Source organism: Pantoea sp. RIT-PI-b, assembly GCF_001187905.1.
Taxonomy (GTDB): domain Bacteria; phylum Pseudomonadota; class Gammaproteobacteria; order Enterobacterales; family Enterobacteriaceae; genus Pantoea; species Pantoea nemavictus.
Window position 1 is genome coordinate 1 of the sequence record NZ_LGIS01000015.1, and the last position, 56820, is coordinate 56820.

Genomic DNA, 56820 nt, shown 5'->3' on the forward strand with positions numbered 1-56820 from the left:
ACGACGTTGATAGGCCGGGTGTGTAAGCGCAGCGATGCGTTGAGCTAACCGGTACTAATGACCCGTGAGGCTTAACCTTACAACGCCAGAGGCGTTTTGGTCTGAGAGACCGGATTTTCAGCTTGTTTAACGGATAAAGAATTAGCGGAAGCGAAAGATTTTACGCTGAGGCGAGGCGCCGACCGAGACGGAACGAAGGAGCATACGGAAGTATGTGACTGAGTAACGCGAGGGAGAGCAACGCGGCATCAGTGAAAAATATTCGTTTCGTGCGCAAGAATTTGCCTGGCGGCTTTAGCGCGGTGGTCCCACCTGACCCCATGCCGAACTCAGAAGTGAAACGCCGTAGCGCCGATGGTAGTGTGGGGTCTCCCCATGCGAGAGTAGGGAACTGCCAGGCATCAGTTAGGTGAAGAAGCCCTGAACGGAAGTTCAGGGCTTTTTTACGTCTAAATTTCATAAAAAGCGCTAATACAGTCATTTCAAAGACTTTTAAGCCACTGAATAATAAAATCAGTAATCTGCTGCGGCTGATTAATATCCAAATAGGGTAAATTAATCTTCAAATCTTCATCAGTGGCTACCGCGATCACGTGCTCATCGATTAAATCCTCAATCTGACCCGGTATATTACGCCGCCAAAGCACAATTTTAGGCACTGGTTCATTCTTGAAGCCCTCAATCAGTATCAAATCTAATACCGAACTATCCATCCTCAATGCTAACTCTGCAAGACTTGGCGGCTGGTCGGGTGTTTCAACCATCAAAGCCCATCGTTTATTACTGGCGACGATCACCTGATCCGCTCCGGCTTTACGCAGCAAATAGCTGTCTTTCCCGGGTGAATCGATATCCATTTGGTGGTGCGTATGCTTGATTAAGCCTGATCGTATGCCTTGTGCTTTCAGTTGCGGAATAACTTGCTCTAGCAATGTGGTTTTTCCGGTTCCGCTCCAGGCAGAAATGGCCAGCAAAGGCACGGTCATGACAACGTTTCCTCATTAACCAGGTCATCGGGTGTATTGATATTACGGAAGGCCGATTCTGCATCTGAAAACGCAACGGCATGTCCATCATGCTTGCGTAAAAACTGCATCAAACGCCGTTCGCCGCGGAGTAGCCAGGCTTCGAGATCATCGGCCAGTGCACAATTCACTAGCGCTAAAGCAGGATGATCGCGCTGAGAAGACTTCACCCACACTGCGGGTGCATCGCCACGTTCCTGCCATAAACGCGCAACAAAATTACTGGGAAGCCAAGGCGTATCACAAGGGCAGAAGGCGACCCATGCAGTTTTACTGTGACGCAAACCACTAAGCATGCCAGCTAACGGTCCGGGATAATCAGGCATTGAATCAGTAACTACCTGACAACCACTTGCCTGATAGCGATCAATGTTACGGTTAGCGCTTATCAACACAATATCGACCTGCGGTCGAAATCTCCGCAAAACATGCTGATAAAGGGGTTCACCTTGTAGCATTAGTAACCCTTTATCCTGTCCACCCATACGGCTGCCTTGCCCACCTGCGAGGATCACGCCGGTAAATGCTGTCATCTTCGTCTCCTTCTCTATTCTGGACGATACTTATATAGCGGCAGCGTACCACCTGCATAAAGGAATCAATGATGAAATATCACCGACTCAATGAACTGATCGATCTTCTGCGACCAGCATGGCAAAAGGAGTCCGACATCAACTTGTTGGCATTTTTACAAAAACTGGCGCATGAATCTGGTTTCAGTGGCCCATTAAGTGAATTAACGGACGATGTATTGATTTACCATCTCAAAATGCGTGAAGCAGGCAGCGACGCTGAAATACCCGGCCTAAAAAAGGATTATGAAGTGGACTTCAAAACCGCGCTATTACGTGCTCGTGGTGTGATTAAGGATGATGAGTAGTGTTATCCTTGCGCATTAATCGCAAAGGTAACATACAGGCAAAATGATGAGCGAAGCCGCCTTTAATTTCCAGACGCTGAATCCCGATGTCATTCTTGATGCACTTTGGGATGCGGGTTTGCGTGTCGAATCAGGCTTAACTGCCCTCAATAGCTACGAGAATCGCGTTTATCAGTTTAGCGATGATGAGAAGCGACGCTATGTGGCGAAATTTTATCGTCCACAGCGCTGGAGCGCACAGCAGATTCTTGAAGAGCATCAGTTCACGCAGGATCTGCTGGGCGATGAAGTGCCGGTTGCCGCACCGCTAAATCTACAGGGCAGTACGCTGAATCATCATGCCGGGTTTATGTTCGCAGTCTTTCCCAGTTTGGGCGGCCGACAATATGAAACCGACAATGAGGAACAGATGGAATGGGTGGGCCGTTTTCTTGGACGCATCCATCAAACCGGAAGGCAAAGTCCGTTCCAGCAGCGCCCAGCGTTTGGATTGGAAGAGTATGTGTTTCAACCACGGCAGGAGCTGGAAAGAAGCACGTTAGTACCCGCTTCTTTAAAAGACATACTGCTTGCTGCAGTTGATAAGCTGAGCACTACGTTGCAGCAGCGCTGGCATACTCAGTGGCAGCCGCTTAGGTTGCATGGGGATTGCCATCCCGGCAATATTCTGTGGCGTGAAGGGCCGATGTTTGTCGATCTTGATGATGCGCGTACCGGGCCGGCCGTGCAGGATTTATGGATGCTGGTCAACGGCGATCGTCAGGAACAATTGATTCAATGGGACATTTTGCTGGAAGCCTATAATGAATTCGGTGATTTTGATTTACATGAATTGTCACTGATTGAACCTTTACGCGCTATGCGCATGGTTTATTATTTGGCCTGGGTGGTACGCCGCTGGCAGGATCCCGCTTTTCCGCGCGCCTTTCCCTGGATGACAGATGAGGATTTTTGGCGCCGGCAGATTGCATTATTTATCGAGCAGGAGAGGCTGTTAAACGAACCGCCGTTGCAGCTTAGCCCGCAATATTAATGAAGTACTCAGGAGATTGTTTCACGATGAAAAAGATCATGTTTGCGCTGGTAGGTTTGATGCTGGCATTTGGCGCCTCTGCGGCACAGTTTAACGATGGTAAACAGTTCGTTACTTTGCCGAAGCCGGTAGCCGGTGAGCCGCAGGTTCTGGAGTTCTTCTCCTTCTTCTGCCCGCATTGCTACCAGTTCGAACGCGTTTATCACGTGAGCGATGCAGTGAAAAAGAACCTGCCGGCTGACACTAAAGTGACGAAATACCACGTTGATTTCCTTGGTGGCCAATTCGGTCCAATCGTTACTCAGGCATGGGCTGTTGCAATGGCGCTGGGCGTAGAAAGCAAAGTAACTGCACCCATTTTCGACGGTATTCAGAAAACTCAAACCGTTACTGATGCGGCGAGCCTGAAAGAGACCTTTATCAAAGCGGCAGGTATCTCCTCCGAAGATTACGATGCGGCGTGGAACAGCTTCGCGGTGAAAGCGCTGGTTGCGCAGCAGCAAAAAGCAGCTGCTGACGTAAATCTACAGGGTGTGCCGGCAATCTTTGTTAACGGTAAATATATGGTTAACAACGGCGGCCTGGATACCAGCTCAATGGATAACTTCGTTGCTGATTACGCCAACGTCGTGAAATTCCTGGTAGAAAAGAAGTAATTTAGCTTCAGAGAACGCCGACAACGTCGGCGTTTTTTATTGCCTTTTTAGTTTTACTAATACGATGTTTATATAAGCCCTTCGCTTAATATCCACATGGATGATCATCTTTTCATTACGTTGCATAAGGGTGCGTTCGGAATGTAACCTTATGATAGATATATAATTTTAATTCCAAAGTAATTACAATTAACGTAAATAACAATATGTTATGATTTTTACGCACAAACTTATCCACAACCTGATCCTTGCGATCCGTGCCGCGTAACGACGAAAAAGATCCTGACTTCCCTGAGTGCATTCAACATTCTCCTCCGGTTGTGGCATCCTTATAGCCCTCATTATCGCAACGAAGAAAATACGAACCTATGGCGCAAATTGCAGAAAATCCCCTGATTCTGGTCGACGGCTCCTCTTATCTGTACCGTGCATATCATGCCTTTCCGCCGCTAACGAACAGTGCAGGCGAGCCAACTGGCGCCATGTATGGTGTGCTTAACATGCTGAAAAGTTTGTTGATGCAGTATCAGCCAAGCCATGTGGCTGTGGTCTTCGATGCTAAAGGCAAGACCTTCCGCGATGAGTTATTTGAGCACTACAAATCGCATCGTCCACCAATGCCAGACGATCTGCGGGCGCAGATTGAACCGTTACATGAGATGGTGAAAGCGATGGGCCTGCCGCTGTTGGCGGTATCGGGCGTTGAGGCGGATGATGTGATCGGCACCTTGGCTCTGGAAGCGGAAAAACTTGGCCGTCCGGTATTAATCAGCACCGGTGATAAAGATATGGCGCAGCTCGTCACGCCGGCGATAACGCTGATCAACACCATGACGAATACCGTGCTGGGCCCGGAAGAGGTCGAACAGAAATATGGCGTACCTCCAACGCTGATTATCGATTTCCTCGCCATGATGGGCGACAGCTCGGACAACATTCCCGGTGTCCCGGGCGTCGGTGAGAAAACGGCTCAAGCCTTGCTGCAAGGTCTTGGCGGTATGCAGTCAATTTACGACAATCTCGACAAAGTGGCCGATCTCTCTTTCCGCGGTGCGAAAACCATGGCGGCGAAGCTGGAACAAAACCGCGATGTGGCTTTCCTTTCTTATCAACTGGCAACCATTAAAACCGACGTTGCGTTGGATCTGACGTGCGATCAACTGATCGTAAACGAGCCTGATGTTGAAGCGCTGCAAACCTTATTTAGCCGTTACGAGTTCAAACGCTGGATCGCTGATTTGCAGGATGGCACATGGCTGCAACAAGGCAAGAAGAGCAACTCGCAGACGCAGAAATCGCAGCTAAGTGAAGCTGTTGCGCCCGTCGCAGAAACCACCAGCGTATTATCAGCGGAAGGCTACGTCACCATTCTTGATGAAGCGACATTCGCTGACTGGCTGAAAAAGCTGAAAAGCGCCGAACTCTTCGCTTTCGATCTGGAAACTGATTCGCTGGATACACTGAGCGCTAACATTGTCGGTATTGCGTTTGCTGTCGCACCGGGAGAAGCCGCCTATCTGCCCGTTGGCCATGACTATTTGGATGCACCCGAACAGCTGGATCGTAATGACGTGCTGAAGCAGCTGAAACCGCTGCTGGAAGACGGTAACGCGGCGAAAGTTGGCCAGAATCTCAAATACGATCGCGGTGTATTGAAGAATTACGATATTGAACTTAACGGCATTAAATTCGACACCATGCTGGAATCATATTGCCTGAACAGCGTGGGAGGTAAACACGATATGGACAGCCTGGCAGCGCGCTGGCTGAACCATAAAACGGTGACTTTCGAAGAGATCGCTGGCAAAGGCAAAAATCAGCTCACCTTTAATCAGATTGCTCTTGAGCAAGCTGGGCACTATGCCGCTGAAGATGCCGATGTCACGCTGCAGCTGCATCTGAAAATGTGGGCGAAGCTGGAGCCAGAGGCGGGGCCAAAACAGGTATTTGAAGAGATTGAAATGCCGTTGTTGAAGGTGATATCGCGAATTGAGCGCAACGGCGTGTTGATCGACCAAAATATCCTGGCGAAACACTCACAGGAGTTGACCACGCGTGTCGCTGAGCTGGAGCTGAAAGCGCATGAGTTAGCGGGTGAACCGTTTAACCTCTCTTCACCTAAACAACTGCAAACCATTCTTTTTGAAAAACAGGGTATTAAGCCGACGAAAAAAACGCCCGGCGGCGCACCTTCCACCAGTGAAGAAGTACTGGCTGAACTGGCGCTAGATTATCCATTGCCGAAGGTAATTCTGGAACATCGCGGCCTTTCGAAGCTGAAATCGACGTATACCGATAAGCTGCCACTGATGATCAATCCGGTTACGGGTCGAGTGCACACCTCCTATCACCAGGCAGTAACGGCGACCGGGCGACTTTCATCTACCGATCCTAACTTGCAGAACATCCCGGTGCGCAACGAAGAAGGTCGTCGTATTCGCCAGGCGTTTATTGCCGGGCCAGGCAATATTATTGTTGCTGCGGACTATTCACAGATTGAACTGCGCATTATGGCGCATTTATCACAAGATAAAGGCCTGCTGGATGCGTTTGCTCAGGGCGAAGATATTCACCGTGCTACCGCATCAGAAGTGTTTGGTGTCACGCTGAGCAAGGTTTCTGGTGAGCAGCGCCGCAGTGCTAAGGCGATCAACTTTGGTTTGATCTACGGTATGAGCGCCTTTGGCCTTTCTCGTCAACTGAATATCGGCGCGGGCGAGGCGAAGAAATACATGGATCTCTACTTTGAACGCTACCCGGGTGTGCTGCGTTATATGGAAGAGACGCGCTCGAAGGCGGCAGAAAAAGGCTATGTTGAAACGCTCGATGGTCGTCGTTTGTGGCTGCCGGATATTACCTCTAGTAATGCTATTCGTCGTAAAGCCGCTGAGCGTGCCGCGATCAACGCACCAATGCAAGGCACGGCTGCAGATATCATTAAGCGCGCCATGATTGCAGTTGATGGCTGGCTGTTGGAGCAAAAAGACGATGCGGTACGGATGATAATGCAGGTACACGATGAACTGGTGTTTGAGATCCGCAGCGACGCAGTAGAGGGTGCCATCAAGACCATTCGTGAGCTGATGGAGAACAGCATGAAGCTGGATGTGCCGTTGCAGGTTGAAGTGGGAACCGGCGATAACTGGGATGAAGCGCATTGATGTAGCGCAGTTAGCGGTATATACATGCCGCTGACATCATCATAAGAAAAAAGTTTACTTAATCGGTTCAGCAACGTTGTAAAGCGGCCTATAAAATGCGCGTTTTGTAACTGCTTAACGCCTAAGCATTTTTTTAGTAATTAAACTACATTGCGCGTATAAAAATGTGATGAGCTTAGTAAAAAAGATGTTGAATCCTGAAAGTTAACAACAAAAAACCCTTTGTAGGGCGCGTAAAATCAGGTAGAGTTTGTCGCGTAGGGTACAGAGGTAAGATGTTCTATCTTTCAGACCTTTTACTTCACGTAATCGGATTTGGCTGAATATTTAGCCGCCCCAGTCATTTATGACTGGGGCGTTTTTTATTGGGCTTTATCTCAAAAGCCACAACAACGTTACTCTGCTTGCTCTTCGCCATCACCTTCTTGTGCTGGCTCCAGTTCATTGAACCAGCTATCCAGTTTCTTGCGCACAATATCAACGCCCATCTTCTTAAGAGAAGAGAACATTTCCACCTGCACATCGCCGTTAAAGGCCAGCGCGGCTTCACGCACCATCGTCAGTTGCGCTTTACGTGCGCCGGATGCCAGCTTGTCAGCTTTGGTCAGCAGCACAAGGACTGGAATCTGGCTCTGAACGGCCCACTCAATCATGTTCTGATCAAGATCTTTCAGCGGATGGCGAATATCCATTAATACCACCAGGCCTTTTAGCGCCTGACGTTTTTGCAAATATTCCGCCAGCGAGCGCTGCCATTTGCGCTTCATCTCTTCCGGAACTTGGGCATAGCCATAACCCGGCAAATCGACTAAACATTTACCTTCAACTACTTCAAACAGGTTAATGAGCTGAGTTCGGCCAGGCGTTTTACTGGTACGTGCCAGACCTTTTTGGTTAGTGATGGTATTCAGCGCACTGGATTTGCCTGCATTCGAGCGCCCGGCAAAAGCAACTTCAATACCTACATCCGCCGGTAAGTGGCGAATATCAGGGGCGCTGAGCATGAAATGGGTCATGTGATAGTTCAAAGCAGACAAAGTGAAACTCCAGCAAAATGAATCGGGCAATAGGGCTGATTATACCTGTAATGGCGCAAAAGTGCCCGATAGCGTCTTAACACGCCATTTTGTAAGAGATCTACGATTTTTACTGCCAGTGATTACCGCTTCATTGAATATTAACAATTGATTTAAGTGTTATTTTTCAATGAATTGAGAGGTAAGTGGGAAGTACCGCTCTAAAATAGAGACAAGTCTCACTTGTTCATTTTACCTATTAGTCTACATTTGTTGTCAGTGCACGGCAGCACCCATCAAGGATGATGAGCTCAGGAGTGTCGGGGATGACCAAGAGCATGGCGGGAAGCGGTTCAGGCAGGAATCGGACAGGGACAAGGATTAATCGCAGGAGCGATGTGGCGATGGAGCAACCGGGACGTTGTGAGCCGTAAAGGATTTATTCAGTGTTTCCTTCGTATGAAGGTGCGATAAAAGGCGATAGCATAGGCTATCGCCTTTTTTCTTTGCTTACTTTCTGCTAGATTTCGCCGCAATTCTATACTGAACTCACAAAGCATCGCCGAGACCGGACACCATGAAGCAACCTGCATCAGCCCCGCGTGGCAAACCTGCTGCGAAAGCCAAGCGCAAATCGCGTGAAGACCTCAATCAAGAAGCGCGCGATCGCAAACGCGACAAAAAGCACAGCGGTCATAAATCTGGCAGCCGCGCTAATCCGGAAACGCAAACCGCTGGCAAAGGTCAGGGTAAAAAATCTCAGGATCCACGCCTGGGCAGCAAAACGCCAGTCGCGTTAGTTGCTGATGGTAAAACCCAGACGGCGAAGAAGCCGGAAGCCAAACCAAAGCCAAAAGCGGAAAAAGTCCGTCTGACGCCACAAGAAGAATTGGCGAAGCTGGAAAATGACGAACGTCTGGATACGTTGCTGGATCGCCTGGAAAACGGTGAAACCCTCAGTGGCGAAGATCAGGCCTGGCTGGATCAAACCTTAGACCGTATCGACGAACTGATGGAAATGCTCGGCATCGCGTTGGATGACGAAGCGGAAGATGAGCAGGCCGAAGAAGATATGATGCGCCTGTTAAAAGGTAATTAAGGCAAATTTTGATCGGCATGCGTTTTCACGCATGCCGCGCTAAACAGGTATTCACCTATGTTTTGGCCTGGATCAATTTTCGCGTTGCTGCTGACATGTTATCTGCTCTGGTTATTGTTTAAACTACGCCGCCTGTCGCGTCTGAAGTCGCGTTTACGTCGGCGTTCAGCCCATCGCTTCGTCCACTCTTCTGCCACGCGACCCTCCCTCAGACGACGTCACCGTAAGGAGTGAGCATGTCATCGCAGCAGATAGATTGGGATCAGCACCTCATCGAAAAATACAACTACGCTGGCCCGCGTTATACCTCTTATCCCACCGCACTTGAGTTCAGTGAGAACTTTGTTGAGGCTGATTTTCAGCACGCCGTTGAGCGCTACCCCAATCGTCCGTTATCGCTGTATGTGCATATCCCGTTTTGCCATCGTCTCTGCTACTTCTGCGGCTGCAATAAAATCGTGACGCGCCAGCTGCACAAAGCCGATCGCTACCTTGATGTGCTGGAGCAGGAGATTCGTCAGCGTGCGCCGCTGTTTGCGGGGCGCAGCGTCACTCAATTGCATTGGGGCGGTGGTACGCCGACATTTCTCAATCAGCAGCAGGTCAGTCGGCTGGTAGCATTGCTACGCGATCATTTTACGATTGCCGATGATGTTGAAATGTCGATCGAGGTCGATCCGCGTGAAATCGAATTGGAGATGATCGATCATCTGCGCGCGGAAGGCTTTAATCGCCTGAGCATGGGCGTGCAGGACTTCAATAAAGCGGTGCAGGAACGCGTTAATCGCGTGCAGGACGAAGAAACCATCTTTGCTCTGGTGCAGCGGGCGCGTGAGCAAGGCTTCCGCTCGGTTAGCCTCGATCTGATTTATGGTCTGCCGCTGCAAACGCCGGAAAGCTTTGCCTTTACCTTACAGCGCGTTATTGCATTGAATCCCGATCGTCTTAGTGTCTTCAACTATGCGCATATGCCTACGCTTTTCGCTGCTCAACGGAAAATCAAAGATGATGAGCTTCCAGGTGCGGCACAGAAACTGCAAATTCTGCAGGAAACCATCGCCACCTTAACCGGCGAAGGTTATCAGTTTATCGGTATGGATCACTTCGCGCGTCCGGATGATGAACTGGCGGTCGCGCAGCGTGCGGGCGTGCTGCATCGTAACTTCCAGGGCTACACCACGCAGGGCGAAACCGATTTGCTCGGTATGGGCGTGTCGGCTATTAGTATGTTGGGCGATAGCTATGCGCAAAATCATAAAGAGCTGAAAGCCTATTACAGCGATGTCGAGCTGCGCGGCAATGCGCTATGGCGGGGGCTCACGTTGAGTGAAGATGATTGTCTGCGCCGCGATGTAATTAAGGCGTTGATCTGTAATTTTGCACTCGATTTTACGGCGGTAGAAGCCCAGTACCCCATTGAATTTGAAGCCTACTTTGCTGAGGATTTAGCCCTGTTAGCGCCGCTGATGGCCGATGGCTTAGTTGAGCAGAGAGGCCGCAGCCTGCACGTTACAGGTGTAGGCCGATTGCTGATTCGTAACATCTGTATGTGCTTTGATGTGTATATGCGGCAAAAGATGCGCATGCAGCAGTTCTCGCGAGTGATATAAAAAAGGGGAGCAAATTTGCTCCCCTTGTCTCAAAACGCCCAATCTGCGCGTTATTCCATTCCCAGCTCTTTCAGCTTACGCGTCAAGGTATTACGTCCCCAGCCGAGCAAGCGTGCCGCTTCCTGTTTGTGACCCTGCGTGTGACGCAGTGCGGTGGTGAGCAACGTGCGCTCCATCTCCGGCTGTGCTTCCGACAATAGATTTTGATGACCGGAACGCAAGGCGCGATCGGCCCACTGCGCCAGCAACGTAGCCCAGCTATCCGGCAACGACTGCACCGGATTCTCCGGCGTGCTGGATTCGAACAGTTCTGGGGGCAGATCCTGAATCAACACTTCCTGGCCCGCCGCCATCACGGTTAACCAACGACAGGTGTTTTCCAACTGGCGCACGTTACCGGACCAATGCAGACGCGTCAGCGCGGTTTCGGTTTCCGGATGCAGAATCTTCGCTTCCACGCCCAACTCACGTGCAGCAACCTGCAGGAAGTAACGTGCCAGACGTGGAATATCTTCGCGTCGTTCACGTAATGGCGGCAGATGAACGCGAATTACGTTGAGACGGTGGAACAAGTCCTCACGGAATTTGCCTTCCTGCACCCGCAGCTCAAGGTTCTGGTGGGTTGCCGCGATGATACGCACATCCACTTTCACCGGCGCATAGCCGCCCACGCGATAAAACTGGCCATCAGCCAATACGCGCAATAAGCGGGTTTGCACGTCGAGCGGCATATCACCAATTTCGTCGAGGAACAGCGTGCCGCCATCGGCCTGCTCAAAACGCCCCTGACGAATCTGGTTCGCACCGGTAAATGCGCCTTTCTCGTGACCAAACAGCTCTGATTCAATCAGATCTTTGGGAATCGCCGCCATGTTCAGCGCGATAAAAGGAGACTTCGCACGCGGGCTATGGCGATGCAGCGCATGCGCAACCAACTCTTTACCGGTACCGGATTCCCCGTTGATCAGCACGCTAATTGAGGAGCGTGAAAGACGACCAATGATGCGGAACACATCCTGCATTGCCGGCGCTTCGCCGATAATGTCGGTGGTTGGGCCGCTAACCGGTTGATTACGTGGCTGCTGCTGTTCCTGATAATGGCTAATCGCGCGTTCAACCAGCGCCACAGCTTCATCAATATCAAACGGCTTTGGCAGGTAATCGAATGCACCTTGCTGATAAGCGCTAACAGCAGCATCCAGATCGGAGTGCGCGGTCATAATGATCACCGGCAGCATCGGATGGCGCTGTTTAATCTGTTTCAGCAGCGCAAGACCATCCATGCCAGGCATACGAATGTCCGACAATAATACATCTGGGGTTTTGCTTGCGAGCGCATCCAGTACCTCGTTAGCGCTGTCAAAGGTTGCACAGCTCAAACCGGCTCCAGTGAGCGCTCGTTCAAGCACCCAGCGGATGGAGCTATCGTCATCGACGATCCAGACTATCCCTCGTTGCATACAAACCTCACTGGCGAATAGGCAGGTAGACCGAGAATTCGGTGTGACCTGGCCAACTGTTAAATTCTATTTTTCCTGAATGCTGATCGATCAGGCTACGGGCGATGGAGAGACCTAAGCCGGTGCCACCTTCGCGTCCGCTCACCATCGGATAGAACAGCGTATCTTGTAGCTGGGCCGGAATGCCTGGGCCATCATCTTCAATATCAATGCGTGCGACTAAACGATAACGCGTACCGTGCAGCGTGAGCTGGAAGGCGGTACGCGTGCGAATCACGATGGTGCCACCTTCATCGCCTAAGGCTTGCAGCGCATTGCGCACCACATTCAACAGCACCTGTTCAATCTGGTCGGGATCGTGCGGCAGTTCCGGCAGGCTTGGGTCGTAATCACGCACCAGCGAAACGTTATCCGGCAGCTCCATCGAAACCAGATTCACCACGCGTTCTGCTACCTGGTGAATGCTTTGCGTCACGTGTAAACCCGGTTGTTGCGGACCTAACAGTCGATCAACCAGATTACGCAGGCGGTCTGCCTGCTCAATGATGATGCGCGTGTATTCATGCAGGGAAGGATCGGGTAACGCGCGGGTAAGCAGCTGCGCGGCACCACGTAATCCCCCTAACGGGTTTTTAATTTCATGTGCCAGACCGCGGACTAAATCGCGAGCAGCAACTTGCTGAGCATGCTGAATTTGTTCCTGGCTAAGCCGGCGCTGATTATCCATCGGCGCCATTTCCAGCAGAATAAAGCCATCGGGTAACCGCTGCGCCGTCAGCGACATAATATGCGCGCGGCCATCAACCACTAAAGTGACCTCACTGTCGGTAAAGCCCTGGCCAGCCCCGAGACTCTCGCTCATCACCTCAATATTCAGCGAAAAATAGCCGGTTAATTCCGGTAATGGCGTGCCGAACAATTTTCGTGAGCTCTGCGACAATAATTGCTGAGCCGCCGGATTGGCGTAATGGATAACTAAATCGTCATCGACCAGCAAAATACTGTTGATCAGGGAGTTGAGAATCTGCCCCGCGTCGGGCAGCGTGCCAGTTGCCATACAGCGTTCCTCTGCACTAATTTAGTGCATTATAGCCTTTAAGGACGGAAATCTGTGCTTTGAACCAGAATACGCGGAGAAAAAAGCCCATCCGGAGATGGGCTAAAGTTTCCACGGCAATATAAAATCTTCTGCGTCTTTTACACCCCCGCTGCGTGGCTGCATTCGTTCACCCGAGTCACTGAGTTATCTCAACTCCCCGGCAATCTCGATTGCCGCCTTGCGGCGATGCATAATCCGCGAATCTTTAATGCTGATTAAACGCTGTAGTACAGTTCGAACTCAACGGGGTGCGGAGTCATGCGCACGCGGTCAACTTCTGGCTTACGCAGTTCGATGTAAGCATCGATGGCGTCATCAGTGAACACGCCGCCACGAGTCAGGAACTCGCGATCTTCGTTCAGTGCGTTCAGTGCTTCTTCCAGAGAACCTGCAACTTTTGGAATCTCAGCTTCTTCTTCCGGCGGCAGGTCATACAGGTTTTTGTCCATCGCATCGCCAGGGTGGATCTTGTTGATAACACCATCAAGACCGGCCATCAGCAGCGCGGTGAATGCCAGATATGGGTTAGCCGCTGGATCCGGGAAGCGTGCTTCGATACGACGTGCTTTCGGGCTAGCAACCACTGGGATACGGATAGAAGCAGAACGGTTACGGGCAGAGTAAGCCAGCATAACAGGTGCTTCGTAGCCTGGGACCAGACGCTTGTATGAGTTGGTGGTTGGGTTTGCCAGGGCGTTGATCGCTTTAGCGTGCTTGATGATACCGCCGATGTAGAACAGAGCAGTTTCAGACAGGCCGCCGTACTTGTCGCCAGAGAACAGGTTCACGCCGCCTTTTGACAGGGACATGTGGCAGTGCATACCTGAACCGTTATCGCCGAACATTGGCTTAGGCATGAAGGTTGCAGTTTTGCCGTACGCATGAGCAACGTTGTGCACCACGTATTTGTAGATCTGAATTTCGTCCGCTTTTTTGGTCATGGTGTTGAAGCGGGTTGCCACTTCGTTCTGACCAGCAGTTGCCACTTCATGGTGGTGTGCTTCAACCACTAAGCCCATCTGCTCCATGGTCAGACACATGGCTGAACGGATGTCCTGCGCTGAGTCAACCGGTGGCACTGGGAAGTAACCGCCTTTCAGACCTGGACGGTGACCTTTGTTACCGCCTTCGTACTCTTTACCGGTGTTCCATGCTGCTTCGATATCATCGATAGCCACGTGTGAACCTGAAGTAGAAGAACCGAAACGGATGTCATCGAACAGGAAGAACTCTGGCTCAGGTCCAAACAGCACGGTATCCGCGATGCCTGAAGAACGCAGGAACTCTTCTGCACGTTTTGCAATGGAGCGCGGGTCACGATCGTAGCCCTGCAGTGTGCCTGGCTCAAGGATGTCGCAACGGATGATCAGGGTCGAGTCTTCGAAGAACGGATCCATAACTGCAGTGGTTGCATCCGGCATCAGCACCATGTCTGATTCGTTAATGCCTTTCCAGCCACCGATGGAGGAGCCATCGAACATTTTGCCTTCTTCGAAGAAGTCAGCGTTAACCTGGTGAGCAGGGATAGTAACGTGCTGTTCTTTACCTTTGGTATCGGTAAAACGCAGGTCAACAAACTTAACTTCATGCTCGTTCATCATCGAGAGAACGTGTTCAGCGGACATACTCAACTCTCCTGGAAATGGTCATTATCGTCATGGTGAGAGAACTTCGTTGCCGGGAATGCGCCACAACTGCTGACCACTCCTAACCAAAGATCTCGGCAAGCTCTTTCAACCGTTTTATAACTGTCGTTTTCGCTTAAAATAGATAAAGCGAATTCTGTGCCAACTTTATGACAATAGCGAAAATGGCGCTACAATGCGCCCTTTCGTGAGTCGAAGGCTGCACCAGGATGGATTGCATGCATTGTTATGGTGCATCCGTGGTGAATGAAAGCACTATCATGGTGCAAAATGCCATCGCAGTGCAGATTAATGCACCGTTAATGGTGCTAAAAACCAGCACTACGAGAAACTTTCGGCGAAATCTGTGATCATGTTCAGTCTTCCGCTTAATCCGTGTACAATACCGCGTTATTTCTATAATGCCTGAGGCAAAGCTGTGATCGAAAATTTGCGTAACATCGCCATCATCGCGCACGTTGACCATGGTAAGACCACCCTGGTTGACAAGCTGCTACAACAGTCCGGTACTTTTGATGCTCGTACCGAAGCGACTGAGCGCGTAATGGACTCCAACGATTTGGAGAAAGAGCGTGGGATTACCATCCTCGCAAAAAACACCGCCATCAAATGGAATGACTACCGTATCAACATCGTTGATACCCCAGGACACGCCGACTTCGGTGGTGAAGTGGAGCGCGTCATGTCCATGGTGGATTCGGTGCTGCTGGTTGTAGATGCGATGGATGGCCCTATGCCGCAAACCCGCTTCGTAACCAAGAAAGCATTTGCTCATGGTTTGAAGCCGATTGTGGTTATCAACAAAGTTGACCGTCCGGGCGCGCGTCCTGATTGGGTTGTTGATCAGGTATTCGACCTGTTCGTTAACCTGGATGCGACTGACGAGCAGCTAGACTTCCCGATCATCTTCGCTTCGGCGTTGAATGGTATCGCGGGTCTGGAACACACCGATATGGCTGACGACATGACCCCGCTGTACCAGGCGATCGTCGACCACGTTTCTCCACCTCAGGTTGAAGTTGAAGCGCCACTGCAGATGCAGATCTCGCAGCTGGACTATAACAACTACCTGGGCGTGATCGGAATCGGCCGCATCAAGCGCGGTACCGTGAAGCCGAACCAGCAAGTCACTATCATTGATAGCGAAGGCAAAACCCGTAACGGTAAAGTCGGTAAAGTACTGGGCCACCTCGGTCTGGAGCGTATCGAAAGCACCCTGGCAGAAGCGGGCGACATCATCGCTATCACCGGCCTGGGCGAGCTGAACATCTCTGACACCATCTGCGACACGCAGAATGTGGAAGCGCTGCCAGCCCTGAGCGTCGATGAACCAACTGTAACCATGTTCTTCAACGTGAACACCTCACCGTTCTGCGGTAAAGAAGGTAAATTCGTGACCTCGCGCCAGATCCTGGAGCGTTTGAACAAAGAACTGGTACACAACGTGGCACTGCGCGTTGAAGAAACCGAAGATTCTGATGCGTTCCGCGTTTCAGGTCGTGGTGAGCTGCACTTGTCGGTTCTGATCGAGAACATGCGTCGTGAAGGTTTCGAGCTGGCGGTATCCCGTCCGAAAGTAATCTTCCGCGAGTTTGAAGGCCGTAAGCAGGAGCCATTCGAAAACGTCACCCTCGACATCGAAGAAACCCACCAGGGTTCTGTGATGCAAGCGATGGGTGAGCGTAAAGGCGACCTGAAAAACATGGATCCAGATGGTAAAGGCCGTGTACGTCTTGACTACATGATCCCAAGCCGTGGTCTGATCGGCTTCCGTAACGAATTCATGACCATGACTTCAGGTACCGGTCTGCTGTACTCCACCTTCAGCCACTACGACGACGTGCGTCCGGGCGAAGTGGGTCAGCGTCAGAACGGTGTACTGATCTCTAACGGCCAGGGTAAAGCGGTAGCGTTCGCCCTGTTCGGTCTGCAGGATCGCGGTAAGCTGTTCCTGGGTCACGGTGCGGAAGTGTATGAAGGCCAGATCATCGGTATTCATAGCCGTTCTAACGACCTGACCGTTAACTGCCTGACCGGTAAGAAACTGACCAACATGCGTGCGTCAGGTACTGATGAAGCGACCACTCTGGTTCCACCGCAGAAGATGACGCTGGAACAGGCTATCGAGTTCATCGATGATGACGAACTGGTAGAAGTGACTCCGCTGTCAGTACGTATTCGTAAACGTCACCTGACCGAGAACGATCGTAAGCGTTCTTCTCGCGGCAGCAAAGAGTAAGCGAAACAGTCTGATATTAAGCCCCGCACTTGCGGGGCTTTTTTATGCCTGCAAGCCGCTGCAACGCTCGCTTGCTGAACTTTGGCTCCGCTTCCAGATTGCTGATTTCCCGCGCCTCGTCCCTGTTCAGACACCACTTTTGCCGCTAAAGTGAATGATCCAGGGAACATAAAGGAGAGGCGTCATGCTGTACATTTTTGATTTAGGCAATGTGATTGTTGATATCGATTTTAATCGTGTGCTCGGCGTCTGGAGCGATTTGGGGCGTGTGCCGCTGGCAACGTTGCAAAGCAACTTCCGCATGGATGAGGCTTTTGAGAAACACGAACGTGGCGAGATAAGCGATCCCGAATTCGCCGCGCGTATCTGCGATCAACTGGATATCGCGCTGAGTTACCCACAATTCACGGCAGGCTGGCAGGCGGTTTTTGTCGGCGTGCGTCCGGAAACGCTGGCGATCATGAACAAACTGCGTGCTAAGGGCGAGCGCGTGGTGATTCTGTCGAATACCAATCAGCTGCACTTCGAGTTCTGGCCAACGCAATATCCCGATGTACAGCAGGCGGCCGATCATCTTTATATGTCGCAGGATATCGGCATGCGTAAGCCGGAAGCCCGCATCTATAACTATGTGCTGCAGCACGAAGGCTATCAGGCCGACCAGGCGGTATTTTTTGATGATAACCAGGCCAACATCGATGCGGCGCGCGCGCTCGGCATTGAGAGCGTGTTGGTGGTTGATGAGAAAACCGTGCCGGATTGGTTTGCAGGTCGTCTCTGAGTGCTGAATCAACGACATCTGCGCCACTCGGCGCATGCTTTTTTCCTGTGGGTAAAACTGCTGTGGCGACGCATTGACGAAGACAATATGACGACGCAGGCGGGCAATCTGGCCTACGTCTCATTGCTGGCGTTGGTGCCGCTAATTGCCGTGGTTTTTGCGCTGTTCGCCGCTTTTCCCATGTTCTCCGATATCAGCGTGCAGCTGAAAAACTTCATCTTCACTAACTTTATTCCGGCGACGGGCGACGTCATTCAGCGTTATCTGGATCAGTTCGTTGCCAACGTCAACAAGATGACGGCGGTCGGTATTGTCGGGTTGATTGTCACCGCGCTGCTGCTGATGCATTCGGTGGACAGCGCGTTAAACACTATCTGGCGCAGCGATAAGCCCCGACCAATGGTCTACTCCTTTGCGGTGTACTGGATGATCTTAACGCTGGGTCCGCTGCTGGCCGGCGCCAGTTTAGCCCTGAGCTCCTATCTGTTGTCGCTGCGCTGGGTAAATGTCACCGGTGTCACCAGCTTAGTCGATCATCTGCTGCGCATTTTCCCGCTGTTTCTCTCTATCCTCGCCTTCTGGCTGCTGTACAGCATTGTGCCGACGCGGCGTGTGCCCACGCGCGATGCACTGATCGGTGCCATCGTTGCCGGTTTGCTGTTCGAGCTGGGGAAAAAAGGCTTTGCGCTCTATGTTACGATGTTCCCTTCGTATCAGTTAATTTACGGCGTTCTGGCGGTCATCCCGATTCTGTTCCTTTGGGTTTACTGGTCGTGGTGTATTGTTTTGTTAGGCGCAGAAATCACCGTCACCCTGGATGACTATCGCCAGTTAAAACAGCAGGAACGCGATAAAGAACGAGAGGAAACATGATTGCTTTGATTCAGCGCGTCAGTCGCGCCAGTGTCAGCGTTGATGACGCGACAGTGGGTGAAATTGGCAATGGGTTATTGGTGTTATTGGGTGTTGAAAAGGGCGACGACGAGCAAAAGGCGCAGCGTTTGACCGAACGCGTTCTCGGCTACCGCATCTTCGCGGATGAGAATGACAAGATGAATCTCAACGTACAGCAGGCCGGCGGCAGCGTGCTGGTGGTGTCGCAATTCACCCTCGCCGCTGATACCAATAAAGGTATGCGTCCCTCTTTCTCTGGCGGTGCAGAACCGGCGGAAGCCGAGCGTCTCTATGAATACTTCAGCGATTGCTGCCGAACACAGGGTGTGACCACCGCAAATGGGCGCTTTGCCGCCAATATGCAGGTTTCGTTGGTAAACGACGGTCCGGTGACCTTCTGGTTACAGGTGTGAGGTTAACAGCCGAGCGGCAAGGATTTAGCCACGCAAGCTCCGAACGAGAGAATCACTTTATGTATCATCTTCGCGTACCGCAAACGGCGGAAGAGCTGGATATGTATTACCAGTTCCGTTGGGAAATGTTACGAAAACCGCTGCGTCAGCCGCAGGGTTCTGAGCGTGATGCCTGGGATGCGCTGGCGCATCATCAAATGGTGGTGGATGAGCAGGGCAAACCGGTAGCGGTGGGACGTCTGTACATCAACGCGGAAAACGAAGCGGCGATTCGCTTCCTCGCGGTACATCCCTCCGTGCAGGGCAAAGGTCTTGGCACGCTGGTGGCGATGACGCTGGAGTCGGTCGCGCGTCAGGAAGGGGCTAAGCGCGTCACCTGTAGCGCGCGTGAAGATGCCGTCGAATTCTTTGCCAAGCTTGGCTACGTCAATCAGGGTGAAATCACCGCGCCGCAAACCACGCCGGTACGCCATTTCCTGATGATTAAACCGGTGGTGACGCTCGACGATATCTTGCATCGCGCCGACTGGTGCGGACAGCTGCAGCAAGCCTGGTACGAGCACATCCCGCTGAGCGAAAAAATGGGCGTGCGTATTCTGCAATATACCGGGCAGAAATTCGTTACTACCATGCCAGAAGCGGGCAATCAGAATCCTCATCACACCTTATTCGCGGGCAGCCTGTTCTCACTCGCCACCCTCACTGGCTGGGGCTTGATTTGGCTGCTGCTGCGCGAGCGTCATCTTGGCGGCACCATCATTCTGGCGGATGCGCATATTCGCTATAGCAAGCCCATCAGCGGTCGTCCGGGCGCCATTGCCGATCTTGGCTCGCTGAGTGGCGATCTCGATAGGCTGGCGCGTGGCCGTAAAGCGCGCGTACAGATGGAAGTCGAATTGTTTGGTGACGAAGAGTTAGGCGCGGTGTTTGAAGGTGTGTATATCGTGCTGCCGGCTGATTCTGACGGATCGCTGGAAGAGGGCGGCTCCGGGGCGCGTATTAATTAACTCGCGCCTCATGCGTAAGGTCGCCATTAATGGCGACCTGGTTTTTAAACTATTGAACCTGCCCGCCACGCATTGTCTGCTGCACGGATTGTGCATCGGTGGTTACCGACAAGGTGCCATCCACGCTTGGGCGCAGCGGTGCGTTGGCGTTGAGAGATCCTTTCAGTTGCAGCTGCAAATTGCTGTTGCCGCTCAACGGCAGCGTTGGCCAACCCCAATTTTGCAGCACGTTGGCCGGCACAGCCTGACCTTTTAGGCTCAGCGTCAGCGGTCGTTGTGCATCCTGACCTACCGTCGCTGTCCCTTCCAGTAAGCCGCTGCCGTTAAAGGCACTCAGCTCAGTCACTTGAATCTGTTGGTCGTTAGCATTCAGCGCAATCGAAGGATGGCGCAGGTCGGTACGATTGAAGGTAGCTTCAGCAGTGTTAAAGCTCGCTTTCCCGGCCCAAATGCCCCACTGATGCTGGCGTGCCAGCAGCAGGTTATCCGCACTGCCATCCAGCGACGTCATCTGGAACGGGAAGGCGGGATTGATATCGATTATCAGGTTACGGTTAGCGGTGGCGCGCGTTACCAGCACGCTGTCCAGCCAATCCGGCAACGTCTGCTGCCAGCGCTCGCGCCAGTTTTGCGGCAGCGTATACTCCAGCCCGGCGATGGCCAGTTCATCCAGCGTCAGACGCTTATCGCTGCGTGTCCAGTTGCCGCTGGCGCGCACCACGCCATTGACCCAGCGAGAACTGAATTGCGTTAGCGCGATACCCTGCGGCGAAAGATCGGCATTCACGATGGGATCGTTCAACTCAAAGCCACCGTTAATAAAATTCCCGGCGTTCATGGAAAGCGAACCACCATCGCTTTCCCAGTTATCGCCGCGCAGGGTGACATTTTTCAGCGTTAAATCGAGATCGGTCACTGCCCAATCTGGCCCTTGCAGGCGTGCATCGGTCATATCCAGACGATTGATGCTCACCGACGGGACATCGCGCAGCGGATTGAGGAAGTCGCTCAGGCTTTGATGCGTTTGCAGGCGGATATCGTTGAGGCGCAGCTGGTCAATCTTCCAGTTGCCCTGCGCATCGCGCTCGGCATTGCCGGTCATCGAACCGCGCGCTAAATCGGCACCAATATTACTCAGTACCAGACGACGTTGCTTAATGTTGCCCTGCAGCAACACATTGTTGCCCGGTACGCCATCCAGCGTCAGAGTTCCAGCACTGATCTGGAACTGCGCATCGCTGCCCAGCACGTCGTTAGGCAGCGGTTTCCACGGCAGAAGCCCGCCATTCACGCGCTGAGCGGTCATCGGCAAGGTGCTATGCGGATTCTCGATACGCACATTGTTCAGCTGCAGGCGATTGGCCTGCATCGGCAGTGTAGTATCGGGCGCTTGATTGGCGAGATTGATTTCACCGTCGCGCACTTCGATGCTGTTGAAATGCAGCGGATCGCTGAACTGTACCAGCGCGAGACCCAGGTCAACGCGCTTCGCCACCAGCACGGCGGGCTGACCATCATGACCAAAGCTGAAATCATCAAGAATGATGTGCGAAGGGGACGAGAAGTCGTGCTCAATCTTGCTAAGGGAGAGATGCCAGGCGGTTTTATCGCTTACCCAGCGGCTAAACCAGCCTGCGCCCCACTGTGTTTGCAGCAACACATACAGCACAACCAGCGCCAGCAGAATTAGCAGCAGTAAGGTAAGGAAAAACTTGCCTAAAAATTTCATCGCACTCATCCATCCCGATATTTATCCGGTGAGTGGTTGTTATGCCTGAATTACCGTTACAGCTCAACAGCCTGGATGTAAATGCGGATAAATATCAGGCAGGCCGAAGCCTGCCTGCTGCGTTACTTTTCTTGCGGGAAGATGAGGTTCAGCACGATGGCGGTGATACCACCGGCCGCAATGCCAGATGAAAGCAGGGTTTTCAGCCAGTCCGGGGCAAATTGCAGAATCAGCGGCTGCTGAGAAACGCCCAAACCTACCGCCAGCGACAGCGCGATAATCATGATAGCGCGGCGATTGAGCGGTTCGCGTGAAACGATGCGCACACCCGAGGCGGCGATGGTTCCGAACATCACAATGGTCGCGCCGCCCAGCACCGGTTCCGGAATGTGCTGCACAAATCCGCTCACTGCCGGGAACAGGCCAAGCACGATCAGCATCAGCGCCACCACAAAACCGACATAGCGACTGGCAACGCCGGTCAGCTGAATCACGCCGTTATTCTGGCCAAAGCACGAGTTCGGGAAGGTGTTAAACAACGCCGAAACAAACGAATTGAGTCCGTTTGCCAACACGCCGCCTTTCAGCCGCTTCATGTACAGCGGGCCGCTTACTGGCTGCTCGGAAACATCAGAGGTCGCGGTGATATCGCCGATAGTTTCCAGCGAGGTCACCATAAACACCAGCATCAGCGGGATCAGCAGATTCCAGTCAAAGCCAAGACCGTAATAGAGCGGCGACGGCACGGCGATCAGCGGTTGGTTGGATGGCGTGCTGGTAGCGGGCAGCATATCCAGCGCCCAGGCCAGCGCATAACCTACCGCCATCGCGATCACCAGCGAAGCCACGCGCAGATAAGCATTACGCTGACGATTAAGCAGGATAATGACCACTAATACCGAAGCAGCCAGCAGCAAGTTTTTCGGTGCGCCGAAGGTGTGATCGCTCATCGCAGCAAAGCCGCCGCCAATCGAGGTCAAACCGACCTGAATCAGTGACAGGCCGATAATCATTACCACAATGCCGGAAACCAGCGGCGTAATGATACGGCGTGCCAGATGCAACACGCGCGACAGCACCATTTCGGTACAGGAAGCGACCATCAGCGTGCCAAATAGCGCGGCCATCATGGTCGGTACATCAACGCCGCCATTTTTCAGCGCCATGCCGCCCATAATCAGCGGGGTCACGAAGTTAAAGCTGGTGCCCTGAATCGACAGCAGACCGGAACCAATCGGTCCCCAGGTTTTAATTTGCAGAATCGATGCCACGCCAGAAGCAAACAACGACATGCTGATGATGTGCTGTGTGTCCTGCGCCGGTAAACCCAGCGCCTGGCAGATGAGCAGTGCGGGCGTAATCACCGCGACAAACATCGCCAGCAGATGCTGGCAGGCAGCAAACAAGGTTTGCGGCAGCGGCGGACGGTCTTCGAGGCGGTAAATCAGTTCACTTTTCGGGCTTGCAGCGCTGGCAGGCTGGGGTGATTCAGCGGTGTTGACGGACATGGTGGACGTTCTCAATTACAACAAAGGGGCGATTTTAAACGGTTGCGTTGTGAAAGCAATCGTTTGCAATGCCCCTTTTTACTTCCGTTGATCTAAAGCGTAAACACCGTGCGGCAGCGACTATCATCTTCCTGCCACGCCAGGGCGACGTCACTCAATGGGCGCATCTGGAAGGCGATGGAAAAATCGCTCTCGGCGGCGGCGGCCAGCATTTCGCCAATGCAGGCAATCAATTCCTTATCCGACACGCTTCCCAGGCCGCTGCCCATTAACGTCAATCCGGATGAGCGCAGCAGCTTGCTGTGCAGCGTGATTTCCTGACCGCTCAACGAACCAATTTGCACAAAACGCACCGTCTTTTCACCGCCTGCCACTGCGGCCTGCATAATATCGAGCGCGCTCTGGCCCCAGAGATAATCCAGCGCCACATCAATGCCTTCTTTCATCAGTGCCGGGAGCGCACCCGGCAATTCATCCAGTGTGAGCGTGATATCCGCACCCTGCGCACGCAGTTGATCCAGTGCGGCGCGGTTTCGGCCAGTCGCAATGATTTTGCCTGCGCCCAGATGTTGCGCGATGCGTACCGCTAATCCGCCTGAGGTACCGGTTGCGCCATTGATCAATACGGTTTCACCGGCACGCAGCTGCGCGCGACGGGTTAACGCTGCCCAGGATGACATGCCCGGATTAGCCAGCGCCGCAGCCAGAACAGGATCGAGAGTGGCGGGAAGGGGAACGATGCTATCGGCGGGCACTAAGGTTCTTTCCGCCATGCTGCCCCACGGCGCATTAAAGGCGAGGAAGTAAACCGGATCGCCATTACTGAGCATGCCGGTGCCATCAATGCCGGTAATAAAGGGATAGTGTGCCGCCGAACTGTAATGCGTACCGGCGGCGCGTGCTTTTGCCAGTTGGCTGACGGCGGCGGCTTTCACTGTCACCACGACATGGCTGTCATCGGCCTGCGGTTCAGTGAAATCACCGTATACGGGCAGTTCACCTGCTGCGGAAACTATCGCTGCTTTCATGTTTTCACCTTCAGTTAGTCGGAAACTATGTGTAATATGCACACATTAGTCTTGCCTCGGGAAAGCGTCAATGAAAAGTGTGCAAAATACACATAATAGTGCAGCATTTGATGATCTGCACAACGCGCTGCTGATGATTGTTGGAACCTTCAATCGACCGCAACGTGATGAATTGCTAATAAAAGAATCGAATATTAAGCTTGATCGCGCACTGTTTCCGCTAATGATTCAGATTGGCCGCTTCGGGCCGATTGGTGTGGTTGAACTGGCGGAGCGTGCTGGGCGCGATTACACCACCGTCAGTCGTCAGGTGGCGAAACTGGAAGAGTTGGGGCTGGCACAGCGCCAGAAAAATGCCAAAGACAAACGGGTGAACGAAGCGGTGATTACTACGGCAGGTAAAGCGATGACCGACAAAATCGATGCTGCGCGCGCGCAGATTTATCAAAAACTGTTTGCCAGCTGGCAGGATGACGAGCGCGCCGAGCTGGCGCGTTTGCTGCAGAAATTTGTCGCAGATTTTATGGCGGTTGATAATACCGCGGATTAAGCGTTGCTGTAGCGCTCGGTTTCCGGCAGCCAGCGCTCAATTAATGCCTGCGCCTGCTCAGGATAATGCTGGTGGATATGGCGCGCCACGCGCTGAACTTCGGGGATCATGCCTTGATCGCGCAGCAAATCAGCCACTTTAAACTCGGCGTTACCTGTCTGACGGGTGCCAAGCATTTCACCGGGACCGCGAATCTCTAAATCGTGCTGCGCAATCACAAAGCCATCGTTGCTGTCGCGCAGCACCTGTAGACGTTTTTGTGCGGTTTTGCTCAGCGGCGCTTTGTACAGCAGCACGCAATGCGAGGCGACGGCGCCACGGCCAACGCGGCCGCGCAGCTGGTGCAGCTGCGCCAAACCGAGACGTTCTGGATTCTCAATGATCATTAGGCTGGCGTTTGGCACATCCACGCCCACTTCAATCACCGTGGTGGCAATTAACAGCTGAATTTCATTGGCTTTAAACGCCGCCATCACCGCCTGCTTTTCGGCTGGCTTCATGCGGCCGTGGACCAGGCCAACCTGCAAATCTGGCAGCGCCACTTTCAGCTCTTCCCAGGTGGCTTCCGCCGCCTGCGCTTCCAGCACTTCAGACTCTTCGATCAGCGTACAGACCCAATAAGCCTGGCGCCCTTCATGACAGGCGCTCTGCACGCGGGTGATGATCTCGCTGCGGCGACTATCGGGAATTGCCACCGTGGTCACCGGCGTACGTCCCGGCGGTAATTCATCGATGGTCGAGGTATCGAGATCGGCGTAAGCGGTCATCGCCAGCGTGCGGGGGATCGGTGTCGCGGTCATAATCAACTGGTGCGGATGGAAGCCCTGTTCCTCACCTTTTTCCCACAGCGCTAAGCGCTGATGCACGCCAAAGCGGTGCTGCTCATCAATGATCACCAGCGCCATGCCGTTAAATTTCACCTGCTCCTGGAACAACGCGTGGGTGCCGACCACCATCGCGACCTGACCGCTGGCAATCGCTTCCTGCTGCGCTTCACGCGCTTTGCCTTTCTGCTTGCCCGCCAGCCAGCCCACTTCAATTCCCAGCGGCGCAAACCACTGACGGAAATTGTTGGCGTGCTGCTCAGCCAGCAGTTCGGTGGGAGCCATTAACGCCACCTGTTTGCCATGCGCGATGACATTCAGTGCCGCCAGTGCAGCCACTAGCGTTTTACCGGAACCGACATCGCCCTGCACCAAACGCATCATCGGAAAATCGTTGGCCAGATCCTTTTCGATTTCTGCCACCACGCGCTGTTGCGCACCGGTTGGCGAAAAGGGCAGCGCCGCGAGCAGTTGATTAACCAGCTCATGACGTGCCGGCATCGGCAGCGCATGATGGCGCTGCGCGCCAGCGCGCACTGCCAGCATACTGAGGTTATGCGCCAGCAGTTCTTCCAGAATTAAGCGCTTCTGTGCCGGATGACGCCCGGTCTCCAGCTCGCTCAAGCGTAAATCCGGCGGTGGACGATGCAGAGTGCGCAGTGCATCTGGCAGGCTAATCAGCCCGCCGCTCAGTTCTGACGGCAGCAGTTCGGCAATCGGGCAGCTTTCCAGCAGCGTTAGCGCCTGATCGGTGAGATTGCGCAGCGTCGCCTGACGAATGCCTTCGGTTGTAGGATAGACCGGCGTGAGGGTTTCCTGCAGCTCAACGCCGCCTTGTTCGCCCTGCACGCGATACTCGGGATGAATGATTTCCGCACCGCGCTGGCCGCGTTTTATCTCGCCATAGGCAGTAACACGTCGGCCTGGTGACAGGCTGTTTTTCATCCCGGCATTGAAATTGAAGAAGCGCATGGTCAGCATGCCGCTGCCATCGCTAATCTGGCACACCAGCATGCGGCGGCGGCCAAAGGTAATTTCGCTGCTCAGCACTTCACCTTCCACCGTGGCATAGACGCCCGGTAGCAGGTCATTAATTTTATAGAGTTGGGTGCGATCTTCGTAGCGAAGTGGCAGGTGCAGCAGCAAATCCTGAATGGTAAACAGGCCGAGTTTAGCCAGCTTACTCGCCTGACTGGCGCCGACGCCGGTCAGGGTACTGAGCGGGATGGCGTCCAGCAGACGGCCTTTCATTTTTTACCCGTCGATTGCATGGTGGCCCACCAACCGGCGTCGGCTTCCACCTCGCCCTGGGCATTGATGTGCGGATAAGGCAGGCCCTTCTGTTTGGCGACGCGCGCCAGTACCGGATAGCCGCCTTCAAACAGCAGGCGCTGTTGTTCGTCTTCATCGAGCAGGCTGTAGGTGCGCTGATACATTCCGGCATTCTGTCGTTGACGCTGCGCTTCATACAGAATCAACGCAGACGCGACCGAGACGTTGAGCGACTGCACCATGCCAACCATCGGCACAATGATGTCCTGATCGGCCAATGCCAGCGCTTCCGCTGTAATCCCGGTCTTTTCCTGACCCATCAGAATACAGGTCGGTTTAGTGTAATCGACCTCGCGAAAATCCACCGCTTTGGCCGACAGATTGGTCGCCAGCACCTGCATGCCTTCATCTTTAAGATGGCGTACCGCTTCGGCAATATGACGATGCGTTTTCACCTTCACCCAGCTGTTGCTGCCAGCTGAAGCTGAAACCATAGTGCGCATACGCACGCTTGGCCACACGGCGTGCACTTCGTGGATGCCGACCGCATCGGCGGTACGGATCACCGCTGAGACATTATGCGGTTTATGCACCTGTTCCATGCAGACGGTGAGATCGTGCTGGCGCAGAGCCAACATCTCCTGAATACGAGCAAAGCGTTGAGCGTTCATCGACTAGTTACGGTTTCTGTGAACTTTGATCACGTCCGGCATTACGCGGATTTTGCGCATAATATTCGCCAAATGGACGCGATCGTTCGCGGTGAGGCGGATAAAGGCGCTGTATACGCGACCATCTCGCTCTTCGGTATTCAGGCTCTGAATGTTGGAACCGGCAGTATTAATTGCCGCAGTCAGATTCGCCAGCGCACCCTGATGGTTGAACATGTCGACTTTAATCTCGGCGACAAATTCCTGATCGGTCACTTTATCCCACTCTACCGGCATGAACTTTTCAGGCTCTTTTTGGTAGCCGCGAATATTACGGCAGGATTCGTGATGCACCACCAGTCCTTTGCCGGGACTAACGTGCGCAACGATGGGATCGCCTGGAATCGGACGGCAGCATTTGGCAAAGGTGATCAGCACGCCATCTGCACCTTTGATCGGCAGCTTTTTGCGTTTGCTGTTACTTTGCGGCTCATCACTGCCCGCCTGCAGTAGGTTCTTCGCTACCACCACGCTCATGGCGTTACCGAGGCCAATTTCCGCCAGCAAATCATCGATGGCGGTCAGCTTCATGCGTTCCAGTTCGTGCTGAATATTCTCTGCCGGAATTTCTGCCAGCTTCTTGCTGCCGCCAAGCGCATGGCTTAACAGACGACGGCCAAGATTAACGGAGTCTTCACGTTTGAGGTTTTTCAGCAGTTGACGAATTTTGGCGCGTGCTTTTGAGCTGACGACAAAATTGAGCCAGGCAGCGTTCGGGCGAGCGCCCGGCGCGGTAATGATTTCAATGGTTTGACCGCTGGTCAGCGATTGAGACAGCGGATAAGGCTGGCGATCGACGCGAGCGCCAACGCAGGCATGACCGATATCGGTATGCACCGCATAGGCGAAATCGACTGGCGTGGCGCCAGCCGGCAATTCGACAATGCGGCCTTCCGGCGTGAACACATAGATCTCATCCGGGAAGAGATCGGATTTCACGCTTTCAATAAATTCAAATGAGCTACCGGCGCTTTGTTGCAGCTCCAGCAGGCTTTGCAACCAGCGCTGAGCACGAATTTGCGCGGTAGTACCGCTAATTTCACCGGTCTCTTTATAAGCCCAGTGTGCGGCAACACCCATTTCAGCCATCTGATCCATATCTTCGGTACGGATCTGCACTTCAACCGGCACGCCATGCGGGCCAATCATTGAGGTGTGCAGCGATTGATAGCCGTTGGCCTTGGGAATGGCGATGTAATCTTTCACGCGTCCGGGACGCGGTTTGTACAAGCTGTGCATCTGGCCAAGCACGCGGTAACAGGTATCCAGATCTTTCACGATGACGCGAAAAGCGTAGATATCCATGATCGAGTGAAAACGCTGCTCTTTCAGGTGCATTTTGCGGTAGATCGAATAGAGATGCTTCTCACGTCCACTTACGCGGCAGGGAATACCTGCTTCCTGTAAGCGACCGTCGATTTCAGCGAGGATCTTCTGAATCATCTCTTTTCGATTACCACGCGCCGCTTTCACCACCTCTTTGATCACGCGGAAACGGTTCGGGTAGAGCGCTTCAAAGCCGAGCTCTTCCAGTTCTGTTTTCAGGTGATGAATACCAAGACGGTGCGCCAGAGGACTATAAATCTCCAGCGTTTCCAGCGCGATACGGCGTTTTTTATCCGGGCGTAACGCGCCGAGCGTGCGCATGTTGTGCGTGCGGTCAGCCAGTTTGATCAAGATGACGCGGATATCCTGCACCATCGCCATGATCATTTTGCGGAAGTTTTCAGCCTGCGCTTCTTTCTTGTCGCGGAACTTCAGCTTATCGAGCTTGGAGACACCTTCCACCAGTTCGGCAACGCTTTTACCAAACAGCTGTTCCATATCCTGATAAGTGGCGGGCGTATCTTCAATCACATCATGCAGCAGCGCCGCCATTAGCGTTTCATGGTCGAGTTTCATCTCGGCCAGAATGCAGGCGACAGCAACAGGATGGGTGATGTAAGGCTCGCCGCTGGAGCGTGTTTGACCCTCGTGGGCATCACGCGCGACTAGATAAGCTTGCTTGAGGCGCTTTATTTGCTCCTCAGGCAAGTATTTTTCAATCAGTTGATTGAGGCTTTCGAACAGATACAAGGGCGACCTGCAGAGTGCTGTTAACGACGACCTTCAGCGATAGCGGTAACGGCTTGTAACTCAGCGGCTTCCTGCTCGTGCTGTTCCTGACGATCACGGACATCCAGGATCTGGGTGGTGATCAAACCTTCTTCAATTTCGCGCAGGGCGATAACGGTCGGCTTATCGTTCTCTTCTGGAACCAGCGCATCTTTACCGCCTACCTGCATCTGACGTGCACGACGTGCAGCGACCAACACCAGGTCAAAACGGTTACCAACTTTCTCTACTGCGTCCTGAACGGTTACGCGTGCCATAGGTGTGCTACTCCACAGATGATGAAGAAATGACTGGGCATAATACTGAAAGTGAATTCAGACTGCCAATAGTTTGCTGATTAAAGCATCATGTCGCGATTTTTGGCGACCCATACGCAGACGTTCTGCGCGAATAATGGTTTTCAGATCTGACAACGCCAGATCGAAATCATCATTAACAATTAAATAATCATATTCGGCATAGTGGCTCATTTCCGCCACCGCCTGTTGCATACGACGGGCAATCACCTCTTCGCTGTCCTGACCGCGTCCACGCAGGCGGCGATCCAACTCTTCGGTAGAGGGCGGCAACACAAAGATGCTGCGTGCAGCAGGCATTTTCTTGCGAATTTGCTGCGCACCTTGCCAGTCGATATCCAGGAAGACGTCAACGCCGGTCGCCAGCACCTGCTCAATGGCAGCGCGTGACGTACCGTAATAATTGCCAAACACTTCCGCATGTTCAAGGAAGTCATCTGCTGCAATCATGGTCTCGAATTCGGGCTTAGAGACGAAAAAGTAGTGCTCACCATGAGCTTCACCGGGACGCACGCCACGGGTGGTATGCGAAATAGACACTTGCGTATCGTACAACGGTTGTGTCTTTAACAGCGCCTGAATCAGGCTGGATTTACCCGCGCCGCTAGGGGCGGAAACAATATAAAGCGTGCCTTGAGCCATGGTTATCTTGAATTGAGTAAAGAGCGGAGTCGATTTCCTGCACAGTATACACGGCTTAAGGGTGTCACGCAGCGTTTGCCGCTTGGCTGAGGCAATTCTTTTTCTGTGAAGCCGCGCCAGAAGCAGATGCAGCATGCTGCAACGGGCATATAAACGATGGAATCTGCTTCTATCTTGCAATTTTCACTGCTGGTAAAAGCCTTCGCTGCACGCTCCAATAGACAAAAAGGAGAGTGAAGATGAAAGGATGCCTCAGTGTGATTTGCTGCTTTTTCAGCGTAGGTTGCTGGGCCGAAGCGCTGTGTCCAAATTGGTCGCCCGTGCGCGCCGGGCAGGAGATAGCGCAGCTGCAAACCCAGCTACGTCAGTGGGACGACGCTTATTATCGGCAGGGTACTCATGCGGTGACCGATGCGGATTATGACAGCCTGCAACAGCGGTTACAGCAGTGGCAGCGCTGTTTCACCCCCGCGCAGCCCTCCTATGATGCTCAACTCACCACCGACGGCAGCACGCATCATCCCGTTGCACACACTGGCGTGCGCAAACTGCGCGATAAGCTGGCGGTGGCGTATTGGATGCAAGATAGATCTGCGCTGTGGTTGCAGCCCAAAGTTGATGGCGTAGCTGTCACGTTAGTGTATCGGCAAGGTCGGTTGGTTTCATTAATCAGCCGTGGCGATGGTTTGCGTGGTGAAGAGTGGCTGGCCAAATCGCCCCATATTCCTGCCATTCCGCAACGTATTAATACCCAGCGAGACGAAGTCATACTGCAAGGTGAGCTGTTTCTGCAGATGAACGATCATCAACAGGCTCGCGACGGTGGTAAAAATGCGCGTGCTCAGGTGGCGGGAGCGATGATGCGGCACGACAGCAGCCCGCTTCTTGATCGCCTCGGTATATTCATCTGGGCGTGGCCGGACGGCCCGGCTTCGATGTCCGATCGTCTGGCGCAGCTAACGCAATGGGGCTTTGGACTCACGCAGAGCTGGAGTCGTCAGGTGAGTAATGAAGAGGAGGTCGCAGTATGGCGCGATCGCTGGTACCGCGAATCGCTGCCATTTGTCACCGATGGCGTAGTGATCCATCAATCACCTGCCAGCGCAGGGCGCGATTGGCAGCCTGGGCAGGGCAGTTGGTCAGCGGCATGGAAATATCAGCCGGCGGAAGTCAGTAGCGAAGTGCTCTCGGTAGATTTCAATGTAGGACGCACGGGCAAGATTGCCGTCGTGCTGAATCTGATCCCGGTGCAACTCGACGATAAAACGGTACGGCGGGTCAACATTGGCTCACTGCGCCGCTGGCGCGAACTGGATGTGATCGCGGGCGATGAGGTGACGCTCACGCTTGCGGGATTAGGCATTCCCCGGCTGGAGCGGGTAATTTGGCGCGTTGTGCAGCGCGATTATCCATCGTCGCCTCAGGATGGCGAATTCCACGGCTTAACGTGTCTGCACTTTAGCGCTGCCTGCCGGGCGCAGTTTTTGTCTCGCCTCAGTTGGCTGAGCCAGAAAACGGTGTTGGATATTGCGGGCGTACAGCGCAGCAGCTGGCAGCGCTTACTGGATAGTGGTGCTATCACGCATCTCTTTTCCTGGCTGACGCTGACGCCAGAGCAGATTGCGCAGGCCAACGGGATAACGCCTGCTCGCGCGCAGCTCATCTGGCACCGCTTCAACTTAACGCGGCAACTGCCGCTGCGGCGCTGGGTAAGTGCACTTGGCTTGCCGTTACCGCGTACGGCTCTGCAGGCGCTCCCGGATACACAGTGGTCGCAGTTGATGGCGCGAACGGCGGAAAGCTGGCAGCAGTTGCCCGGTATCGGTAGCGTTTTGGCACAGCGGATTGTGATGATGCTGCAGGATGCGAGCCTGCAGCAATTGATTCACTTTCTGCAACAGCAGGAGATCCCTGCTGTTGACTCAATGTTCAGGGTGGGGATAGTTGAAAATCGGCAAACCGAGGCGGAAACGCAGCGCCAGCAAGCGGGCGAAGAAGCCAAACAGTAGCGTGATGATCACCACCGCTTCATGCGCCAGCGGCGTTTTCAATAGCAGGATGTACATCCAGCCAGAGGCGAACGCGATACCGGCATACAGCTCTTTCTGGAACACCAGCGGAATGCGATTGCAAAACATGTCGCGCAGTACGCCGCCAAACACACCGGTAATTACAGCGGCGATGGCAGCAATAATGGAAGCATGACCACTATCAAGTGCGACCTGTGCGCCAATAATCGAGAACACCACCAGACCCAGCGCATCCAGCACCAGAAATACTTTACGCAGATGCGTCATTAGGGGGGCAACAAAGGTCGTCACCACCGCAGCGGCAGCGACGATCATGATGTATTCAGGATGTTTTACCCAGCCGAGAGGGTAGTGACCCAGCAGAATATCACGCACCGAACCACCACCAATCGCGGTAACCGAAGCAATGATGATCACGCCGAACAAATCCATTTTGCGACGCCCTGCCGCCAGTGCGCCGGTCATGGCTTCGGCAGTAATACCAATAATATAGAGAACGGTTAATAACATAGAGCACTCCATCAGATTGGCGGCAAGGCTAAAGATTTCCCAGCGGGTAGACCACTGAGATTTTCTCAATAAAGCAGCATCAGATTAGCCATTTTTATGGCAAGCATGCTAACAGGCTTAGCAGGTGGGATAAATCAGCATTCAGCCACCGTTTCGCATGAGTATAAATGATGCGAATCGTTAAAAACCTCATCAACTTAAGTTTCAGGCAGATTGTGTCGTACCTGTCTATTGCCTGTTCAGCCAGGCTCCCAACTCATTGGCATCACGCGCGGCAACTATCGGACAGGCATGAAAACTCGTAACGAAGACATTCTCTTTTTCTCTTCCGACAAACTGGCGGCGGTGGGGTTGGAGGGGCTATTGGCTACACTACCTATTGACGGCCAGGTGCATGAGTTGTGGTCGCTGAGCACCGTGATGTCGCAGTGTGAAAAACTCAAGCCGCGGTTGTTAGTCTGCATTTTCCACGAAAATATGCCGTTGGCCGGTACCTTCAAGGTGCTCTATGCCTTGCAACAGCAGTTTCCCACGATGCAGATATTGGTGCTTACCCGGCGCTTATTACCGTTAATGCATGCATTAAGCCGCTATCTGCCAGCACTCAATATTCTGGATTTAAAATCATCCTGTCAGGCTGTTACCCACCGCTTGAGCGCTTGCATCAGCGCGAGTACACAGGTTCAGTTGATGGAAGGCGCTGACATTCTGCTGCCCGATCGTCAGCTACGCGTGTTACTGATGATGGCATGGGGTTATAGCACCGAACACATTGGCACTCGTTTAGGTATCAGTCATAAAACGGTGAATGCGCACAAGCTCAACGCACTGACGCGGCTGCAGATCAAAAACAAGAATGATATGGCCGATCTGTTTATGGTGATTGATGAGTTGCGGATGCTGGTGAGTTGGCTGCGCTTGCAGCGTAACGGTAAGTTAAGCGAACTCGCTTTTCACTCATTGGAAGAGTTACTAGAAGCGTAAAAAGAAAAAAGCGTGCTGGCGACCAGCACGCGAACGCATCTTTTCAGATGCCCAGAGCCCACCATACAGACTTGTTTTTATTATCCGTTTCTTGCTCGCACGTTGACGAAACTTTTTAGGCTAAAACGGTATTCTGGCTGAAACCAGGCACGACCGTAGTAGCAATAAACCAGCATTCTGATGGATACCATGGCAAGGTAACCCCAGATAGCGCACAACACTGAGGGTGTCAGCCACACGGTGAAGAGCGTGACGCCTAATCCCACCAGCACAGAAGAGACTTCCGTGAATGCAATTCGCGAAAATTGGTTTTCCCGCTGTAATATTGCGCGATAATGTTGCCCCTGTGGAATAATAATGAATATGACCGAAATCATTTCAAGCATTACCGCCATCTCAGGTTGATTCATTATACGACCAGAAATATCACTGCCAATAAACAGTACAGCAAAGATAACAAGGCCGCTTAATACGTTTCCCCAATATAAAATTGAGAGATCGCTATTATTGAGGTTGTTATTTCTTATAATGGCATTGCCAAACTTTCGGTCGGCTAGTGTATCAATAATTAACAGCATCACAATCGCAATGGCGAGTAGATCTAACTCATTTGCCTGAAGTATTTTTGCCAGAAGTGAAAGTTGTAAAACACCAATGCCGACGATTTTGATTGATGACAAAATTGACCATTTAGCGTGGGTCAGATTTTTCTCTCTTAACGCCATACTCTGCTCATTATGGTACATGTACCAGTGCAATTAAGGGGTTACTCTAGCCAGAGGTTAGAGTCCAGCTCACATCAATGCAGCGATTCCTGGCGCAGTCCTGAAATACCTTTCAGGTTTTGCCACGTAAAGATGCTTTCAATTAAATGATGTTCTGAATGTATAAAGATGCCCCTGGCGCTTAATGGTGTTTTTGTCTTAACGGTATCTCCTCCTGTGCGGAGGAAATCCGTAAGATCATTATAAAATCCCTTTGCGTTTATATATTCCCCGGCCAGCATCCGCCTGGCAATCTCAACAAATTCTTTTTCTGATAACAAAGGATAGGTTGAGCGATCCATGTTATTTCCCTGCTGTTGTTATTATGGTTACTGCTGTGTGTGAAGGAGTTATACCGTGTTTTAATTAAATTAACACCATCAGAAAACTCCTATAAATCCACCGCAGGAATAAATGGTTTCAGAATATGCATCAGAATATATAAGGCGAACGGCTTACTATTTATTAAAATTTTTAGTCTTTCCTCGCCCCTTGATGAAGTTGCAATAGACGGATAACTAAAAAATCTCGATAAATCATACGGGCCAGGCTTTTTTATAAGCATCCTCACCAGGAGGTTTCCTGGTGAGGATGCTTAAGCCGGACTGGTGATTAGCGTATAAATCAGTGGAGGTTTTGCTAAAACAGTTAAACGCTGCTGTGCGAAAAAGAAACCGATTTTTATCGTTTGATTCCAGCAACAGTTAAAGAGGTGTTGATTGCATAATTCATTGATTTTAATGAGTTAACAGGTGAAGAAGTTGTTCGAGGTCGCGTTTTACCCATGCAACATCCTGGGCAAATTTCTCATCCGACATCAACGGCTGGCGATAAACGACCATCACCACTTCTGCACCTTGTTCGTTAGCAATCACCCGCATCGGCACATAAATCTCTTTTCCGCTACCGGTATCAATCCAGTGGTCCATTACGCCAAACGGGTTGTGTGGGGTAAATCGAATCTTTACCGTTCCCTCTGGGCCTTTGGCTTTCCAGCTATTTCCTTCCTGCGTCAGCGTGCTGGCGCTGAGCCCACTTGCCCATTTGGCAAAGCATTCAGGCTTCCAGATGGTTTCATATAAATCTAACCAGTTGCGTGGAACGGTTAGCGTGACTGTCTGAGATGGCAGCATGGAACCTCCTGATGTGATACAGCCATTAAAGCACGGTGGTACCGGGCTGCAAACGGCCCGGTCATGGAAGTGTGGTACAGCAGCGGTTTCCGTGAGAATGCTGTAATCAGATGAACTTGCCGCGCCCCTGAATATCCCGTTCTTCACCGCTGCCATCAGCCTGACGCAGCACGAAGCGATCGGACTGCGCCACCACTGCACAGCTGTGATTAGGGAAGATACGCAGCAGTGCGCCAACAGGCGGCGCCTGATCGCCATATTGCAGAAAGCCATGCTCTTCCGACAGCTTCAACACTTCATAGTGATAGCCTTGCTCATCCACCGCGATGCCAAATCCGCTGGCATTGGTGCCGTGCGGACCTTTATCTGAACTGAGCATCTTGGATCCGGCATCAATAATGGCGAAGTGCGGATTAACTGCGACGACGCGTGTCACCACGCTCAATGCCAATTCATCCGGCGCACACAGACCCAAACGCCATGCGGTAAGATCCAGCAGCGCGTAATTGCCGGGGCGGATTTCATCACAGCCATTGGCTACCGGAGCTGCTAACGCCGTTGGTGTTGAACCAACCGAAATCGCGCAGTCAGCAAATCCGGCGGCGATCAGGCGCTGTTGCACATCGCGCATCAGTGCAATTTCCTGCAGTGCAATTTCCGCGATGGCAACGGCATTGCCCGCACCATAAGCATGTCCAGCATGAGAAACCAATCCGGCAAACGGCAGACCTGCATCCTGAATTTGCTGCGCCAGCGTAATGGCGGCACTGCTGTGTGGATCGATACCAATGCGATGCAGGCCGACATCCACCTTAATCGCTATCGCTAACTGGCAATCGGGCTGACGCTGATGTGCCGCAGTAATCGCCGCAACGCCAGTTGCGCAATCAGCAATGCAGGTAATACGCGCCTGGTGTTGTGCGGCAACCGCTAACATTTCGGCCAGTGTGTCGGCTTGCACTATAGGATAAGCCAGCAGCAGATCGCGTTCACCACCGAGAATAAAGGCGATGCCTTCACTCGGCTTAGAAACGGTAATGCCCTGCGCGCCAAGTGCTCTCTGTTGCTCAGCGATCCAGACGCTTTTATGGGTTTTGATATGGGGGCGCAGCGCGACGCCAGCGGCATCGGCTTTTTGCTGCATCTGATGCAGATTGCGCTGCAGGCGCGGTGCATCAATTTCAAGGTAAGGAGTGAGCCGGTCGGCAATCAACGGTCGCAGCCAGCCAGCCGCTATATTCTGTTCCATCATAATAGTCCGCAGGTAATGACAAGTGCGGACCATCATTAAACAATGCGCAGCAGAATGCCAGCCGCTAGCCTAACCCATTGCCAGCATTCTCTTTTCGGCAAATAAGGTGCGGCAAAGGTTGATTAACGAGTTTGGTACGAGTGGGGGTCAACGATGAGCGGAGCAGAATGAGCAGCAGGCCAAAACCTGCTGCCTCGGAAGATTAGATATAGAGAGAAGCTTCACCCGGCGGACGCGTTTTAAAGCGACGATGCAGCCACAGGTACTGATCGGGCGCACGGAGGATCTCTTTTTCGATCACTCTGTTCATGTAGGCAGCCGCTGCGGCTTCATCCTCATAAGGATAATTTTCCAGTTCTGGCTGAATAATCAGCTGGTAACCGCTTTTATCCTGATTACGAATCAGCACGATAGTCAGCATCGCCGGTTTCGCCAGGCGTGACAGAACAAAAGTACCGTTGGTCGTTGCCGCTTGTTTCACCGCAAACAGCGGCGCAAACACGCTGCCTTTCGGGCCGTAATCCTGATCGGGTGCGAACCAAACGGCTTCGCCTTTTTTCAGAGCCTGCACCATGCCACGCAAATCACGGCGATCGATCATGGCTTTATTCGAACGCATACGACCTTTAGTTTGCGCCCATTCCATGGCCTGATTATTGTGCGGGCGATACATCGCCATCATCGGCTGACACAAACCGGTAATCCGTCCGCCCAGTTCGAGCGACATAAAATGCACACCGATAACCATCACACCACGCTGGTGGCTTTGCGCCTTCTGCAGGTTTTCAAGGCCGCTGACCTTGAAGTAACGACGCACGCGCGCGTCCGACCAGAACCAGGCAATGCCGGTTTCTGCCAGTGCCATCCCGAGCGAGGCGAAGTTGCCCGCGATCATCGCCTCTTTCTGTTCTTCTTCAATATTGGGGAAGCACAGCTCAATGTTGCGGCGAGTAATGCGTTCACGGCGCTGCAGGAAATGGCGAGACAGTTTGCCAGCGCCAGCACCAAGCCGGATAAGAATAGGGTAGGGAAGTTGCACCAGTAGCCACAGAACACCTAGCCCAAACCAGGTAAACCAGTAGCGAGGATGCAGAAGAGTGGATCGGAACTGCCTGGATTTCGTCATAACGCCTTCATGTCGGGAAAATGTATCGCACAAAGAAGAGAGTCCATGAGTTCCTGGCGGTACAACTGTTCTAATTACGACCAGTAGATTAACAAATAGTGCCGTCAAAGAAACGCGATCTCCACAATCTTTAAGATTAAGAGAAGTTGTTGATGCAGCGACTATGAGTAGTTTAATGGCTATCTGGTGGATAGTTATTTTTAAATATCAGTAGTTTAATGGCAGAGTTTCATAAGGTTGAACGGTGATGTTTGCTCGCTTAAAGTCAATTCTGAAAAGATTTTTTATGATTGCTGACACTTATTTAACGCTAACCGCGAAAAATAGCGCTCTGGCTTACGTAGCTTATGAGTAAACCGCAACGCTTTTGCCTGTCATCTATACCTTAAGAAGCCCGCTATGCTGCGGGCTTTTCGAAAAGCATGTTACTCGATATTCTGAATCTGCTCACGCATCTGCTCGATCAAAACTTTCAGTTCAATCGCTGATGCGGTGATCTCGGCATTGATGGATTTCGATGCCAGGGTGTTCGACTCGCGGTTGAACTCCTGCATCATAAAGTCGAGACGGCGGCCAACGGCTTCTTTCTTCTTCAGGATGTTGTAGGTCTCATTCACATGCGCATCCAAACGATCCAGCTCTTCCGAAACATCGGTGCGCTGCGCCATCATCACCAGCTCTTGCTCAAGGCGATTGTTCTCGAGCTGCACTTCGGCTTCTTCCAGCTTGGTCACCAGACGTTCGCGCTGCCATTTAATGACTTCTGGCATCTGCGCGCGCACTTTGCTGACTTCTTGCGATACGCCCTCCAGGCGCTGTTCGATCATCGCTTTCAGCGCGGTACCTTCGCTTTCACGCGCTTCGATAAAGTCATCCAATGCGCCATCCAGCGCGACCAGCAGTTCGGCGTTAATCGCATCGAGATCCTGCTCCTCGGCTGACATCACACCCGGCCAGCGCAAAATATCCAGCGGGTTGATCGCGCCTTCATCACTCTGCATTTTTACCCAGTTGGCAGCCTGCACCAGCTGTTTTGCCAGCGACTCATTCAGCTGCAACTCGCCTTGCGCGCTGGCATCGGCGTCATAGCGCAAATAGCACTCGATTTTACCGCGCGTCAGACGGTTGCGAATACGCTCGCGGATGACAGGTTCCAGACCACGGAACTGTTCCGGTAAACGGATATAGGTTTCCAGATAGCGCTGGTTAACAGAACGAAGCTCCCAGGCGGCGCTGCCCCAGTGGCCTTTGGCTTCGCGGCGGGCGTAAGCGGTCATACTGCGGATCATAATCGTCTTCTCATTTTCAGAAATGTTGGATGAAGTATAGCGAGGCAGGCTCGACGCTAACAGGCATAAGCGTACATAAGCTTGAATAACAAAAAATTTCCGCTTTTGGCGACAGGCACTTATGCTTAGCGCTGGTTCACATCTTGAGGATGAAGTGATGTTCCGCTCTGTGGCTCTCCCGGTTTTATTGACCTTCCTGCTCGCTGGATGTCAGGCGCCTTCGACACCGCGTGAACAAATTCCGCCCAACACGGCACCCGTAGCAGTATGCGGTTCTGGTGAAGTCATGATGCAAACGACATTGTGGTTTGGCATGAATAAGCCAAAAGGCGGCACGGTGAGCAGCCTTGAGTGGCAACAATTTGTCGATAACGATGTGACTCCGCGCTTCAAAGACGGGCTGTCGGTATATGACGCGAAGGGACAGTGGCTGGGCGAAAACGGTAAGCTGGCGCGGGAAAACAGTAAGGCGCTGATGCTGATTCACCATCCCGATCACAGCAGCTCGGAGAGTATTAACGGATTACGTGACATCTATAAAAAGCGTTTCGAGCAGGAATCCGTAATGCGTGTTGATTCACTGGTGTGCGTGGCGTTTTAAATAAAGGGCGGCCGCTCAGCCGCCCTTTATCATCAGATAAACAGCCCGGCAAATGCGGCAGAGAGCAGGCTCACCAGCGTTGAGCCATAAACCAGCTTCCAGCCAAATCGTGAGACCACATTGCCCTGTTTTTCATTCAGACCTTTGATCGCCCCGGCAACAATGCCGATAGAGGCGAAGTTAGCGAACGATACCAGGAACACCGACAGAATGCCCAGCCCGCGTGGCGTCATCTCAGCGGCGACTTTTTTCAGCTCAATCATCGCGACAAACTCATTCGCCACCAGCTTGGTCGCCATAATACTGGCTGCCTGCAGCGCATCGGCGGACGGAATGCCCACCAGCCACGCAAACGGATAGAACACATAACCTAGCAGATGTTGGAAGCTGTAGCCGAATACCGCCGCGAACAGCGCATTTATCGCCGCAATCAGCGCGATAAAACCAATCAGCATTGCCATGATGATCATCGCCACTTTAAAACCGGCGAGAATGTATTCCCCCAGCATCTCAAAGAAACTCTGATCTTCGTGCAGCTTATCCAGCGCAATCTGTTCTTCATTTTCCGGACGCGTCGGATTGATGATCGACAGAATAATAAAGGTGCTGAACATGTTGAGCAGCAGCGCCGCAACCACATATCTGGCATCAATCATCGACATATAGGCCCCGACAATCGACAGAGAAACTGTCGACATCGCGGTTGCGGCCATGGTGTACATACGCGGTGCGGAGATATCGCCGAGAATGCCTTTATAAGCGATAAAGTTCTCCGACTGGCCGAGAATCAAGGTACTGACGGCGTTAAAGGACTCCAGCTTGCCCATGCCGTTCACTTTCGACAGTAGCGTGCCAAAGAAACGAATCAGCAGCGGCAGAATACGCCAGTGCTGCAAAATACCAATCAGGGCAGAAATAAACACAATCGGGCACAGTACGCCGAGGAAAATAAATGCCAGGCCCTGATCGGCCATATTGCCAAACACAAAGTTGGTACCCTGAGCGGCATAGGTCAGCAAGGTTTCGAAGAAGCCGCCGACGGCGGTAACCACGGATTGGCCACCGGCAGAATGCAGGAAAAACCAACCCAGCGCCGCTTCTACGATCAGCAGTTGAATAATAAAACGCGGACGAATCCGTTTGCGGTCATGGCTGACCAACAGCGCAAGGGCAAAGATTACCACCAGCGCCAGCAGAAAATGCAGTATCGCTATCATCGTTTATCTTTTTTAGGGAGGAAACGCGCATTTAGCCACAGCCACAGCGGAATTTCATCCGGGATTGCGCCGATCGCGGGCAGGACAGCCGCGCATGAAGTCCGTATAATGCGCAGCCAAACCTAAGCAAGCCGGAGAGAAACCATGCGTCCAGCAGGCCGTAGTGCATCAGAAACACGTCCCGTCACCCTTACTCGTCACTACACCAAACATGCAGAAGGCTCTGTGCTGGTTGAGTTTGGCGAAACCAAAGTGCTGTGCACCGCCACCGTTGAAGAGAGTGTGCCGCGTTTCCTTAAAGGCAAAGGTCAGGGCTGGATTACCGCAGAATATGGCATGCTGCCGCGTTCTACCCACAGCCGCATGGCGCGTGAAGCGGCTAAAGGTAAGCAAGGCGGACGTACGCTGGAGATTCAACGTCTGATTGCGCGTTCACTGCGCGCCGCAGTGGATCTGGAAGCCTTAGGTGAATTTACTATCACACTGGATTGCGACGTGATTCAGGCCGATGGCGGCACGCGTACCGCTTCTATTACCGGTGCCTGCGTGGCATTAGCCGATGCGTTAAATGCATTGGTTGCCGCAGGCAAACTGAAAGCCAGCCCGTTGAAAGGTATGGTGGCGGCAATTTCCGTCGGCATCGTGGGCGGTGAAGCGCTGTGCGATCTGGAATACGTGGAAGATTCCGCCGCTGAAACTGACATGAACGTGGTGATGACCGAGGATGGTCGCATGATTGAAGTGCAGGGCACCGCAGAAGGTGAACCGTTCAGCCACGAAGAGTTACTGCAGCTGCTGGCGCTGGCGCGAGGCGGCATTGAGCAGTTGATTCAGGCGCAAAAAGCAGCGCTAGCGAATTGATGTAACAGGCGACCTTAGAGTCGCCTTTTCTTTATTTGAGGAGTGAGAAATGAAAGCCTGGCAGCGTCAGTTTATTGAATTCGCCCTGAACAAAGGGGTACTGAAGTTTGGTGAGTTCACCCTAAAGTCGGGTCGTATTAGCCCCTATTTCTTTAACGCCGGATTGTTTAATACCGGCCGCGATTTAGCGCTGCTGGGCCGTTTCTACGCGCAGGCACTGGTGGATGGCGGAGTTGATTTCGACCTGCTGTTTGGCCCGGCGTATAAAGGCATTCCCATTGCCACCACCACCGCGGTGGCGCTGGCCGATCATCACGAGCGCGACGTGCCTTACTGCTTCAATCGCAAAGAAGCCAAAGATCATGGCGAAGGTGGCTTGCTGGTGGGCAGCCCGCTCCAAGGCAAAGTGATGCTGGTGGACGATGTGATTACCGCCGGCACCGCGATTCGTGAATCGATGGATATTATCAGCGCGCATAACGCGACTTTAGCGGGTGTGCTGATTTCGCTGGATCGTCAGGAGCGTGGTCGCAGCGATATTTCAGCCATCCAGGAAGTGGAGCGTGACTACAAGTGTAAAGTCACCGCCATTATTACGCTGGCTGAGTTGATTGATTATCTGGAAGAGAAGCCAGAGATGGCTGACCATCTGGCGAAAGTGCGCGCGTATCGCAAAGAGTACGGGATTTAATTATTCGGCAATTGTGCGTTCGGTAATGAGGTTGCCATGAATGGCAACCCTACACTGTAGGGTCGCCATTCATGCTGACCTGCTCTTTTAAACCAACTGCGCAGCCATCAGCGGCCAGCGGCTATCGAAATCCGCGGTAGGGCGAAAACGGAATTCGGAACGCACATAGCGCGACAGCAATCCTTCGCAGAACGCCAGCAGCTGGCTCGCTAACAGCGTTTCGTCGCTTTGAAAACCTTCGCCATCACGCATTTTCTTCTCGCGCATCACCTGACGCAGCTGCACTTCAATACGTTCAAACAGCTGATTGATACGCCCTTGCAGGCGATCCTGTTCAAACATCAGTGCGTGGCCGGTCAAAATGCGCGTCAGCCCCGGATTACGCTCACCAAATCCCAGAATCAGCTGCACGATTAAACGCAGTCGCGTCAGCGTCTCTTTTTCATCTTTCAGGATTAGATTGATGCGGGTAATCAGACTGTCTTCAATAAACTCGATGAGGCTATCGAACATCCGCGTTTTGCTGGGAAAGTGGCGGTACAACGCCGCTTCTGAAACGCCTACATTGGCTGCCAGCTTCGCGGTGGTGATGCGCTGACTGCCATCGCCCGACTCCAGCATCTGCGCCAGCGCCTGCAAAATCTCTTCGCGACGATTCCGTTTCGCGACTTTTTTTTCTGCCATGACCTTCAACACCCCTGAAATTCACCAAAAACAGGCAATACTGCCTCATCTGCCACAGACAAAGCGGCCCGTGGCGACAAGAAATAAAAAGATGGCTAAGCGAAAAGTGTCGCGTGTTACTGGCGGCCTGAGTGACCGAATCCGCCCGCACCGCGGTCGCTGGTGTCAAAATCTTCCACCAGGTTAAATTCGGCCTGTACCACCGGCACGAAGACCAGCTGCGCCAGACGGTCGCCCGGCTGCAGCGTGAAGCTGTCCTGACCACGGTTCCAGACGGAAACCATCAGCTGTCCCTGATAATCGGAGTCGATTAAACCGACCAGATTGCCCAGCACGATGCCATGTTTATGGCCAAGGCCAGAGCGCGGCAGAATGACGGCGGCAAGCGCAGGATCGGCGATGTGAATCGCCAGGCCTGTTGGTACCAACGTGGTCATGCCCGGTGCGATTTCCAGTGCGTCATCCAGGCAGGCGCGCAAATCGAGACCAGCGGAACCAGAGGTTGCATAGGTTGGCAGCGGAAATTCGTTGCCCACGCGTGCATCAAGAATTTTAACGTCGATTTTTTTCATCATAACGGCTGACAATCTCGTCTATTAATTGTTGGCCAAGGAGCGTCTTATCACTGAGCGGTAAGACTTTTTCTCCTTCCTGCCAAAAAAGGTGAAGAGCATTGGTGTCGCTATTGAAGCCCTGACCCGCCTGCGCCACATCATTGGCACAAATCAGATCGAGGTTTTTTCGCGCCCGTTTTTGCCGCGCGTATTCTTCCACATTCTGGGTTTCAGCAGCAAATCCCACAACGTAAGGGCGATTTTCCTGCAGCGCCGCTACGCCTGCGACAATATCGGGGTTCTTCACCAACTGCAGCGTGACGTTATCATCGCCACCCTGTTTTTTGATTTTCTCTGCGGCAATCGTGGCCGCCCGGTAGTCTGCCACGGCTGCGCTGGCAATGAAAATATGTTGTTGCCCGATTTGCGCCATCACAGCTGCTTCCATCTCTAATGCGCTGTCGACATCTACGCGCTGAACGCCTGGCGGTGTTGAAAGCGCAACCGGGCCCGCTACCAGCGTCACCTTCGCACCGCGTTTTGCCGCGGCGGCGGCAATCGCAAAGCCCATCTTACCTGAGCTGTGATTGCTGATATAACGCACCGGGTCGAGCGCTTCGCGGGTTGGGCCGGCGGTGATCATAATGTTGAGATGTTGCAGATCGTTGACGGGCGCAGCCCATTCTAATGCGTACGCCACAATCGCCAGCGGATCGAGCATGCGGCCAGGACCAATATCGCCGCAGGCCTGGCTGCCGCTGTCGGGTCCCCAAATCAGCACGCCGCGTTGATGCAGATGCTGCAGATTCTCCTGGGTTATCGCTGCACGGTACATTTGCTGATTCATGGCGGGAACAATCGCGAGAGGCGCATCGCTGGCGAGACACGCCGTGGTGACCAGATCGTTCGCCATGCCGGCGGTGACGCGGGCAATCAGATCGGCAGTTGCGGGGGCTAACACAATCAAATCAGCCCACTTCGCCAGTTCAATATGGCCCATTGCTGCTTCTGCTGCTGGGTCGAGAAGGTCATCAAATACCGGATAACCGGAAACCGCCTGCAGGCTCAGCGGCGTAATAAAGGCTTTGGCCGCTTCGGTCATCATCACGCGCACATCTGCACCGCGATCGCGCAGTCGACGCACCAACTCCGGCGCTTTATACGCGGCAATGCCGCCGCTCACGCCCAGCAGAATTTTTTTACCGGCTAATCCCGTCATGTTCTTCGCCTCAACTTAAAGCAGATTGCCGCATTAATGGCGGCAGATGCAGGCAACTTTATCACAAAATCTTTAGCTCGCCTTTTCACTGCCTGCGGCCTTTGCGAGCCGCCTCTGAAATCGCGTTTTGTCTGCTGGCACGACGAGTGGCAGAGGCGCAGAATCGCCACAACGCAGGGAGAACAACGCATGACGGAACTGGCACCACGGGAAAAACTGTTGTTAATGGGCGCGGAGATGTTGAGTGATGCGGAGTTACTGGCGATTTTCTTGCGCACCGGTACCAGCAGCACCAGCGTGCTGTTGCTGGCGCATCAGATGCTGAACGAGTTTGGCTCGCTCTATCGCATTATGACGGCCAGCCAGCAGGAGCTTGGACAGATTAAGGGCGTGGGCAGCGCTAAGATGACGCAGCTGTATGCGATAGCTGAACTGGGACGGCGTTTCTTTGCCAGCCAGCTGGCGCGGGAAAATGTGATGGAAAATCCACAGGTGACACGCCATTACCTGCAGAGCGTGCTGGCGCATGAGGAGCGGGAAGTGTTTATGGCACTGTTCCTTGATAATCAGCATCGCGTATTACAGGCGCAGAAGATGTTTTCAGGGTCGATTGCCAGCGTGGAGGTGCACCCGCGTGAAATCGTGCGCGAAGCCCTGAAACTCAACGCAGCGGCCGTCATTCTGGCGCACAATCATCCTTCCGGCATTGCCGAACCCAGCCGGGCAGATCGTGATATCACCGGTAAAGTTGGCCAGGCGTGCGCGCTGCTTAATATCCGTTTACTTGATCATTTGGTGATCGGTCACGGCGAGTTTACCTCTTTCGCTGAGCGTGGTTGGTTGTAATTCAGCGATTCAATTGAACAGAAATGAGGCATTTTTGCGCGATCCAGAGGGATCTTTATCTGTTCGGGACTTGAGCACTCAGGCTGAGCGGCGTATACTACGCCACCTTTGAGAATCTCGGGTTTGGCGTTTGGGCCAGCTTAGCGGGTTCACATGGAACTCGCCTGGGCGGGCTAAGGCCTGACGAGGCGGCCAAAACCTAGTTTTTAAAGCTCGAGCTGATTTGATTTTTGGAGAATAGAAATGTCACGAGTCTGCCAGGTAACTGGAAAGCGTCCGGTAACGGGTAACAACCGTTCCCACGCAATGAACGCGACGAAACGCCGTTTCCTGCCGAACCTGCACTCTCACCGTTTCTGGGTTGAGAGCGAAAAGCGCTTCGTTACTCTGCGTGTATCTGCTAAAGGTATGCGTGTTATTGATAAAAAGGGCATCGATACGGTTCTGACCGAAATCCGCGCCCGTGGTGAGAAGTACTAAGGAACTGAATCATGGCTAAAGGTATTCGTGAGAAGATCAAGCTGGTTTCCTCTGCTGGTACAGGTCACTTCTATACCACCACGAAGAACAAACGTACTAAACCAGAGAAATTAGAACTGAAAAAGTTCGATCCGGTTGTACGTCAGCACGTTCTCTACAAAGAAGCTAAAATTAAGTAATTTTAGTGTTCTGAGAAAAACCCGGCTTCGGCCGGGTTTTTTGTTTCTGCGATTCGTTGAGGAGATGAGATGCCTGAATTACCTGAGGTAGAAACCAGTCGTCGCGGTATCGAACCCCACATGGTTGGTGCCACGATTCTGCATGCGGTAGTGCGTAATCCCCGTTTGCGCTGGCCGGTCTCGCATGAAATTCACGCGTTAAGCGACCAACCGGTATTGAGCGTGCAGCGTCGCGCCAAATATCTGCTGCTCGAACTGCCGCATGGCTGGATCATCATTCACCTCGGCATGTCCGGCAGCCTGCGTGTGCTACCCGTTGAACAGCCCGCAGCCAAACATGACCACGTCGATTTGGTGATGAGCAACGGCAAAGTGCTGCGTTACACCGATCCACGGCGTTTTGGTGCCTGGCTATGGAGCAACGACCTCGCAGGCAGCAGTGTGCTGGCGCATCTTGGACCAGAGCCACTAAGCAGCGAATTTGATGGTGTATACCTGTTTGAAAAGTCGCGCGGCAAACGCACAGTGATTAAACAGTGGCTGATGGATAACAAGGTTGTGGTGGGCGTCGGGAACATCTACGCCAGCGAGTCGCTGTTTACCGCCGGGATCTTGCCCGATCGTTCAGCGATGAGTTTGAGCCAGGAGGACGCGGAGCTGCTGGTTAACACCATCAAAGCGGTATTGCTGCGCTCGATTGAGCAGGGCGGCACCACGCTGCGTGATTTCCTGCAGACCGACGGTAAACCCGGCTACTTCGCGCAGCAGCTGCAGGTTTATGGTCGCGCCGGTGAGCCTTGCCGAGCCTGCGGTACGCCGATTGTCAGCGGCAAGCATGGCCAGCGCAGTACCTTCTGGTGCCCACGCTGCCAGCACTGAGTTAAGGCTGAGCCAGTCGCGCCAGTAACGCCTTATGCACTACGTCAGGCAGAAATGCCTGCACGTCACCGGCATGGCGCGCCACTTCTTTTACCAGCGAAGAAGAGACGAAGGAGAAACCTTCTGACGGCATCAGAAACACACTCTCCAGCGTTGGCAACAGGTGACGATTCATCTGCGCCAGCTGCAGCTCATACTCAAAATCTGATACCGCACGCAAACCGCGCACCAGCACGTTAGCGTTCTGTGCCTGGGCAAAATTCGCCATCAAATCGCTGAAACCAATGACTTCCACATTCGATAAATGCGCAGTTACCTGACGCGCCATATCGACGCGCTCATCCAGGCTGAACAACGGCTTTTTACTCGGACTGGCGGCAATCGCCACAACGATGTGATTAAACATCTTCGCTGCACGCGTCACAATATCCAGATGACCCAAGGTAAAGGGATCAAAGGTGCCGGGATAAATCGCTTTCGTACTCATACGCGACCTTGTGTTGAGGTGTGATGCAGCGCCCACAGCGCCGAATATTTGTTGAAGGTGTACTGCGCGTTGACCACCGCTAAAATCCAGCCCTGTTTACCGTCGAGAAAACCGGCGCGCAGCAGCAGCGTTTTTACAAACGCGCCGAGCGTGTGGCTAAAGATGGAGAACAGCCCGCAGCGTTTTCCGCGCTGAAAACGCTCCTGCGCCCAGGCTTCGGCATAATTCATCTGTTTACGCTGAAACGCAATCAGGTCGCGACAGGTAAGATGTTGCAGATCGCCCACCAGTTTCACCACTGGCGCACCTTGCGTCTCGAGTGATTCGTGTACCAGGTTGTCGTTGTAATTGAGCTTGCGCGGATAGAGGCGCATTACGCGGTCGGGATACCAACCGCTGTGGCGCATAAACCGACCAAGAAACAGATTACTGCGCCCGAGGCTGTAAACGTTATCCGAAGCGGGCTGGATGAGAACCTGCTCAATGGCATCACGCAGTTCTGGCGTGACGCGCTCGTCGGCATCGATCATCAAAATCATATCGCCCTGCGCATGCGCCTGCGCGCGCTGACGCTGTTTGCCAAACCCTTCCCAGCCTTCAGCCTGGAAGACCTGCGCGCCGTGATCGCGTGCCACCTGTACGGTGTTATCAGTACTACCGGAATCCAGCACCACAATCTCATCAGCCCAACTGACGGAAGCCAGCGCCTCCGGCAGCAGTTCAGCTTCGTTTTTGGCGATCATCACCACAGAGAGACGTTGGCGTTGCGACATGAGTTAGTGAGCTCGCGGCGGTAAATGAGGTTCGAGTAACTGTAGCAGACGCTGTAATGCGCCCTGATTCTGATGCAATACTTCTACTGCATGGCGGCCGTAGTAGCGGCGATAATCGTCATCCTGCAGCAAGTTCGCGACTTCTTTCTGTAGCGATACCACGTCAGTGACGGTAATCAGCCCTTCGGCCTGCTGCAATTTGGCGCAGATATCTTTGAAGTTCCAGATGTGCGGGCCCATCAGCACCGGAATGGCATGCGCCGCCGGCTCCAGCGGATTATGTCCACCGCGCTCTACCAGGCTGCCGCCAACAAAGGCGAGGTCAGCAATGCCGTACAGCATCATCAATTCGCCCATAGTGTCGCCAATCACCACTTGGGTGGAACTTGAGGGAATTTCACCGCTGCTGCGCAGCGTAAAGCTGAAGCCGCGTTTTTGCGTCAGATCGCAGGCATCTTTGAAACGTTCCGGGTGGCGCGGCACTAAAATCAGCAGCAGATCCGGGAATTGCTGCAACAGGCGGCGATGGGCATCGAGCACAATCGCTTCTTCGCCTTCATGAGTGCTGGTAGCGATCCATACCGGACGGCGCGACGCCCACTGACGACGCAGCGTCACCGCTTTGGCCGCCAGCTCTGGCGTCACCGAGATATCAAACTTCAGGCTGCCCGTAACGGTCAGATGCGAACGTTTCAGACCAAGGCTGAGAAAACGATCGCCATCTTCGGCGTTTTGCGCGGCAATCAGCGTAATGCGTTGCAGCAAATCACGCATAAAGCCACCGAGTTTTTTGTAGCCTTTGGCCGAGCGTTCAGACAGGCGCGCGTTGGCAATCACCAGCGGAATTTTGCGCTGGTGCAAAATGCGAATAATGTTTGGCCACAGCTCGGTCTCCATGATGATCACCAGTCGCGGGTCGACGGTATCGAGGAAACGATTGATCGAGCCTGGCAGATCATAAGGCAAATAAACGTGGTGCACGTCTTTACCAAACGCTGATTGCGCCCGCTCAGAGCCGGTTGGCGTCATGGTGGTGACGGTAATCGGTAGCGTTGGGTAGCGGTGGCGCAGAGCGCGCACCAGCGGCACCGCCGCCAGCGTTTCGCCGACGGAAACGGAATGCAGCACAATGCCATGTGGCAGGACTTTGCCGCTACAGTAGCCGTAGCGTTCTGCCCAGCGTTTACGGTAGGCTGGTGCTTTTCGACCGCGCAGCCACAGGCGCAGCCAGATTAGTGGCTGAATCAGGTAGAGCAAGGCTGTGTATAGAGTCGTCATAGTTACCGTTACGACAGAATCGCGTCAAAAAACAGATGAAAGGCGGCATGTTATCAGAAACTAGCCACCTGCTCATACCCCTTCATCAGCGGCTTTGCAGCACCTGCTGATAAAGTGAAGTCAGCGCCTGCGCCAGTCGCTGCGGACCAAAAGGTTCAATTCTGCGCCGTGCAGCTTCGCCCATGGCAGAATTGTGTGAAAGTGCCGGTGTGGCTTTTACTGCTTCGTTTAACGCGTTGATATCTAATGCATCGCAGACAAAACCTTCCTGCCCCGCGGTGATAAATTCCGCGCCGCCGCAGCCGGTGCTGGTGATCACCGCCAGCCCGCAGGCCATCGCTTCCAGTACCACGTTAGGGAAGGGATCATAAAGCGTTGGCAGCAGCAGCGCGTCAGCCGCATGGTAGAACGGTTGCACATCTTGCTGCACGCCGACAAAGCGCAAACGCTCCAGACAATTAAGCTGATTAGCCAGCTGCTGGTAGCGCGACAGCTGCTTATCCTGACCAACCACCACCAGATAGCGATCGCTTTTCGCCACGGCTTCAATCGCCGCCTTCAGTCCTTTGCGCTCAAAACCCGAGCCGACGTAAATCATCACCGTCGCCTCTTGCGGCAGCTTCAGCTGCTGGCGGGCTGCATGGCGCAATGCTTCGCTGGCAGGCTGGAAGCGCTGACTATCAATGGCGTTATGAATCACATGGATCTTGCTGGCATCGAGCGTGAAGTTGCGCAAGATATCCTGCTTCACCATCTCTGAATTACAGATCACCGCCTTTAACGACGGTGCGTTGAACATCTCGTTTTCCGCCTGCAATACGTAGCGATGATAAGGACTTAGGCTGGCGCTTAAACGCTGCCAGGGCGACACAATGCGCGCGCGCTGTTCCAGCCATACGCGGTGTACGCCATCGCCAGCGCGGAAGATATCGCACCCGGCAATGCGCTCATGGCTCTGCACAATATCGAACTTTTCCCGCTCCCAGCAGGCGCGTGCGGCGCGCGCAAAACCACGCTCACGCGAGATGCGGCCGAATTTAGCCGGATTACAGATATGCAGATGCCATGCCGGATTTGGCGTGCCCTGCCAGCTGCGGGTAATAATGTTGAGATCGAGCTGCTCGCTGTCCAGCGCTTCCAGTGCACGTGAAATAAAACGTTCGGCACCGCCATCTGGACGATATTTCTGCCGGACGATAGCCAGGCGTAACTTACTCATGCAAAAAACTCCGGGCGGCCACAATCACATCCTCAACGGGAATGGCAGAAAGATAGCGCTGTTGCGTATTGGTATCGATCGCGTCTGGTGACGGCAGCGGGCCATAATCACCGGCCCAAATCACGCGGTTGTTCTCGCCCCACGGTCGCCAGTGCTGCAGTTTGGTTGGGCCAAACAGCGCGAGGCAGGGCGTCTCCAGCGCGGCAGCCATGTGCATTGGCGCAGAGTCCACGCCGATAAACAGCTGTGCAGCATCAATAAGTGCAGCTAGCTGCGGCAAGGAGAGTTCACCGGCCAAAGACACGACATTAGGGCTGTGGCACAGCGCTTGAATATTGGCGATCATCACCCGCTCTTTCTGGTCCGGCGCAGCGGTCAGTACCACAGTGCGACCTTCGGCGGCGAGTGCATCAATCAACTGTGCCACCTTTTCATCTTCCCAGCATTTGAACAGCCAGCGTGAAGTGGGCTGAAGCACAATAAACGGGGAATGTACCGCATGCTGTGCCAGCACATCCTGCACTTTCTGTTGGTCGGCCGCGCTGAAATGCATTGAGGCTTTGGCGCCGGCTGCGCTGATACCCAGCGGCCTGAGCGCGGCCATATTCTGCTCAACCGTATGCAGCTGGTTATGATCGTCGGTACTCACCAGCTGGTTATGTATCCAGCGCCACAAAGCGTGGCTGCGTTTGGGGAAAGCAAAACCAATGCGCACCGGTGCGCCAGAAAGTCCGGTAATGATGGCGCTACGCCACTGGTCGGCGAGGTTAATCACGATGTCGTAATGGCAGGCGCGCACTGCGGAAATCAGAGCCATTTCATGACGGAATTTCTGCCAGCCACCCTCTTTCTTCCAGTTGCGATCGATGATGTGTAACTGGCGAATGGCGGGATGTGCCTCCAACATCGGAGAGGTTTCTTTATAGAGCAGAACGTCGATGTTGGCCTGTGGATAGCGCTGGCGAAGCGCATTGATCGCCGGCGTAGTCAGCAGCATATCGCCATGATGGCGTAGCTTGATTAATAGAATGTTTTTCGCCGCAAATGGGTCTGGAATCGGACTTGCCATACTCAAATGATCTCAGAATTCAGTCAGCTGATTGTAGGGCAAACCCCACAGGCGTGAAAGCCAGGCGTAGCGCTTATTTCCTGCGCCAGCGATAAATCCGGCTCAGCCATAACAGCAGCTGATACCACTGCTGTACGCCGCGCGCGTTACGCAACATGCGTTTGTGCGTTTGCGTGGCAAACAGGTCTGCAATCATCGCCTGGCGTGCGGACTCGTCGGGCTCACGGCGAATACAGTGACAAACGCTGAGTGCCTCATGGGTAATCTGGTAGTGAAACGCCGGGTAGATTTTCACTTTATGGCGATAGCGTGCATTGATCTCTTCCAGTAATTGCGCAATTTTCAGGTAATGGCGCTGATACTCCACGTTGCGCTGACCGGTGCGCTTACGGTTGCTGATAGAGGCATCATGCATGTAATAGCAATACAGCACCTGGTCGGTATAGCGCACCCGTTTAGCGTTCAGCATGAACTCGGTGGTCCAGGGAATGTCCTGATGGTGCAGGCCTGGCTCAAAATCGAGTTTTATCTGTTCGATTAATTCGCGGCGGTAAATTCCTAACCACACCACATGCATATAACGATGCGTTTGCAGCGCTTTGTTGAGCCACTCTGGACCGCTCAGCACTTCAGTGCTGGTCAGGCGATCGAGCGGAATCAGAGGTTTCACTTGCTGGCTGGCTTTAAAAAACCACTCCGCATTGCACTGTGCGGCATCGAGATTATCGCGTTCTGCCATCTCAACCAGCGTTTGATACATCGCCGGATCCATGGTGTCGTCAGCATCCGGAAACGAAACATACTTGCCACGTGCCAATGCTAAGCCAGCATTGCGGGCGCGTGATACGCCGCCATTGGCCTGATGGATGACCTCAACATGTTGGTATTGCTGCGCATAAGCGTCAGCACGGGCACCCGAACCGTCAGTGGAACCATCATCAACGATGATGATTTCCAGCGAGGTTAATGTTTGTGCCAGCAGCGACTGCATGAAAGACTCAAACATCGCACCTGCATTAAACATAGGTGTGATGACAGTGAGTAATGGTGTTTTATTCGACATGGCTTAACTAATAATTTACGTATCTATGAGGTTAATTATTAGTAAGGAACTCAGAACTTATTACACAATAATGGTCAAAAGCGTTTTGCTCGTTAGCATTCCTGCATCTTTAAGAGTTTGTCGACGCTGAGCGTTCGATAAAAACTCCTCAATCTGGGCATCAGCATGAAAAATATTCTCGTGATTAGGCGCGACAACATTGGCGATATGGTGTGTACCACGCCGCTACTGGAAGGTTTGAAACTGGCTTTTCCCGATGCAAAGCTGACGCTGCTGGTGAACAAAGTTGCTGAGGATGTGGTGAGCCATAATCCACATGTTGATCGCTTATATGTTTATAAGAAAGCCAAGCATCGCAGTAAAAACGAAACCACGCTGGGCGTTTACTGGCAGCGCGTGAAGGTCATGCTGGCGCTGCGTAAAACACGCTTTGATGCCACGATTCTGGCGAATCCTGTGCCGTGCAAATATAGCCTGCGGTTGGCGAAAATGGCCGGTGCAGGCAACGTAATTGGCGCGGCTCAGACTGATGCCGAGCTTGATCATCCTTTCCAGAAAAGCGATTTCCGTGGCGAGCATCAGGTTGAACACACCTATTCGTATCTCTCAGCGCTGACCCAAACCCCGCCAGCCGTCCCTGCGGTCAATCTCTATCTTTCCGCAAGCGAACGTGAAGTGGCGGCTAAGCGCGTTAGCGCACTGTTCCCCCAACCGGGCAAAGTTTACGGCGTGCACATCAGCAGTCGCAGCCCTAAACGCCGCTGGCCGGTGGCGTCCTATGCGGCTTTTATCAATAAGCTGCTGGAGGATGAACAGGCACAGGTACTGGTGTTTTGGTCGCCGCAGGGAACGCTTGATCTCAATGATAAAGGAGATGCGGCACGCAGCGATGAGCTGATGCAATGCGTAAACTCACCGCGGGTGGCGCGCTATCCCACCGCATCGGTTCGCGAATTGGTGGCAGGTTTTGATCGCTGTGAGCAGATTCTGTGTAGCGATGGTGGGCAGATGCATCTTGCCGCCGGGTTGCATAAAAAACAGGTAGTTTTCTTTGGCGATACTGACGCCAGCCAATGGCATCCGTGGTCGGGGGAGTATCAAATTATGCAGACCGATTCGGGCGAGTGTCGTGATATCTCACTAGAAACGGTCTGGCAAGCGTGGCAGCAATTGCAGCAGCGTTAACGTGACGCGAGTTCGACATATTGACGGCTGATGGCCGTCACATCGTATTGATTAAGTGCCTCTTCATTTATTTCCGGCAGTTGGTCATAAACCTCGACCATCTTGCGGGCTAATGCGCCCGCATCAATCTCGGTGAGCATTTCTGGCATGCCGGCTTTGACCAGAATTTCCTCTGGACCGCCCGGGCAGCGGGTACTGATTACCGGCGTGCCAAGCATCAAAGACTCCACGATCACATTGCCAAAACCTTCGCTGTCCGAACTCATCACCATCAGGTGCGCATGTTTGATGTATGGGAACGGGTTGGATTGAAAACCGAGGAATAGCACGCGATCGGCAATGTTGAGCGTTTGTGCCAGCTGTTTCGCTGCGGCAATGCGTTCTTCAGTGCCGGTGCCAAGCAGCACCAGCTTAGCGCGAGATGCCAGTCCAGATTGCGCAAAGGCTTCCAGCAGACGATCCTGGCGTTTTTGCGGATGGATGCGCGCCACGTTGATCAGGTATTCACTGCCAGCCAGATCGCAGGCGTCATTCGCGCGCGCGCGTAATGTTTGTAAATCAAACGGATTGTTGATGACGGCGGTTTTGGCGGGGTGCACATCCATCACATCAACCATGTCATCCAGCACGGCTTGCGACACAGCAGTGATATTACGCTGTTGATAAATGCCGGCCATTTTGCGCTTTTTCAACCAGTAGTTGAGTCCTTTACGGTGTCCCAAATAGGTTGAAGAGAGCACGCCATGAATGCAGTACCACAAGCGGGCTGCATCGATAGCTTTACTGCGCGCAACGATGCGGTCAGTTTTATGCAGATTGGAAATGACCAGGTCGTACTTGCCGTTCTGCGCCTCATCCTGACGTAACACTTCATCAAGCTTATTAGCGCGACGCGACAATTCGGTCAGCTTGCGCCACGGCGCACTGCTGGGTGAGGTAATCACACGATATTCAATGCCTTCAGGCAGCGCATAGGCGCAGGTTTCATCGAGTGAGTAGAGCGTAACGTGATGTCCCATTTTATGAATCGATTCGCTCAGGGTTAACACGACTTTTTCCGCGCCGCCGCCCGGTAAACCATCAATAATCATCAAAATGCGCATATCACGTCCAAATGAGTGGCCAGTAAGAGCGCCCTTTATACCGTTTAGGTACTCAGGACGCTACACCGCGCGATTAATCCCAGCTCAATACCACTTTGCCGGATCGCCCCGAACGCATCTCATCAAAGCCCTGTTGGAACGCATCAATGTGATAACGATGGGTGATGATTGGCGTCAGATCGAGGCCAGACTGCACCAGTGCGGCCATTTTGTACCAGGTTTCAAACATCTCACGGCCGTAAATGCCTTTGATGAATAACCCCTTAAAGATCACCTGATTCCAGTCAATGGACATTTCGCCCGGTGGAATTCCCAGCAGCGCGATTCGGCCGCCGTGGTTCATGACGTCCAGCAAGGTACGAAACGCGGGTGGCGCACCGGACATTTCCAGTCCAACATCAAAGCCTTCGGTCATGCCAAGTTCGGTCATCACGTCACGCAGATTCTCCTGCGCCACATTAACCGCACGCGTTACGCCCATTTTACGCGCCAGCTCGAGGCGATATTCATTGATATCGGTGATCACCACATGGCGTGCGCCGACGTGTTTACACACCGCCGCCGCCATAATACCAATCGGGCCGGCACCAGAAATCAGTACATCTTCACCGACTAAATCAAACGAAAGCGCGGTGTGAACCGCATTGCCAA

55 protein-coding genes and 2 rRNA genes (1 of these 57 only partly in view) are annotated in these 56820 nt (G+C 53.1%); 24 read left to right on the plus strand and 33 right to left on the minus strand.

From position 1 onward, the window contains the following. Both AC790_RS09055 and rrf read left to right on the plus strand, forming a co-directional pair. Positions 1–79: ribosomal RNA gene (locus tag AC790_RS09055) — 23S ribosomal RNA — on the plus strand; the annotation flags it as partial. A 205-nt stretch (positions 80–284) separates the two neighbouring features. Beyond that, positions 285–400, plus strand: a 5S ribosomal RNA gene (rrf, locus tag AC790_RS09060). Between the two features lie 82 nt (positions 401–482). Here the strand turns inward: rrf and mobB are convergent. Beyond that, a complete protein-coding gene (gene mobB / locus AC790_RS09065; protein WP_049851555.1) occupies positions 483–986 on the minus strand; it encodes a molybdopterin-guanine dinucleotide biosynthesis protein MobB in 504 nt (167 codons plus the stop codon). After that, positions 983–1558, minus strand: a complete 576-nt coding sequence (mobA, locus tag AC790_RS09070; protein WP_049851556.1) for a molybdenum cofactor guanylyltransferase MobA — start codon at positions 1556–1558, stop codon at positions 983–985. Before mobA ends, mobB begins: the two co-directional genes overlap by 4 nt. Positions 1559–1629: 71 nt before the next feature. On the opposite strand from mobA, the gene AC790_RS09075 reads away from it, so the two are divergent. The 4 genes from AC790_RS09075 to polA all read left to right on the plus strand — a co-directional run bounded on the left by AC790_RS09075 (position 1630) and on the right by polA (position 6755). Then, complete coding sequence (locus AC790_RS09075; RefSeq protein ID WP_049851557.1) at positions 1630–1905, plus strand: YihD family protein; 276 nt, start codon at positions 1630–1632, stop codon at positions 1903–1905. Positions 1906–1951: 46 nt separating this feature from the next. Next, positions 1952–2938: a serine/threonine protein kinase gene (locus tag AC790_RS09080; protein WP_007885229.1), complete on the plus strand. Its 987-nt coding sequence runs from the start codon at positions 1952–1954 to the stop codon at positions 2936–2938. Between the two features lie 26 nt (positions 2939–2964). Further along, positions 2965–3594 carry a thiol:disulfide interchange protein DsbA gene (dsbA, locus tag AC790_RS09085; RefSeq protein ID WP_007885230.1) on the plus strand — a complete coding sequence of 210 codons (630 nt, stop codon included), beginning with the start codon at positions 2965–2967 and terminating at the stop codon, positions 3592–3594. A gap of 368 nt (positions 3595–3962) precedes the next feature. After that, positions 3963–6755: a DNA polymerase I gene (polA, locus tag AC790_RS09090; RefSeq protein ID WP_049851558.1), complete on the plus strand. Its 2793-nt coding sequence runs from the start codon at positions 3963–3965 to the stop codon at positions 6753–6755. Positions 6756–7150: 395 nt separating this feature from the next. Here polA and yihA read toward each other — a convergent pair whose 3' ends face one another. Next, positions 7151–7792: a ribosome biogenesis GTP-binding protein YihA/YsxC gene (gene yihA / locus AC790_RS09095; protein WP_007885234.1), complete on the minus strand. Its 642-nt coding sequence runs from the start codon at positions 7790–7792 to the stop codon at positions 7151–7153. A 556-nt stretch (positions 7793–8348) separates the two neighbouring features. Between yihA and yihI the strand changes: the two genes are divergently transcribed. Together yihI and hemN are read left to right on the plus strand one after the other, a co-directional pair. Beyond that, the gene (yihI, locus tag AC790_RS09100; protein WP_049851559.1) at positions 8349–8870 is read left to right on the plus strand and encodes a Der GTPase-activating protein YihI; all 522 of its coding nucleotides are present in this window, start codon (positions 8349–8351) and stop codon (positions 8868–8870) included. Between the two features lie 236 nt (positions 8871–9106). Further along, positions 9107–10480 (plus strand): oxygen-independent coproporphyrinogen III oxidase, encoded by a 1374-nt coding sequence (gene hemN / locus AC790_RS09105; protein WP_049851560.1) that lies wholly within the window; start codon positions 9107–9109, stop codon positions 10478–10480. A gap of 50 nt (positions 10481–10530) precedes the next feature. On the opposite strand, the gene glnG is transcribed toward hemN, so the two are convergent. From glnG to glnA, 3 genes are all read right to left on the minus strand, one after another. Then, on the minus strand, positions 10531–11940 hold the full coding sequence (glnG, locus tag AC790_RS09110) for a nitrogen regulation protein NR(I) (RefSeq protein ID WP_007885240.1): 1410 nt from the start codon (positions 11938–11940) through the stop codon (positions 10531–10533). A gap of 7 nt (positions 11941–11947) precedes the next feature. Next, on the minus strand, positions 11948–12997 hold the full coding sequence (glnL, locus tag AC790_RS09115) for a nitrogen regulation protein NR(II) (RefSeq protein WP_007885241.1): 1050 nt from the start codon (positions 12995–12997) through the stop codon (positions 11948–11950). Positions 12998–13254: 257 nt separating this feature from the next. After that, the gene (gene glnA / locus AC790_RS09120) at positions 13255–14664 is read right to left on the minus strand and encodes a glutamate--ammonia ligase (protein ID WP_007885243.1); all 1410 of its coding nucleotides are present in this window, start codon (positions 14662–14664) and stop codon (positions 13255–13257) included. A gap of 439 nt (positions 14665–15103) precedes the next feature. Here glnA and typA point away from each other — a divergent pair, with 439 nt between their 5' ends. From typA to fabY, 5 genes are all read left to right on the plus strand, one after another. Beyond that, complete coding sequence (typA, locus tag AC790_RS09125) at positions 15104–16924, plus strand: ribosome-dependent GTPase TypA (protein WP_007885247.1); 1821 nt, start codon at positions 15104–15106, stop codon at positions 16922–16924. A 184-nt stretch (positions 16925–17108) separates the two neighbouring features. Next, entirely contained in the window at positions 17109–17705 is a 597-nt protein-coding gene (yihX, locus tag AC790_RS09130) for a glucose-1-phosphatase (RefSeq protein ID WP_007885249.1), read from the plus strand. Positions 17706–17708: 3 nt separating this feature from the next. After that, the gene (locus AC790_RS09135) at positions 17709–18578 is read left to right on the plus strand and encodes a virulence factor BrkB family protein (RefSeq protein WP_369817599.1); all 870 of its coding nucleotides are present in this window, start codon (positions 17709–17711) and stop codon (positions 18576–18578) included. Beyond that, the gene (gene dtd / locus AC790_RS09140) at positions 18575–19012 is read left to right on the plus strand and encodes a D-aminoacyl-tRNA deacylase (RefSeq protein WP_007885252.1); all 438 of its coding nucleotides are present in this window, start codon (positions 18575–18577) and stop codon (positions 19010–19012) included. Before AC790_RS09135 ends, dtd begins: the two co-directional genes overlap by 4 nt. A gap of 59 nt (positions 19013–19071) precedes the next feature. Beyond that, positions 19072–20019, plus strand: coding sequence for a fatty acid biosynthesis protein FabY (gene fabY / locus AC790_RS09145; protein ID WP_007885253.1), 948 nt, complete (start codon positions 19072–19074; stop codon positions 20017–20019). 49 nt (positions 20020–20068) lie between these two features. Here the strand turns inward: fabY and AC790_RS09150 are convergent, their stop codons facing one another. The 3 genes from AC790_RS09150 to AC790_RS09160 all read right to left on the minus strand — a co-directional run bounded on the left by AC790_RS09150 (position 20069) and on the right by AC790_RS09160 (position 24284). Then, positions 20069–21748 (minus strand): AsmA family protein, encoded by a 1680-nt coding sequence (locus AC790_RS09150; protein ID WP_049851562.1) that lies wholly within the window; start codon positions 21746–21748, stop codon positions 20069–20071. 122 nt (positions 21749–21870) lie between these two features. Continuing rightward, the gene (locus AC790_RS09155; RefSeq protein WP_049851563.1) at positions 21871–23256 is read right to left on the minus strand and encodes an NCS2 family protein; all 1386 of its coding nucleotides are present in this window, start codon (positions 23254–23256) and stop codon (positions 21871–21873) included. Between the two features lie 92 nt (positions 23257–23348). After that, positions 23349–24284, minus strand: a complete 936-nt coding sequence (locus tag AC790_RS09160; RefSeq protein ID WP_049851564.1) for a zinc-binding alcohol dehydrogenase family protein — start codon at positions 24282–24284, stop codon at positions 23349–23351. 70 nt (positions 24285–24354) lie between these two features. Between AC790_RS09160 and AC790_RS09165 the strand changes: the two genes are divergently transcribed. Further along, positions 24355–24834, plus strand: a complete 480-nt coding sequence (locus AC790_RS09165) for a MarR family winged helix-turn-helix transcriptional regulator (protein WP_049851565.1) — start codon at positions 24355–24357, stop codon at positions 24832–24834. Here the strand turns inward: AC790_RS09165 and recG are convergent. The 5 genes from recG to gmk are packed head-to-tail and all read right to left on the minus strand — an operon-like array spanning position 24831 to position 30693. Next, complete coding sequence (recG, locus tag AC790_RS09170; RefSeq protein WP_049851566.1) at positions 24831–26909, minus strand: ATP-dependent DNA helicase RecG; 2079 nt, start codon at positions 26907–26909, stop codon at positions 24831–24833. The genes AC790_RS09165 and recG overlap by 4 nt on opposite strands. Next, on the minus strand, positions 26906–27601 hold the full coding sequence (gene trmH, locus AC790_RS09175) for a tRNA (guanosine(18)-2'-O)-methyltransferase TrmH (protein WP_049851567.1): 696 nt from the start codon (positions 27599–27601) through the stop codon (positions 26906–26908). Before trmH ends, recG begins: the two co-directional genes overlap by 4 nt. Before the next feature lie 3 nt (positions 27602–27604). Next, entirely contained in the window at positions 27605–29716 is a 2112-nt protein-coding gene (gene spoT / locus AC790_RS09180) for a bifunctional GTP diphosphokinase/guanosine-3',5'-bis pyrophosphate 3'-pyrophosphohydrolase (RefSeq protein ID WP_007885263.1), read from the minus strand. 20 nt (positions 29717–29736) lie between these two features. Next, entirely contained in the window at positions 29737–30012 is a 276-nt protein-coding gene (rpoZ, locus tag AC790_RS09185; protein WP_007885265.1) for a DNA-directed RNA polymerase subunit omega, read from the minus strand. 57 nt (positions 30013–30069) lie between these two features. Further along, a complete protein-coding gene (gmk, locus tag AC790_RS09190) occupies positions 30070–30693 on the minus strand; it encodes a guanylate kinase (RefSeq protein ID WP_036619878.1) in 624 nt (207 codons plus the stop codon). A gap of 239 nt (positions 30694–30932) precedes the next feature. Between gmk and ligB the strand changes: the two genes are divergently transcribed. Next, positions 30933–32702 (plus strand): NAD-dependent DNA ligase LigB, encoded by a 1770-nt coding sequence (gene ligB, locus AC790_RS09195; RefSeq protein ID WP_049851568.1) that lies wholly within the window; start codon positions 30933–30935, stop codon positions 32700–32702. On the opposite strand, the gene AC790_RS09200 is transcribed toward ligB, so the two are convergent. Continuing rightward, the gene (locus AC790_RS09200) at positions 32616–33233 is read right to left on the minus strand and encodes a trimeric intracellular cation channel family protein (RefSeq protein WP_007885270.1); all 618 of its coding nucleotides are present in this window, start codon (positions 33231–33233) and stop codon (positions 32616–32618) included. The two genes, ligB and AC790_RS09200, sit on opposite strands and share 87 nt — an antisense overlap. Positions 33234–33524: 291 nt before the next feature. Here AC790_RS09200 and AC790_RS09205 point away from each other — a divergent pair, with 291 nt between their 5' ends. Further along, the gene (locus AC790_RS09205; protein ID WP_049851569.1) at positions 33525–34217 is read left to right on the plus strand and encodes a LuxR C-terminal-related transcriptional regulator; all 693 of its coding nucleotides are present in this window, start codon (positions 33525–33527) and stop codon (positions 34215–34217) included. An 80-nt stretch (positions 34218–34297) separates the two neighbouring features. Here AC790_RS09205 and AC790_RS09210 read toward each other — a convergent pair whose 3' ends face one another. From AC790_RS09210 to AC790_RS09235, 6 genes are all read right to left on the minus strand, one after another. Then, entirely contained in the window at positions 34298–34942 is a 645-nt protein-coding gene (locus AC790_RS09210) for an oligosaccharide flippase family protein (RefSeq protein ID WP_007885273.1), read from the minus strand. Positions 34943–35016: 74 nt separating this feature from the next. Further along, positions 35017–35283, minus strand: coding sequence for a hypothetical protein (locus tag AC790_RS09215; protein ID WP_007885275.1), 267 nt, complete (start codon positions 35281–35283; stop codon positions 35017–35019). 435 nt (positions 35284–35718) lie between these two features. After that, the gene (locus tag AC790_RS09220) at positions 35719–36114 is read right to left on the minus strand and encodes a hypothetical protein (protein ID WP_049851570.1); all 396 of its coding nucleotides are present in this window, start codon (positions 36112–36114) and stop codon (positions 35719–35721) included. Positions 36115–36220: 106 nt separating this feature from the next. Continuing rightward, entirely contained in the window at positions 36221–37363 is a 1143-nt protein-coding gene (locus AC790_RS09225; protein ID WP_369817597.1) for an alanine racemase, read from the minus strand. Between the two features lie 205 nt (positions 37364–37568). Continuing rightward, entirely contained in the window at positions 37569–38492 is a 924-nt protein-coding gene (gene lpxP, locus AC790_RS09230; RefSeq protein WP_007885281.1) for a kdo(2)-lipid IV(A) palmitoleoyltransferase, read from the minus strand. Positions 38493–38917: 425 nt separating this feature from the next. Then, positions 38918–39781 carry a YicC/YloC family endoribonuclease gene (locus tag AC790_RS09235; RefSeq protein ID WP_049851572.1) on the minus strand — a complete coding sequence of 288 codons (864 nt, stop codon included), beginning with the start codon at positions 39779–39781 and terminating at the stop codon, positions 38918–38920. A 157-nt stretch (positions 39782–39938) separates the two neighbouring features. On the opposite strand from AC790_RS09235, the gene AC790_RS09240 reads away from it, so the two are divergent. Next, a complete protein-coding gene (locus AC790_RS09240) occupies positions 39939–40382 on the plus strand; it encodes a DUF3574 domain-containing protein (protein ID WP_036619897.1) in 444 nt (147 codons plus the stop codon). A gap of 32 nt (positions 40383–40414) precedes the next feature. On the opposite strand, the gene AC790_RS09245 is transcribed toward AC790_RS09240, so the two are convergent. After that, positions 40415–41599 (minus strand): NupC/NupG family nucleoside CNT transporter, encoded by a 1185-nt coding sequence (locus AC790_RS09245; RefSeq protein ID WP_007885289.1) that lies wholly within the window; start codon positions 41597–41599, stop codon positions 40415–40417. A gap of 144 nt (positions 41600–41743) precedes the next feature. Between AC790_RS09245 and rph the strand changes: the two genes are divergently transcribed. Together rph and pyrE are read left to right on the plus strand one after the other, a co-directional pair. Further along, a complete protein-coding gene (gene rph, locus AC790_RS09250) occupies positions 41744–42460 on the plus strand; it encodes a ribonuclease PH (RefSeq protein ID WP_007885290.1) in 717 nt (238 codons plus the stop codon). 49 nt (positions 42461–42509) lie between these two features. Then, entirely contained in the window at positions 42510–43151 is a 642-nt protein-coding gene (gene pyrE / locus AC790_RS09255) for an orotate phosphoribosyltransferase (protein WP_007885291.1), read from the plus strand. Between the two features lie 87 nt (positions 43152–43238). Here the strand turns inward: pyrE and slmA are convergent, their stop codons facing one another. The 3 genes from slmA to coaBC form a co-directional block, all read right to left on the minus strand. Further along, positions 43239–43835, minus strand: a complete 597-nt coding sequence (slmA, locus tag AC790_RS09260; RefSeq protein WP_049851573.1) for a nucleoid occlusion factor SlmA — start codon at positions 43833–43835, stop codon at positions 43239–43241. Positions 43836–43951: 116 nt separating this feature from the next. Beyond that, positions 43952–44410, minus strand: coding sequence for a dUTP diphosphatase (gene dut, locus AC790_RS09265; protein ID WP_007885294.1), 459 nt, complete (start codon positions 44408–44410; stop codon positions 43952–43954). Next, positions 44388–45608: a bifunctional phosphopantothenoylcysteine decarboxylase/phosphopantothenate--cysteine ligase CoaBC gene (coaBC, locus tag AC790_RS09270; protein WP_007885295.1), complete on the minus strand. Its 1221-nt coding sequence runs from the start codon at positions 45606–45608 to the stop codon at positions 44388–44390. Before coaBC ends, dut begins: the two co-directional genes overlap by 23 nt. A 189-nt stretch (positions 45609–45797) precedes the next feature. Here coaBC and radC point away from each other — a divergent pair, with 189 nt between their 5' ends. The 4 genes from radC (at position 45798) to mutM (ending at position 47992) form a co-directional block, all read left to right on the plus strand. After that, entirely contained in the window at positions 45798–46454 is a 657-nt protein-coding gene (gene radC, locus AC790_RS09275; protein WP_007885296.1) for a DNA repair protein RadC, read from the plus strand. A 243-nt stretch (positions 46455–46697) separates the two neighbouring features. After that, positions 46698–46934 (plus strand): 50S ribosomal protein L28, encoded by a 237-nt coding sequence (gene rpmB / locus AC790_RS09280; RefSeq protein ID WP_007885297.1) that lies wholly within the window; start codon positions 46698–46700, stop codon positions 46932–46934. Positions 46935–46945: 11 nt separating this feature from the next. Next, positions 46946–47113, plus strand: a complete 168-nt coding sequence (rpmG, locus tag AC790_RS09285) for a 50S ribosomal protein L33 (RefSeq protein WP_003024094.1) — start codon at positions 46946–46948, stop codon at positions 47111–47113. A gap of 69 nt (positions 47114–47182) precedes the next feature. Beyond that, on the plus strand, positions 47183–47992 hold the full coding sequence (mutM, locus tag AC790_RS09290) for a bifunctional DNA-formamidopyrimidine glycosylase/DNA-(apurinic or apyrimidinic site) lyase (RefSeq protein ID WP_049851574.1): 810 nt from the start codon (positions 47183–47185) through the stop codon (positions 47990–47992). A gap of 1 nt (position 47993) precedes the next feature. Here the strand turns inward: mutM and coaD are convergent, their stop codons facing one another. The 6 genes from coaD to AC790_RS09320 all read right to left on the minus strand — a co-directional run bounded on the left by coaD (position 47994) and on the right by AC790_RS09320 (position 53881). After that, the gene (gene coaD, locus AC790_RS09295) at positions 47994–48479 is read right to left on the minus strand and encodes a pantetheine-phosphate adenylyltransferase (protein ID WP_007885301.1); all 486 of its coding nucleotides are present in this window, start codon (positions 48477–48479) and stop codon (positions 47994–47996) included. After that, positions 48476–49252 carry a glycosyltransferase family 2 protein gene (locus AC790_RS09300; protein ID WP_007885303.1) on the minus strand — a complete coding sequence of 259 codons (777 nt, stop codon included), beginning with the start codon at positions 49250–49252 and terminating at the stop codon, positions 48476–48478. The genes coaD and AC790_RS09300 overlap by 4 nt, the downstream gene beginning before the upstream one ends. 3 nt (positions 49253–49255) lie before the next feature. Then, positions 49256–50530 carry a lipid IV(A) 3-deoxy-D-manno-octulosonic acid transferase gene (gene waaA, locus AC790_RS09305; RefSeq protein WP_007885304.1) on the minus strand — a complete coding sequence of 425 codons (1275 nt, stop codon included), beginning with the start codon at positions 50528–50530 and terminating at the stop codon, positions 49256–49258. 85 nt (positions 50531–50615) lie between these two features. After that, positions 50616–51749: a glycosyltransferase family 4 protein gene (locus AC790_RS09310; protein WP_007885305.1), complete on the minus strand. Its 1134-nt coding sequence runs from the start codon at positions 51747–51749 to the stop codon at positions 50616–50618. Continuing rightward, positions 51742–52818: a putative lipopolysaccharide heptosyltransferase III gene (gene rfaQ / locus AC790_RS09315; protein WP_049851575.1), complete on the minus strand. Its 1077-nt coding sequence runs from the start codon at positions 52816–52818 to the stop codon at positions 51742–51744. The genes AC790_RS09310 and rfaQ overlap by 8 nt, the downstream gene beginning before the upstream one ends. A 73-nt stretch (positions 52819–52891) precedes the next feature. After that, positions 52892–53881, minus strand: a complete 990-nt coding sequence (locus AC790_RS09320) for a glycosyltransferase (RefSeq protein WP_072093415.1) — start codon at positions 53879–53881, stop codon at positions 52892–52894. Between the two features lie 165 nt (positions 53882–54046). On the opposite strand from AC790_RS09320, the gene AC790_RS09325 reads away from it, so the two are divergent. Continuing rightward, the gene (locus tag AC790_RS09325; protein WP_007885309.1) at positions 54047–55066 is read left to right on the plus strand and encodes a glycosyltransferase family 9 protein; all 1020 of its coding nucleotides are present in this window, start codon (positions 54047–54049) and stop codon (positions 55064–55066) included. Here the strand turns inward: AC790_RS09325 and AC790_RS09330 are convergent. After that, a complete protein-coding gene (locus AC790_RS09330) occupies positions 55063–56169 on the minus strand; it encodes a glycosyltransferase (RefSeq protein ID WP_049851577.1) in 1107 nt (368 codons plus the stop codon). The genes AC790_RS09325 and AC790_RS09330 overlap by 4 nt on opposite strands. 73 nt (positions 56170–56242) lie before the next feature. Continuing rightward, positions 56243–56820, minus strand: partial view of an L-threonine 3-dehydrogenase gene (gene tdh, locus AC790_RS09335; RefSeq protein ID WP_049851578.1) — the 3' portion only. Its footprint extends 451 nt past the window's final position; only the last 578 of its 1029 coding nucleotides appear in the window; its start codon lies off the right edge, out of view — the gene reads right to left on this strand; its stop codon occupies positions 56243–56245.

Coding starts and splice junctions, on each gene's coding strand:
- mobB (WP_049851555.1), bottom strand. CDS start 986: ATGACCGTGCCTTTGCTGGCCATTTCTGCCTGGAGCGGAACCGGAAAA.
- mobA (WP_049851556.1), bottom strand. CDS start 1,558: ATGACAGCATTTACCGGCGTGATCCTCGCAGGTGGGCAAGGCAGCCGT.
- AC790_RS09075 (WP_049851557.1), top strand. CDS start 1,630: ATGAAATATCACCGACTCAATGAACTGATCGATCTTCTGCGACCAGCA.
- AC790_RS09080 (WP_007885229.1), top strand. CDS start 1,952: ATGAGCGAAGCCGCCTTTAATTTCCAGACGCTGAATCCCGATGTCATT.
- dsbA (WP_007885230.1), top strand. CDS start 2,965: ATGAAAAAGATCATGTTTGCGCTGGTAGGTTTGATGCTGGCATTTGGC.
- polA (WP_049851558.1), top strand. CDS start 3,963: ATGGCGCAAATTGCAGAAAATCCCCTGATTCTGGTCGACGGCTCCTCT.
- yihI (WP_049851559.1), top strand. CDS start 8,349: ATGAAGCAACCTGCATCAGCCCCGCGTGGCAAACCTGCTGCGAAAGCC.
- hemN (WP_049851560.1), top strand. CDS start 9,107: ATGTCATCGCAGCAGATAGATTGGGATCAGCACCTCATCGAAAAATAC.
- glnG (WP_007885240.1), bottom strand. CDS start 11,940: ATGCAACGAGGGATAGTCTGGATCGTCGATGACGATAGCTCCATCCGC.
- glnL (WP_007885241.1), bottom strand. CDS start 12,997: ATGGCAACTGGCACGCTGCCCGACGCGGGGCAGATTCTCAACTCCCTG.
- glnA (WP_007885243.1), bottom strand. CDS start 14,664: ATGTCCGCTGAACACGTTCTCTCGATGATGAACGAGCATGAAGTTAAG.
- yihX (WP_007885249.1), top strand. CDS start 17,109: ATGCTGTACATTTTTGATTTAGGCAATGTGATTGTTGATATCGATTTT.
- dtd (WP_007885252.1), top strand. CDS start 18,575: ATGATTGCTTTGATTCAGCGCGTCAGTCGCGCCAGTGTCAGCGTTGAT.
- fabY (WP_007885253.1), top strand. CDS start 19,072: ATGTATCATCTTCGCGTACCGCAAACGGCGGAAGAGCTGGATATGTAT.
- AC790_RS09150 (WP_049851562.1), bottom strand. CDS start 21,748: ATGAAATTTTTAGGCAAGTTTTTCCTTACCTTACTGCTGCTAATTCTG.
- AC790_RS09155 (WP_049851563.1), bottom strand. CDS start 23,256: ATGTCCGTCAACACCGCTGAATCACCCCAGCCTGCCAGCGCTGCAAGC.
- AC790_RS09160 (WP_049851564.1), bottom strand. CDS start 24,284: ATGAAAGCAGCGATAGTTTCCGCAGCAGGTGAACTGCCCGTATACGGT.
- AC790_RS09165 (WP_049851565.1), top strand. CDS start 24,355: ATGAAAAGTGTGCAAAATACACATAATAGTGCAGCATTTGATGATCTG.
- recG (WP_049851566.1), bottom strand. CDS start 26,909: ATGAAAGGCCGTCTGCTGGACGCCATCCCGCTCAGTACCCTGACCGGC.
- trmH (WP_049851567.1), bottom strand. CDS start 27,601: ATGAACGCTCAACGCTTTGCTCGTATTCAGGAGATGTTGGCTCTGCGC.
- rpoZ (WP_007885265.1), bottom strand. CDS start 30,012: ATGGCACGCGTAACCGTTCAGGACGCAGTAGAGAAAGTTGGTAACCGT.
- gmk (WP_036619878.1), bottom strand. CDS start 30,693: ATGGCTCAAGGCACGCTTTATATTGTTTCCGCCCCTAGCGGCGCGGGT.
- ligB (WP_049851568.1), top strand. CDS start 30,933: ATGAAAGGATGCCTCAGTGTGATTTGCTGCTTTTTCAGCGTAGGTTGC.
- AC790_RS09200 (WP_007885270.1), bottom strand. CDS start 33,233: ATGTTATTAACCGTTCTCTATATTATTGGTATTACTGCCGAAGCCATG.
- AC790_RS09205 (WP_049851569.1), top strand. CDS start 33,525: ATGAAAACTCGTAACGAAGACATTCTCTTTTTCTCTTCCGACAAACTG.
- AC790_RS09210 (WP_007885273.1), bottom strand. CDS start 34,942: ATGGCGTTAAGAGAGAAAAATCTGACCCACGCTAAATGGTCAATTTTG.
- AC790_RS09215 (WP_007885275.1), bottom strand. CDS start 35,283: ATGGATCGCTCAACCTATCCTTTGTTATCAGAAAAAGAATTTGTTGAG.
- AC790_RS09220 (WP_049851570.1), bottom strand. CDS start 36,114: ATGCTGCCATCTCAGACAGTCACGCTAACCGTTCCACGCAACTGGTTA.
- AC790_RS09225 (WP_369817597.1), bottom strand. CDS start 37,363: ATGGAACAGAATATAGCGGCTGGCTGGCTGCGACCGTTGATTGCCGAC.
- lpxP (WP_007885281.1), bottom strand. CDS start 38,492: ATGACGAAATCCAGGCAGTTCCGATCCACTCTTCTGCATCCTCGCTAC.
- AC790_RS09235 (WP_049851572.1), bottom strand. CDS start 39,781: ATGATCCGCAGTATGACCGCTTACGCCCGCCGCGAAGCCAAAGGCCAC.
- AC790_RS09240 (WP_036619897.1), top strand. CDS start 39,939: ATGTTCCGCTCTGTGGCTCTCCCGGTTTTATTGACCTTCCTGCTCGCT.
- AC790_RS09245 (WP_007885289.1), bottom strand. CDS start 41,599: ATGATAGCGATACTGCATTTTCTGCTGGCGCTGGTGGTAATCTTTGCC.
- rph (WP_007885290.1), top strand. CDS start 41,744: ATGCGTCCAGCAGGCCGTAGTGCATCAGAAACACGTCCCGTCACCCTT.
- pyrE (WP_007885291.1), top strand. CDS start 42,510: ATGAAAGCCTGGCAGCGTCAGTTTATTGAATTCGCCCTGAACAAAGGG.
- slmA (WP_049851573.1), bottom strand. CDS start 43,835: ATGGCAGAAAAAAAAGTCGCGAAACGGAATCGTCGCGAAGAGATTTTG.
- dut (WP_007885294.1), bottom strand. CDS start 44,410: ATGATGAAAAAAATCGACGTTAAAATTCTTGATGCACGCGTGGGCAAC.
- coaBC (WP_007885295.1), bottom strand. CDS start 45,608: ATGACGGGATTAGCCGGTAAAAAAATTCTGCTGGGCGTGAGCGGCGGC.
- radC (WP_007885296.1), top strand. CDS start 45,798: ATGACGGAACTGGCACCACGGGAAAAACTGTTGTTAATGGGCGCGGAG.
- rpmB (WP_007885297.1), top strand. CDS start 46,698: ATGTCACGAGTCTGCCAGGTAACTGGAAAGCGTCCGGTAACGGGTAAC.
- rpmG (WP_003024094.1), top strand. CDS start 46,946: ATGGCTAAAGGTATTCGTGAGAAGATCAAGCTGGTTTCCTCTGCTGGT.
- mutM (WP_049851574.1), top strand. CDS start 47,183: ATGCCTGAATTACCTGAGGTAGAAACCAGTCGTCGCGGTATCGAACCC.
- coaD (WP_007885301.1), bottom strand. CDS start 48,479: ATGAGTACGAAAGCGATTTATCCCGGCACCTTTGATCCCTTTACCTTG.
- AC790_RS09300 (WP_007885303.1), bottom strand. CDS start 49,252: ATGTCGCAACGCCAACGTCTCTCTGTGGTGATGATCGCCAAAAACGAA.
- waaA (WP_007885304.1), bottom strand. CDS start 50,530: ATGACGACTCTATACACAGCCTTGCTCTACCTGATTCAGCCACTAATC.
- AC790_RS09310 (WP_007885305.1), bottom strand. CDS start 51,749: ATGAGTAAGTTACGCCTGGCTATCGTCCGGCAGAAATATCGTCCAGAT.
- rfaQ (WP_049851575.1), bottom strand. CDS start 52,818: ATGGCAAGTCCGATTCCAGACCCATTTGCGGCGAAAAACATTCTATTA.
- AC790_RS09320 (WP_072093415.1), bottom strand. CDS start 53,881: ATGTCGAATAAAACACCATTACTCACTGTCATCACACCTATGTTTAAT.
- AC790_RS09325 (WP_007885309.1), top strand. CDS start 54,047: ATGAAAAATATTCTCGTGATTAGGCGCGACAACATTGGCGATATGGTG.
- AC790_RS09330 (WP_049851577.1), bottom strand. CDS start 56,169: ATGCGCATTTTGATGATTATTGATGGTTTACCGGGCGGCGGCGCGGAA.